21 protein-coding genes and 2 pseudogenes (1 of these 23 cut by a window edge) are annotated in these 57,671 nt (G+C 63.5%); 16 read left to right on the top strand and 7 right to left on the bottom strand.

Annotated elements, in window-relative coordinates; translation table 11 throughout:
• The 6 genes and pseudogenes from AC4ELS_RS26615 to AC4ELS_RS26590 form a co-directional block, all read left to right on the top strand.
• Positions 1 to 13,379, top strand: a pseudogene (locus AC4ELS_RS26615) (non-ribosomal peptide synthetase); its annotated part reaches 2,054 nt to the left of the window's first position; the annotation flags it as partial.
• 119 nt (positions 13,380 to 13,498) lie between these two features.
• Positions 13,499 to 14,839 carry a wax ester/triacylglycerol synthase domain-containing protein gene (locus AC4ELS_RS26610; protein ID WP_448449162.1) on the top strand — a complete coding sequence of 447 codons (1,341 nt, stop codon included), beginning with the start codon at positions 13,499 to 13,501 and terminating at the stop codon, positions 14,837 to 14,839.
• A 28-nt stretch (positions 14,840 to 14,867) separates the two neighbouring features.
• Positions 14,868 to 15,542 (top strand): methyltransferase family protein, encoded by a 675-nt coding sequence (locus AC4ELS_RS26605; RefSeq protein WP_448449161.1) that lies wholly within the window; start codon positions 14,868 to 14,870, stop codon positions 15,540 to 15,542.
• A 1,053-nt stretch (positions 15,543 to 16,595) separates the two neighbouring features.
• On the top strand, positions 16,596 to 16,724 hold the full coding sequence (locus AC4ELS_RS26600; protein ID WP_269085853.1) for a hypothetical protein: 129 nt from the start codon (positions 16,596 to 16,598) through the stop codon (positions 16,722 to 16,724).
• 125 nt (positions 16,725 to 16,849) lie between these two features.
• Positions 16,850 to 28,966: pseudogene (locus tag AC4ELS_RS26595) on the top strand (non-ribosomal peptide synthetase); the annotation flags it as partial.
• A 40-nt stretch (positions 28,967 to 29,006) separates the two neighbouring features.
• A complete protein-coding gene (locus tag AC4ELS_RS26590) occupies positions 29,007 to 29,672 on the top strand; it encodes a methyltransferase family protein (RefSeq protein WP_064884550.1) in 666 nt (221 codons plus the stop codon).
• Between the two features lie 16 nt (positions 29,673 to 29,688).
• On the opposite strand, the gene AC4ELS_RS26585 is transcribed toward AC4ELS_RS26590, so the two are convergent.
• From AC4ELS_RS26585 to pks2, 4 genes are all read right to left on the bottom strand, one after another.
• Complete coding sequence (locus AC4ELS_RS26585) at positions 29,689 to 31,023, bottom strand: WS/DGAT/MGAT family O-acyltransferase (protein ID WP_498888527.1); 1,335 nt, start codon at positions 31,021 to 31,023, stop codon at positions 29,689 to 29,691.
• A gap of 80 nt (positions 31,024 to 31,103) precedes the next feature.
• Positions 31,104 to 33,056 (bottom strand): molecular chaperone HtpG, encoded by a 1,953-nt coding sequence (gene htpG / locus AC4ELS_RS26580; protein ID WP_498888529.1) that lies wholly within the window; start codon positions 33,054 to 33,056, stop codon positions 31,104 to 31,106.
• 67 nt (positions 33,057 to 33,123) lie between these two features.
• Complete coding sequence (locus tag AC4ELS_RS26575) at positions 33,124 to 33,942, bottom strand: GAP family protein (RefSeq protein ID WP_064884556.1); 819 nt, start codon at positions 33,940 to 33,942, stop codon at positions 33,124 to 33,126.
• Between the two features lie 453 nt (positions 33,943 to 34,395).
• Positions 34,396 to 40,668, bottom strand: coding sequence for a sulfolipid-1 biosynthesis phthioceranic/hydroxyphthioceranic acid synthase (gene pks2 / locus AC4ELS_RS26570; protein ID WP_499049993.1), 6,273 nt, complete (start codon positions 40,666 to 40,668; stop codon positions 34,396 to 34,398).
• Between the two features lie 461 nt (positions 40,669 to 41,129).
• On the opposite strand from pks2, the gene AC4ELS_RS26565 reads away from it, so the two are divergent.
• From AC4ELS_RS26565 to AC4ELS_RS26540, 6 genes are all read left to right on the top strand, one after another.
• Positions 41,130 to 42,866: an AMP-binding protein gene (locus tag AC4ELS_RS26565; RefSeq protein WP_498888532.1), complete on the top strand. Its 1,737-nt coding sequence runs from the start codon at positions 41,130 to 41,132 to the stop codon at positions 42,864 to 42,866.
• Between the two features lie 22 nt (positions 42,867 to 42,888).
• Positions 42,889 to 43,686, top strand: a complete 798-nt coding sequence (locus tag AC4ELS_RS26560; protein ID WP_064884560.1) for an alpha/beta fold hydrolase — start codon at positions 42,889 to 42,891, stop codon at positions 43,684 to 43,686.
• Positions 43,687 to 44,049: 363 nt separating this feature from the next.
• A complete protein-coding gene (locus tag AC4ELS_RS26555) occupies positions 44,050 to 44,469 on the top strand; it encodes an MmpS family transport accessory protein (RefSeq protein ID WP_064884913.1) in 420 nt (139 codons plus the stop codon).
• Positions 44,466 to 47,384, top strand: coding sequence for an MMPL/RND family transporter (locus AC4ELS_RS26550; RefSeq protein WP_064884562.1), 2,919 nt, complete (start codon positions 44,466 to 44,468; stop codon positions 47,382 to 47,384). Before AC4ELS_RS26555 ends, AC4ELS_RS26550 begins: the two co-directional genes overlap by 4 nt.
• Before the next feature lie 35 nt (positions 47,385 to 47,419).
• Positions 47,420 to 50,254: an MMPL/RND family transporter gene (locus AC4ELS_RS26545; protein WP_064884564.1), complete on the top strand. Its 2,835-nt coding sequence runs from the start codon at positions 47,420 to 47,422 to the stop codon at positions 50,252 to 50,254.
• 148 nt (positions 50,255 to 50,402) lie between these two features.
• On the top strand, positions 50,403 to 50,729 hold the full coding sequence (locus AC4ELS_RS26540; RefSeq protein ID WP_498888537.1) for a hemophore-related protein: 327 nt from the start codon (positions 50,403 to 50,405) through the stop codon (positions 50,727 to 50,729).
• A 4-nt stretch (positions 50,730 to 50,733) separates the two neighbouring features.
• Here the strand turns inward: AC4ELS_RS26540 and AC4ELS_RS26535 are convergent, their stop codons facing one another.
• Positions 50,734 to 51,639 carry an IclR family transcriptional regulator gene (locus AC4ELS_RS26535; RefSeq protein ID WP_064884569.1) on the bottom strand — a complete coding sequence of 302 codons (906 nt, stop codon included), beginning with the start codon at positions 51,637 to 51,639 and terminating at the stop codon, positions 50,734 to 50,736.
• 100 nt (positions 51,640 to 51,739) lie between these two features.
• Here AC4ELS_RS26535 and AC4ELS_RS26530 point away from each other — a divergent pair, with 100 nt between their 5' ends.
• The 4 genes from AC4ELS_RS26530 to AC4ELS_RS26515 all read left to right on the top strand — a co-directional run bounded on the left by AC4ELS_RS26530 (position 51,740) and on the right by AC4ELS_RS26515 (position 55,981).
• Complete coding sequence (locus AC4ELS_RS26530; RefSeq protein WP_064958824.1) at positions 51,740 to 52,867, top strand: hypothetical protein; 1,128 nt, start codon at positions 51,740 to 51,742, stop codon at positions 52,865 to 52,867.
• 3 nt (positions 52,868 to 52,870) lie between these two features.
• Entirely contained in the window at positions 52,871 to 53,653 is a 783-nt protein-coding gene (locus AC4ELS_RS26525; protein WP_064958825.1) for an SDR family oxidoreductase, read from the top strand.
• A gap of 70 nt (positions 53,654 to 53,723) precedes the next feature.
• The gene (locus tag AC4ELS_RS26520) at positions 53,724 to 54,875 is read left to right on the top strand and encodes a sulfotransferase family protein (protein WP_064884573.1); all 1,152 of its coding nucleotides are present in this window, start codon (positions 53,724 to 53,726) and stop codon (positions 54,873 to 54,875) included.
• A gap of 83 nt (positions 54,876 to 54,958) precedes the next feature.
• Entirely contained in the window at positions 54,959 to 55,981 is a 1,023-nt protein-coding gene (locus AC4ELS_RS26515) for a TIGR03617 family F420-dependent LLM class oxidoreductase (protein WP_498888541.1), read from the top strand.
• On the opposite strand, the gene AC4ELS_RS26510 is transcribed toward AC4ELS_RS26515, so the two are convergent.
• Positions 55,978 to 56,466: a hypothetical protein gene (locus AC4ELS_RS26510; RefSeq protein ID WP_448447623.1), complete on the bottom strand. Its 489-nt coding sequence runs from the start codon at positions 56,464 to 56,466 to the stop codon at positions 55,978 to 55,980. The genes AC4ELS_RS26515 and AC4ELS_RS26510 overlap by 4 nt on opposite strands.
• A complete protein-coding gene (locus AC4ELS_RS26505) occupies positions 56,466 to 57,629 on the bottom strand; it encodes a 3-ketosteroid-9-alpha-monooxygenase, oxygenase component (RefSeq protein WP_064884579.1) in 1,164 nt (387 codons plus the stop codon). The genes AC4ELS_RS26510 and AC4ELS_RS26505 overlap by 1 nt, the downstream gene beginning before the upstream one ends.
• Positions 57,630 to 57,671 lie beyond the last annotated feature (42 nt).

Genomic DNA, 57,671 nt, shown 5'->3' with positions numbered 1-57,671 from the left:
GTACCGGCTGAGGACGCCCGCATGTCCTGGGAGGTGGTGGATGCAGTTGGTTGGGCAGCCGACCGCCTGGCCGATGCAGCCGGCGCGGTAGCGCGTCATTCGTTCGATCTGTCGACGGAATTGCCTTTGAGGGCAAGCTTGTTCCGCGTTGCAGAGAACGAGCATGTGCTGGTGGCCGTGGTACACCACATCGCTGCCGATGGCTGGTCGGTGACCCCGCTCGTGGCCGACCTCGGCGCCGCCTACGCCAGGCGCAGCGAGGGCGAAGCACCTGATTGGTCACCTTTGCCCGTGCAGTACGCGGACTACACACTTTGGCAGCGTTCGTATCTGGGTGATCTCACAGACCGCGACAGCCGCATCTCCGGGCAACTGGCGTATTGGGAAGAGGCGTTGGCCGGACTGCCGGAGCGGTTGGAGTTGCCGACAGATCGGCCGTACCCGCCGGTCGCCGACTACCGGGGCGCGAGCCTGGTGGTGGATTGGCCGGCCGACCTGCAGCAGCGCATCGCCCGGCTGGCTCGGCTGCAGAACGCGACCAGTTTCATGGTGGTACAAGCCGGGTTGGCGCTGCTGCTGTCGAAGCTAGGCGCGACTTCGGATGTCGCGGTAGGTATTTCGATCGCCGGTCGCAATGACCCCGCGTTGGACGACCTGGTGGGATTCTTCGTCAACACCCTGGTGCTGCGGGTCGACTTCTCCGGAGATCCGACCATTGGTGAGCTGCTTGAGCAGGTAAGACAACGAGGTCTGGCAGCCTTCGAGCACCAGGATGTGCCGTTCGAGCTTGTGGTGGACCGGCTCAACCCGACTCGCAGCCTGACCCATCACCCGTTGGTGCAGATCATGTTGTCCTGGCAGAACCTGGCCTGGCAGCACAGCGCGGACACCGCAGGCGGTCTGACGCTGGGCGACGTCCGGGTGACACCGCTGCCCGCGCAGACCCACACCGCACGTACAGATCTGACCTTTGCGTTGGGAGAACGCTGGACTGAGACCGGCGAGCCGGCCGGGATTGGAGGGACTGTGGAATTTCGCACCGACGTTTATGACGAGGCCACCGTTGTGCGGTTGATCGATCGGTTGCGAAAAGTCTTGGTGGCGATGACGGCCGAGGTGGAGGCCTCATCGTGACTGCCGACCTGAGCCGGCGGTTGTCGTCGATGGATTTCCTCGATGAGGACGAGCACGTTCAGCTGTATGCATGGGGCAATCGCGCGGTACTGAACGAACCGGTGGCGGTGTCGGCGTCGATTCCTGGGTTGTTCGCGGTGCAGGTGGCCCGTGCACCGGAGGCGGTGGCGGTGGTCTTCAAAGGCCGATCGATGACCTATGCGGAACTTGACGAGGCATCGAACCGCCTGGCACAGAGGTTGGTCACTCTCGGGGTGGGCCCGGGTGAGCGGGTGGCGTTGTTGTTCCCTCGCTCCATCGAAGCGATCGTTTCCATTGTCGCGGTGTTGAAGTCGGGGGCTGCCTATCTGCCGATCGACCCGATGCATCCCGATGCGCGCATTCAGTTCATGCTCGCCGACGCCGAACCTGCCGTGGCGATCACGAACACGGGCTTGATGGACCGATTTGCAGAGTGCGATCTGGAGGTCCTTGATTTCGACGATGTACATCAGCACAACGGGGAGAGGCAGGAACTGCCCGCACCGACGGCTGACGGCGTCGCGTATTTGATCTACACGTCGGGGACGACGGGCCGCCCGAAGGGTGTGGCGATCACTCACTCCAATGTGGTGCGGTTGCTGGAGACGCTGGACGCGGAGGTCGGCCTGGCGGGTCAGGTGTGGACGCAGTGTCATTCGTTGGCTTTTGACTACTCGGTCTGGGAGATCTGGGGGGCGTTGCTGTATGGCGGCCGGTTGATCGTGGTGCCGGAGTCCGTGACGCAGGCACCAGAAGATCTATATGCGCTGCTGGTTGCCGAGCAGGTCACCATGTTCAGCCAGACGCCGTCGGCGTTCTACGCGTTGCAGGCTGCGGATGCGTTGCAACCGGAGCCGGGTGGTCAGTTGAAGCTGGAGACGGTGGTCTTCGGTGGGGAAGCTCTTGAGCCACAGCGGCTTCGGGGGTGGTTGGATCGTCATCCGAGTTCGCCGCGGTTGATCAACATGTATGGCATCACCGAGACGACGGTGCACGCGTCGTTCCGGGAGATCGTCTCCGGTGATGCTGAGGGCAGTGTCAGCCCGATCGGTGTGCCGTTGGCTCATCTAGGGTTCTTTGTGCTGGATTCGTCGCTGCAACCGGTGCCGGTGGGTGTGGTGGGTGAGTTGTATGTGGTCGGCGCGGGTTTGGGATGCGGTTATTGGCGCCGTGGTGGACTGAGTGCGACAAGGTTTGTGGCGTGCCCGTTTGGTGGGGCGGGTGCGCGGATGTATCGGACCGGCGATCTGGCGTCGTGGGGTCCCGATGGCCAGTTGCGGTATGGCGGGCGTGCTGATGAGCAGGTCAAGATTCGTGGCTATCGAATCGAGTTGGGGGAGATCCAAACCGCGTTGGCGGAGGTCGACGGGGTAGGCCAGGCGGCGGTGATCGCCCGGGAAGACCGCCCCGGCGATAAACGTCTGGTCGGCTACATCACCGGCAGCGCAGACCCGGTCGAGGTTCGTGCGGCCCTGTCGGAGCGGTTGCCCGGCTACATGGTGCCCACCGCGGTGGTGGTACTGGACACCTTGCCGCTGACGGTCAACGGCAAGCTCGACCGCCGCGCGCTACCGGCACCTGAGTACGTCGATGTCGATCGGTACCGGGCTCCGAGTACACCCACCGAGGAAATCCTGGTCGGGATCTACGCGCAGGTATTGGGTCTGGAGCAGGTCGGGGTTGATGACTCGTTTTTCGACCTGGGTGGGGATTCGCTGTCGGCGGCGCGGTTGATCAATGCCATCAACGCCAGTTTGGATGCTGAGCTGGCGGTGCGGGCGGTGTTCGAGACCCCGACCGTGGCCGGGCTTGCGGCGCGTGTAGGTGAGAGTTCGGGTGGGCGTGAACCGTTGGTGGCCCAGCTACGCCCCGCAGTCATTCCGCTGTCGTATGCCCAGCAGCGGCTGTGGTTCCTCGACCAACTAGAGGGTCCATCACCGATCTACAACATGGCGGTGGCACTACAGATCACCGGACAGCTGAACACTGACGCACTCGGTGCGGCGCTGGCCGATGTGGTGGAGCGCCACGAGTCTCTGCGCACGGTGTTCCGGTCGACCAAGGGCATCCCGGAGCAGGTGGTGATACCGGCAGAGGAAGCCGATTGCGGTTGGCGAGTGGTCGACGCCGGCGGGTGGTCGGTGACCGAATTGCGTGAAGCCATCGGCGAGATGGCAGGCCACGCCTTCGATCTGGGCAGCGAGGCACCTTTGCGGGCCGCGCTTCTAAGGGTGAACGAGGACGAGCACGTCCTGGTCGCCGTGGTGCACCACATCGCTGCCGACGGCTGGTCCGTGGCCCCGCTTATCGCCGACCTGCAAATGGCGTATGCCTGCCGGTCCGCGGGACAAGCGCCGGGCTGGACGCCGTTGCCGGTGCAATATGTCGACTACTCCCTATGGCAACGCGCGTATCTGGGCGACCTGAGCGACACCGACAGCCGCATCTCGGGGCAGGTGGCGTATTGGGAAAACGCGTTGGCCGGGCTTCCCGAACGCCTGGAACTTCCCACCGACCGCCCCTACCCGCCGGTGGCCGATCACCGCGGCGCCAGCATGCCGGTGTCATTGCCGGCTGAATTGCACAAGCGGATACGTCAAGTTGCGCGGGAACACAATGCCACGACGTACATGGTGGTCCAGGCCGCGCTGACGACGTTGTTGTCGAAGCTCAGTGCGACTTCTGATGTGGCCGTGGGAGTTCCGATCGCAGGTCGTGGCGATGCGGCGCTCGATCAGTTGGTGGGATTCTTCGTCAACACGCTGGTGCTGCGAGTGGACCTGTCCGATGACCCGACTGCTGCCGAGTTGCTGGCCCAGGTGCGCCAACGCAGCCTGGCCACGCTTGAGCATCAAGACGTGCCGTTCGAAGTACTCGTTGATCGGCTCAAGCCGACCCGGTCGCTGGCCCATCACCCGCTGGTCCAGGTGGCGCTGGCCTGGCAGAACTTCACCACCGACACCGCGACCGAAGCCACTCTGGGGGAGGCGCAGGTCAGTCCGCTGCCGGTGGACACCCACGTGGCCCGGATGGACCTCACGTTCTCCTTGGCTGAACGGTGGGACGACGCCGGCAACCCCGCAGGGATCGGCGGCACGGTGGAGTTCCGGACCGACGTGTTCGACGCGGCCGGTATCGAGACCATGATCGAGCGGCTGGCGCGCGTCGCAGAGGCGCTGATCGATGATCCGACGCGGCGGCTGTCGTCGGTCGATGTGCTGGATGTCGTCGAACATGCTCGCCTCGACGAGGTCGGTAACCGCGCCGTATTGGCCGAGTCCCCGGTCCCTGTGCTGTCGATTCCGGGGCTGTTCGCCGCTCAGGTCGCCCGCGCACCTGAGGCGGTGGCCGTGAGTTTCGATGGTCGTTCGATGACCTATCGCGAGCTCGACGAAGCGTCGAACCGGCTGGCGCACTGGCTGGTTGACTTTGGCGCCGGTCCGGGTGAATGTGTGGCGGTATTGGTGCCACGGTCGGTTGAGGCGATCGTCGCGATTCTGGGAGCGTTGAAGTCGGGGGCGGCATACGTGCCGGTCGATCCGATGCATCCCGATACGCGAATCCAGTTCATGCTTGGCGATGCGGCTCCGATTGTCGCGGTGACCACCGCCGGATTGCGGGCGCGGCTGGAAGGAATCGACCTGACCGTCGTAGACGTTGCCGACCCAGCGATCGATGCGCAATCCAGTACCGCACTGCGGGGACCGGTTTCAGATGATGTCGCGTATTTGATCTACACCTCGGGGACGACCGGTGTTCCCAAGGGCGTGGCGATCAGCCATCGGAATGTGGCTCGGTTGTTGGGGACCTTGGACGCCGAGTTGGGGCTGGCGGGTCAGGTATGGACGCAGTGCCATTCGTTGGCATTCGACTATTCGGTGTGGGAGATCTGGGGAGCGCTGCTGTTCGGCGGCCGGCTGGTCGTGGTGTCAGAGTCGGTGACACGATCTCCGGAGGACTTGCTCAGCTTGCTTGTTGCCGAACAGGTGACGGTATTGAGTCAGACACCGTCGGCGTTCTATGCCTTGCAGTCGGTAGACACGTTGCAGCCTGAACTGGGCCGTCAGTTGAAGTTGGAGACGGTGATCTTCGGTGGGGAAGCGCTTGAACCACAGCGCCTTCGACCGTGGTTCGAGGGACATTCAGGTTCCACTCGGCTGATCAACATGTATGGCATCACCGAGACGACCGTGCACGCCTCGTTCCGGGAGATCGTGGCCAGTGACGTCGAGGGCAGCGCGAGCCCGATCGGTGTGCCGTTGGACCACCTCGGGTTCTTCGTGCTGGATTCGTCGCTGCAACCGGTGCCGGTGGGTGTGGTGGGTGAGTTGTACGTCGTCGGCGCCGGGCTGGGATTCGGTTACTGGCGCCGCGGCGGACTGAGCGCGACGAGATTCATGGCGTGCCCGTTCGGCGGGACAGGAACCCGGATGTATCGGACCGGCGATCTCGCCTCGTGGGGCCCTGACGGCCAGTTGCGCTATCTGGGGCGTGCTGATGAGCAGGTCAAGATTCGCGGTTACCGCATCGAACTGGGCGAAATCCAATCTGCCCTGGAAGATCTGGACGGGGTGAGACAAGCCGAGGTCATAGCCCGAGAAGACCGCCCCGGCGACAAGCGCCTCGTCGGCTACATCACCGGGAGCGCGGACCCGGTCGCGGTTCGTGCGGCATTGTCGGAGCGGTTGCCCGGCTACATGGTGCCCGCGGCGGTGGTGGTACTCGAGGCGTTGCCCTTGACGGTAAACGGCAAACTCGACAAACGCGCTCTGCCGGCCCCCGACTACGCCAACGGTCAGGAGTACCGCGCTCCGGCAACTCCCGTCGAGGAACTGCTCGCCGGAATCTATGCGCAGGTGCTCGGTCTGGAACGGGTCGGGGCGGATGACTCCTTCTTCGACCTGGGCGGTGACTCGCTGTCGGCGATGCGGTTGATCAATGCGGTCAATGCCGGTCTGGAAACAGATCTCGCAGTTCGGGCAGTGTTCGAGGCGCCCACGGTGGCACAGCTTGCGTCGCGTGCAGGCCAAAGTTCGGGGCGGCGTGAACCGCTGGTGGCCCGACAACGCCCCGAAGCCCTCCCGCTGTCATTTGCCCAGCAGCGACTGTGGTTCCTCGACCAGCTCGAGGGACCGTCACCGATCTACAACATGCCGACCGCGTACCGGATCACCGGCGGACTCGACGTTGATGCGCTCGCTGCGGCACTGACCGATGTGGTCGAGCGCCACGAGGCTCTGCGCACGGTGTTCCCGGCGGTCGACGGTGTGCCTCGACAGGTCGTGGTGCCGGCGGGACAGGCCGATCCGGGATGGCAGTTCGTCGATGCGGAGGACTGGTCCGCGGATCAGCTCCACGACGCGATTCGTGCGACCGTCGGATACAACTTCGACCTGTCCGCTGAGATCCCGTTGAGAGCAACCCTTTTCCGCACGGGCGAGGGCGAACATGTGCTGGTTGCGGTGGTCCATCACATTGCCGGGGATGGCTGGTCGATCGGGCCGCTCGTGCGTGACATCGGGATGGCCTACGCGAGCCGGTGTGCGGGACTGGCTCCCGACTGGGCGCCGTTACCGGTGCAATATGCGGATTACACGCTGTGGCAGCGGTCGTATCTGGGTGATCTGACTGATCCGGACAGCCGGATTTCTGGTCAGTTGGCCTATTGGGAGCAGGCATTGGCCGGGCTGCCCGAGCGTCTGGAGCTGCCCACCGACCGGCCGTATCCGCCGGTGGCCAACTACCACGGGGCCAGTCTCGCGATGGAGTGGCCGGTCGAGTTACAGCAGCAGATAGCGCGGGTGGCGGCCGAGCACAATGCCACCAGCTTCATGGTGGTACAGGCTGCCCTGGCTGTGCTGTTGTCAACTCTCAGCGGGAATTCGGATGTTGCAGTGGGATTCCCCATTGCAGGGCGTACCGATCCAGCATTGGATGAGTTGGTCGGCGTCTTTGTCAACACACTGGTGTTACGTGTCGAACTCGACGGTGATCCGTCCGTCGGTGACTTGTTGGCCGAGGTACGGAAACGTAGCCTGGCTGCCTACGAGCACCAGGATGTGCCCTTCGAGATGGTTGTCGACCGGCTCAACCCGTCTCGCAGTTTGACCCACCACCCACTGGTCCAGGTGATGATGGCCTGGCAGAACCTGACCGAGCAGGACGGCGACCGCGCAGCGTCGACGAGCTTGGGCGGCATGCAGGCCACCCCGCTGGAAGCGGACACTCAGACGGCCCGCATGGATCTGATGATCTCGTTGGCAGAACGCTGGAGCGCCGGTGAGCCCGCCGGCATCACCGGGGCCGTGGAGTTCCGCACCGATGTGTTCGATACCGCCACCATTCAGCGCTTCGCCGAGCGACTGACCCGTGCGGTCCAAGCCCTGACGGCCGATCCATCAGCGACGTTGTCGTCAGTGAACTTGCTCGAGGCAGGTGACCACGCCCACCTCGACGAATGGGGCAACCGGGCGGTGCTGTCCGAGTCGGTGGTCGCCAGGTCGATTCCGGCAATGTTCGCCGAACAGGTGGCACGGGACCCCGCCGCAGTCGCGGTGGTGTGCGGCGAGAGTTCGTGGACGTATCGCGAGCTCGACCAGGCGTCGAATCGCCTGGCACACCTGCTTGTTGGCCATGGTGCCGGCTCGGGCGAATGTGTGGCGCTGCTGCTCAACCATTCGGCCGAGGCGATCGTCGCGATCCTGGCAGTGCTCAAGTCGGGGGCAGCGTACCTGCCCATCGACCCGATGGTGCCGGACGCGCGGGTCGAATTCATGCTGACCGACGCCGGCCCGGTCGCGGCGGTCACCACATCCGAGTTGCGGACACGGTTGGATGGGTGTGACCTGAGTGTCATCGACATCGCGGACGCGCGGATCGAGACGCAACCAGACACAGCGTTGCGAGGACCGAAGGCAGATGACCTCGCCTACCTGATCTATACCTCGGGAACCACCGGCGTTCCGAAGGGCGTGGCGATCACTCACCAGAATGTGACGCAGTTCCTCGGCGCCGTGGACCCGGCCCTGGTCGGTCCTGGAACCGTTTGGTCGCAATGGCATTCGCTGGTGTTCGACGTCTCCGTGTGGGACATCTTCTGCGCCCTGCTGCACGGCGGCCGGTTGGTGGTGGTGCCGGAGGAGGTGGCCCGTTCGCCGCAGGACTTGCACGACTTGTTGGTGAGCCAGAAGGTCAGCGTGTTGAGTCAGACACCGTCGGCGGCGGGGATGCTCTCACCGGACGGCTTGGAGGCCACCACGTTGGTGGTCGCCGGGGAAGCCTGCCCGACCGAGTTGGTGCAACGTTGGGCACCGGGACGGGTGCTGATCAACGCGTATGGGCCAACCGAGGCCACGGTGTACGCCGCGATCAGTGCGCCCTTGAAAGCCGAAGGGGCGGTGCCGAACATCGTTCCGATCGGTTCGCCGGCACCCGGCGCCGCGTTGTTCGTCCTTGATCGCTGGCTGCGGGAGGTGCCCCCAGGCGTTGTGGGGGAGTTGTATGTGGCCGGCCGTGGCGTCGGGGTGGGTTACGTCGGTCGGGCCGGGTTGACCGCATCGCGTTTCGTCGCTTGCCCGTTCGGCGGCGCGGGGACGCGGATGTACCGGACCGGCGATCTGGTGCGCTGGGGCAGTGACGGGCAGATGCAGTATCTCGGTCGCGCCGATGAGCAGGTAAAGATCCGCGGCTACCGGATCGAACTAGGCGAAATCCAGGTCGCACTGGCTGATCTGGTTGGCGTGGAACAGGCTGTCGTCGTCGCCCGCGAGGATCACCCCGGCGAGAAGCGACTCGTCGGCTACGTGACAGAGACGGCGCCGGGACTGGTCGACCCGGCTCAGGCCCGAGCCGAGCTGGCTGAGCACCTTCCGACTTACATGGTGCCTGCCGCCGTGGTGGTGGTCGACGCAATACCGTTGACCGTCAACGGCAAATTGGACAGGCGCGCGCTGCCGGCACCGGAATACATCGATGCCGACAGCTATCGTGCCCCGACCACCCCGGCCGAGGAGATCCTGGCCGGTATATTCGCTCAAGTATTGGGTTTGGATCGGGTCGGAGTCGACGACTCGTTCTTCGATCTCGGCGGTGACTCCTTGTCAGCCATCCGGCTGATCAATGCCGTCAACACCGCATTCGACACTGATCTGGCAGTCCGCGCGGTATTCGACGCGCCGGCCGTCGCGCAGCTCGAACCGCGAATCGCCATGGGTGTGGGAGGACGGACGCCGTTGGCCCCCGTGCCTCGGCCTGCTGTGGTGCCGTTGTCGTATGCCCAGCAGCGGTTGTGGTTCTTGGACCAATTGCACGGTCCTTCCCCGATTTACAACATGCCGATGATGTACCGGGTCACCGGATTGGACGTCGATGCGCTCCACCTTGCCCTGGCCGATGTGGCGGCCCGGCATGAGAGTCTGCGTACGGTCTTCCCCGAGGTCGACGGTGTCCCCCGGCAGGTGGTCATTCCAGCCGACCAGGCCGATTTCGGGTGGCAGGAGGTTGACGCCGCGGATTGGCCCGCGAAGGAGCTCGCAACCGCCATCGATGCGGCGATACGGCACCCCTTCGATCTGAACAACGAGATCCCGATCTGGGCAAGGCTTTTCCGCGTCTCTCACGATGAGCATGTGCTGGTTGCGGTGGTGCACCACATTGCCGGGGACGCTTGGTCGTTCGCACCGCTGGCCCGTGATGTCGCCGTCGCCTACGCCTCGCGCTGCAGCGGCCAGGCGCCGGAGTGGTCTCCTCTGCCGGTGCAGTACGTGGATTACACACTGTGGCAGCGGGAGCAGCTCGGTGACCTGTCCGACCCCGAGAGCCGCATCAGGGGGCAACTGGCCTACTGGCAGGACGCGCTGGCCGGCCTGCCTGACCGCCTCGAGTTGCCTACGGACCGCCCGTACCCGGCGGTCGCCGATCACAGCGGAGCTGTCGTCGAAGTGGAGTGGCCGGCGGAACTGCAGCAGCGGGTGGCTGCGGTTGCGAGGGAGCACAACGCGACCAGCTTCATGGTGGTGCAGGCTGCGTTGGCGGTGCTGTTGTCGAGTTTGAGTGCCAGTTCCGATGTGGCGGTCGGTTTCCCGATTGCGGGGCGTAATGATCCCGCCTTGAATGATCTGGTCGGGTTCTTCGTGAACACTTTGGTGCTGCGGGTCGACCTGGCCGACGACCCCACCGTAGGCGAACTGCTGGGGCAGGTACGTCAGCGCAGCCTGGCAGCGTATGAGCATCAGGACGTGCCGTTCGAGGTGTTGGTAGACCGGCTCAACCCGAGCCGCAGCCTGAGCCATCACCCACTGATCCAGGTGATGTTGGCCTGGCAGAACCCGGCGAATGCGTCCGGTTCCGAGCCGGCGGTGGGTGATGTGCAGGCTGCGGCACAGATGGCCGAAACCCATACCGCACGTATGGATCTGGTTTTTGCTCTCGGAGAAAGGTACGACGCGGAGGACGCCTGGGCCGGGATCGGTGGTTCGGTCGAGTTCCGCACTGATGTGTTCGACGCCGGCACGATCGAGGTGATCGTGGGGCGGTTGGAGCGGATTCTGGCGGCGATGACGGCCGATCCGGACCAGCGCTTGTCGTCCATCGATGTGTTGGACACCGACGAGCATGCCCGTCTCGATGAGCTCGGAAACCTGGCCGCGCTGACCGCACCGGCGAGGATCGCGGGCTCGATTCCGGAGGTGTTCGCCCATCAGGTGGCTCGGGTGCCGGATGCCGCAGCCGTCACCTTCGAGGGCAGGTCCATGTCGTATCGAGAACTCGACGAAGCCTCGAATCGGCTGGCGCACCTCCTTACCGGTCATGGTGCCGGCCCCGGTGAGTGTGTGGCGTTGGTGCTGAATCGTTCGGTTGACGCGATTGTGGCGATCTTGGCGGTGTTGAAGACAGGTGCGGCGTACTTGCCGTTGGATCCGGCGTACCCAGACGCACGGATCGCCGTGGTGGTCGGTGATGCCCGGCCGGTGGCCGCGGTCACTGCAGGTGCGTTGGCGGCGCGGCTGGACCAGCTGGGTGTGGCCGTTGTCGATGTGGCGGACCGGCGGATCGTCATGCAACCGAGCAGCGCGCTGTCAATGCCGGCTGCCGATGATGTGGCGTACGTGATCTACACGTCGGGCACGACGGGTGTGCCGAAGGGAGTGGCCGTCCCGCACAGCAACGTCACCGGGTTGCTGACGTCGTTGGATGTGGGGTTGCCGACCGCGGGGGTGTGGTCACAGTGGCACTCGTATGCCTTTGACGTGTCGGTGTGGGAGATCTTCGGTGCGCTGCTGAGCGGTGGCCGATTGGTGGTGGTGCCTGATGCGCTGGTGGGTTCACCGGATGAGTTGCACGACTTGCTGGTTGCAGAGCAAGTGACGGTGCTGAACCAGACGCCGTCGGCTGCCGCGGCGCTGTCGTCGGAGAGTTTGGAGTCTGCGGCGTTGGTGGTGGCCGGTGAGGCGTGCCCGGCCGAGTTGGTGGATCGGTGGGCACTGGGCCGGTTGATGATCAACGGTTACGGCCCGACGGAGACGTGGTACACGTCGTTCAGTGCCCCGTTGGCGGCAGGGTCGGGTGTGGTGCCGATCGGAAGGCCGGTGCCGGGTGCGGCGTTCTTCGTGTTGGACCGGTGGTTGCGTCCGGTGCCCGCCGGTGTCGTCGGGGAGTTGTATGTGGCCGGGTCCGGCCTGGCCGCCGGGTACCAGCGTCGGGGTGGGTTGACGGGGTCGCGATTCGTCGCGTGTCCGTTCGCCGCGGGGGAGCGGATGTATCGCACCGGAGATCTGGTGCGTTGGGGTGTCGACGGTCAGTTGCAGTATCTGGGCCGGGCTGATGAGCAGGTCAAGATTCGCGGGTATCGCATCGAGTTGGGTGACGTGCGCGCGGTGCTGGCCGGTCTGGAGGGGGTGGAGCAGGCGGCCGTCATCGCTCGAGAAGATCGCCCCGGCGACAAGCGGCTGTTCGGGTACATCACCGGTAAGGCAGACCCGGCCGAAATCCGGGCTGCCATGGCGACACGGTTACCGGCCTATATGGTGCCTGCGGCGGTAATGGCGGTCGACAGTTTGCCGTTGACGGTCAACGGGAAGTTGGATCGTCGCGCCCTCCCGGTGCCGGAGTATGTCGATGCTCGGCAGTACCGTGCCCCGGAAACGCTCACCGAGGAGATCCTGGCCGGCATCTACGCCGAAGTCCTGGGCCTGGAGCGAGTCGGGGTCGACGATTCGTTTTTCAACCTCGGAGGGGACTCGCTGTCGGCGATGCGGGTGATCGCGGCCGCCAACACCAGCCTCGACGCCGAGTTGGCGGTGCGGGTCATGTTCGATGCGCCGACGGTGCGTGGTTTGGCCCAGCAAGTGGGTCGCGCCGAGAGTTCGCGGGAAGTGGTCCCGGTCGAGGTGCTCAAGCCGGGCAATGGCGTGCCGTTGTGTTGCGTGCATGACGGATTCGGGTTGAGTTGGTCGTACCGGGCGTTGGGCCAGTACGTGGAGGGCCCGATCGTCGGAATCAACCGGGCGCCGGCCGATGGCGAATCCGAGGCACAGTCGATCCACGCCATGGCGGAGAGCTACGCCGATCGGCTTCAGAAGCTGTATCCGGTTGGGCCATACCGGATTCTGGGCTGGTCGTTTGGTGGAGTGGTGGCTCATGCGTTGGCCGTCGAGCTTCAGCGGCGGGGGTGTGAGGTTCAGCGTCTGGTGCTGCTCGATGGCTTGTTGAACCCGAACAGGTTCTGGAAACGCATCACCAGGAGGATCGCGAAGAATCAGGCAGTGGCTGAAGGATGGGTGCTGGATTACATCCTGCGGACCAACAAGGTCCGGGTGCCTGTGCATTTCGGGCTGCTGTCCTATTCGCGGGTGGCCGACATCATTGCCCGGCACGGGGCCAGTCCTCCGTCCCGGCAGTTGGTGAAGTTCATGGCCCGCAGCGTGAGTGCGGGGCAGTTGTTCCTTCTCGATCATCAGCCCGAACTTTTTGACGGTGACGTCGTGATGTTCTCGGCTGCCCGACCTCGATGCGAGGAGGCCGACGGGAACGGAATCATGCCGAGGTTGGCGCGTCTGCGTAACCGCAGGGCAGCCGGAGCGCTGCTGCACAGTTGGCGCCCTTATGTTTCCGGGAGGATCACGGTGCGACCGGTTGGCTGCACCCACTTCGAAATGTTCACCCCCGAAGCACTGGGTGAATATGTCGAACAGCTGAGGTCTGTCCTGGAAAGTGATTCGGACTAGATACGTGACGATGCTCTTGCGCACCAGCGTTGAGCGGCTGACGTGGGGACGGTGATCACCAAATGGGTACCACTTACAAGCACGAGGCGCGCGAATCCGACACGGATACGGTTCCGAAAATGAGCAACGTCCTCGACGTGCTCGATCAGCGTACGTTCGATCTCGGGTTGGCGATCGGGGTCAACAGTCTCCTGCAGAGCGCCTGGATATATGACCGCCCGGTCGATATCGAAGGTCTTCGCCAGTTCCACGACCATCTTCGGCGGGGACGGTTGTCCCGCGTCATCGAGCGTTCACCACTGCCCTTCGGCCGACACCGCTGGGTGGCGTCGGACAATTCGTCCGAGCTCGAGATCGTCGAGACACCCAGACCGCGTGAAGAATTCGATGACTGGCTCAGCGAGCAGATCAACACTCCTCTCGATTGCGAGGGTGGACCCGGCTGGCACCTCGCAGTGCTCCCGTTCACCGATGGCGGCTCAGGCGTGAGCTTGGTCGTCTCACATTGCCTCATCGACGGAGTCGGTCTCTGTGAGGCGCTGGCTGATGCCGCACTCGGCCGTGACGATCCGATCAGCTGGCCTGCTGCCGAATCGCGCGGTCGTTGGCGAGCTGTGAGTCAGGACGCCTGGCAAACCGTGCGCGACATTCCCGCCATGGCGCGGGGTGTTGTCGCCGCGATTCGGCTGGCCCGGCGCAGTCAGGAAGGGGCAGCAGCTGCAACCCCGGCCACTTCGCCGACCACCGACTCACCTGCGCCGGCCGCTCTCTCCGGCGAATCGGTACCGGTCCCGATGGCAACGGTCCTCGTCGATGCCGACGAATGGGATTCTCGCGCAGAGGCGCTCGGCGGGACCAGTAACACCCTTCTTGTGGGATTGGCGGCTCGGCTGGCCCATCGCGCAGGACGCGTCGGCGCAGACGGGTCGGTGGTCGTCATGATGCCGGTGAACCAGCGCGCCGACGGAGATACCCGTGCCAACGCGCGAAGTAGCGTCGCCGTCACGGTTGATCCCGCACTGGCGACCACGGATCTGCGGGAGATCCGGGCTGCGGTCAAAGAAGCGCTGACCCGTCACGGGCAGGTGCCTGATGAGGAACACGCAGTGAATGCCATCATCCCCCTGCTGCCGAAGCGGTTCCTCGGAGCCACATCTCGTGTCGGTTCACCCAACCAGGTCGGTTCGTCCAACCTCGGTGTGGTCAACCCGGCCGCCAGCCGGGTGGATGGTACGGACGCCGACCACTTCGCCGTAAAAGTTCTCCCGTACCTGGGGCTGACAGAGGCGATGCTCCATCGGTTCGGCGGGACCCAGTCATTTTTGTCCGGGAGGGCGAACGGACAGGTGTTCGTATCGGCGCATTCCTACCTCCCTGGCGGTACCAACTCGAATGAGTGCTTGCAGCAGAACCTTTCGAGTGCGTTGAGCGACTTCTCCCTTATCGGAACACTTTTCTGAACACTGGATCAACTTTCAGGAGGATGGCATGAGCACCGATCTTCGGGTGGCGATTCAATCTGTACTCGGTCTGGCCGTGTTGGGCGCGCTGCTGTTCATACCGGCGGGGACCCTCGACTACTGGCAGGCGTGGGTTTTCCTGTCGGTGTATGCGGTACTGGCAATCGCCTCCACCGTCTTCCTGCTGAGGAAAGACAAGGCGATCGTCGAGCGGCGCATGCGGGTCGGACAGAAGGCCGAATCACGACCGGTGCAAAAGGTCGTGGTGCTCGTCATCGTGAACCTGTCCATCGCGCTGCCGGTGTTCTGCGCCCTGGACCACCGCTTCGGCTGGTCTCCGGTGCCCACCGGGGTATCGCTGATCGGTAACGCGATGTTCGCCGTCGGCCTCGGCATCACGATGTTCACCATGCTCCAAAACAGCTATGCGTCAGCCAACATCACCGTGGAGTCGGAGCAGAAACTGGTCTCCACCGGGCTCTACGGGCTTGTGCGACACCCCATGTACATGGGGGCGCTGATCATGGTGGCGGGGATGCCACTGGCCCTCGGATCATGGTGGGGCCTGGCCTTTCTCATTCCCGTACTGGCCCTTTACGCCTTCCGCATCCACGACGAGGAGGAGCTGCTGGGACAGCAACTCGCGGGATACGGCGAGTACATGCAAAAGGTGCACTATCGGTTGGTGCCGCTCGTTTGGTGACGATCCCAGCTGATCGTCACCGCGGCTGACTCTTCCTAGACCGCCAACTGTTGAGAACTACCGCACCGAACTGGGTCCAGCCGGTGCGGTAGTTCTCTGTTTCTGGCCGGTCTGCACGCGGACCCGTTCACAGAATCCGCTTTCCGGCCAGCGACAGGATCCGGTGACCGCCGTTGCAATCGCACCGGCGGTCGTTGTCGTTCGGATGCGTTTTTCGCAAGATCTTGAAAATTCGCTACTCATTGCAATCGCAAACTAATAGGCCTTGACCGGAGACTGATTACCCTCTAGTTCGGTGGGTATGACCAGGAGTCATTCCTCGTCACCTCACACGCGGGCGTGCCGTGCGGAGCGGTTTCGCAAGATCATTTGCTGAAATTGCAAATACCTTGCGTTGTCGGTCCTTGCCATCTCATGCCAACGGAGTGCGGTCCTGTGATTCTCGGTATCGGCGCGGTTTACTTCGCTGGAGTGAACTACATCAGCGTCATGCGTCAGTGGGCGTCCACCGCCGGATCGATACTGCTTCTAAGCGCAGACTTGCTGATCAGAGCACTGTGACGGTTCTCGTGACGGCGGCAAGGGTGTGGGTTCCGCCAGGCGGGAGTCGCCGGGGTCGGCCAGGGGAGTCCGCCGGTCGTCATGCTGTCCGAGTTTGCCAATGACATTTGCTGAAACTGGTGATTACGGCCACCGTGGTGCGACGTCGCCGGACCGCGGTCGGTTCTAATTCCTGGATTCACAATTTATGCGTCCACTCGACGCCAAGTGGATATGCTGACTTTCTGCAATTACTCAATCCATAGCTGGAGTAGGCCACAGGAAACAGATCGCATGGGGCAGGTCGCGGGGGGATGGGCCCTGCTCCGGATTCCTGAACGTTTTTCACTGGGTCGACTCGACGATGGGGGGCCGGGTGAACGTTGACGGACAACGCAGCCTGTCGGTGACCGCCGCCGGGATCCCGCAGGGCGGGCAACCGGCCAACCTGTCGAGATCCTGTCAGCCGGGCGGACACAGGGTCAGCAGTACGCCACGCGGTGGGAGATTCCAATGAAGATCGATGAACAGTCACTGCCGGTCGAACGCGTGCAGCTCGACAAGTACCACTCGGCCAAGAGCCGCCACCGCATCGGTTTGTCGGTCGGCGTGCCGACGGCGCTGGGGGAGGCGTCGTCGTGACTGCACACCTGACTCGACGCTTGTCGTCGATCGACTTCCTGGATGAGGATGAGCACGCTGAGCTGTTCGACTGGGGCAATCGGCCTGTTCTGACCCGCCCGGCGCGCGCGTCGGCTCCTGTTACGGATTTGTTCGCCGGCCAAGTGGTCCGTTCGCCGGAGGCGGTGGCCGTGGTATTCGAAGGTCGGCAGATGTCGTATGCCGAACTCGATGAAATGTCGAATCGTTTGGCGCACCACCTGGTTGGCCTTGGTGCTGGGCCGGGGCAGTGTGTCGCGGTGTTGTTGCCGCGATCGGCTGACTCCATCGTGGCTGTCCTGGGTGTGTTGAAGTCGGGGGCGGCCTATCTGCCGATCGACCCGTTGCATCCCGATGCGCGGGTTCAGTTCATGCTTGCTGATGCTGAACCGGCTGTGGCAGTGACGACTACGGAATTGGCGGATCGATTGGCCGGTTGCGACATCCACGTCGTTGGTCTCGGGGAGGTGAGTCAGCACAGCGGGCAGACTGCCGCTCTGCCTGTGCCGTCTGCTGATGATGTGGCGTATTTGATTTATACCTCGGGGACGACGGGTCGTCCGAAGGGTGTGGCGGTGACGCACGCCAATGTGGTTCGGCTGTTGGAGACGTTGGATGCGGAGTTGGGTCTGGCGGGTCAGGTGTGGACGCAGTGTCATTCGTTGGCGTTTGACTATTCGGTGTGGGAGATCTGGGGTGCGTTGCTGTTCGGCGGCCGGTTGGTGGTGGTGCCGGAGGCGGTGACGCGGGCTCCGGAAGACCTGCTGGCCTTGCTGGTTGCCGAGCAGGTGACCATGTTCAGTCAGACCCCATCGGCGTTCTATGCTCTGCAAGCTGTCACAGGGTTGCACCCTGAGCTGGATCGCCGGCTCAGTTTGGATACGGTGGTATTCGGCGGGGAAGCGCTTGAGCCGCAGCGGCTTCAACCGTGGTTGGACAGCCATTCGGATTCCCCGCGGTTGGTCAACATGTACGGGATCACCGAGACGACGGTGCATGCCTCGTTCCGGGAGATCACCGCACGCGACGTACAAGGAAACATCAGCCCGATCGGTGTGCCGCTAGGTCACCTCGGGTTCTTTGTGTTGGATGCGTCGCTGCATCCCGCCCCGGTAGGCGTGGTCGGTGAGTTGTATGTAGTCGGTTTCGGGTTGGCATGTGGGTATTGGCGTCGCGGCGGACTGAGTGCGTCACGTTTTGTCGCGTGTCCGTTCGGCGGTGCGGGTGCGCGCATGTATCGGACCGGCGATCTGGCGTCCTGGGATGCTGATGGGCAACTGCGATATGCAGGCCGCGCCGACGAGCAGGTCAAGATCCGCGGATATCGGATCGAACTGGGGGAAATCCGTTCTGTGCTTGCGGAACTGGACGGAGTGAGACAAGCCGAGGTCATAGCGCGCGAGGACCGTCCGGGGGACAAGCGGCTGGTGGGTTATGTGACGGGTTCGGTGGATGCCGGGGTTGTGCGTGCTGCGTTGTCGGAGCGGTTGCCTGGTTATATGGTGCCGGCTGCGATCGTGGTGCTCGACAGTTTGCCGTTGACGGTGAACGGCAAGCTGGACAAGCGTGCTCTGCCTGCTCCGGATTATGTCGAGGGGCAGCAGTATCGGGCTCCGGTCACTGCTGTGGAGGAGGTGTTGGCCGGGATCTATGCGCAGGTGCTGGGCTTGGATCGGGTGGGGATTGACGATTCGTTCTTCGATCTGGGTGGAGACTCCCTTTCTGCGACCCGGCTGGTCAACACGATCAACAGCGACATGGATTCTGCTCTCGCGGTTCGTACGGTGTTCGAGGCGCCGACGGTGGCGGAACTGGCGACGCGCGTCGGTGATGGTCCGGGCCGGCGGGAACCGTTGGTGGCTCAACGGCGGCCGGATGTCATTCCGTTGTCGTATGCCCAGCAGCGGTTGTGGTTCCTGGAGCAACTCCAGGGCCCGTCGCCCATCTACAACATGGCGGTGGCGTTACGGATCAGTGGGAATCTGGACACCGACGCGCTCGGTCAGGCTCTCACCGATGTCGTGGGCCGCCACGAGAGTCTGCGCACCCTGTTTGCGGCACCCGCTGGTGTGCCGCGGCAGGTGGTGGTGCCGGTGGAGGATGTTGACTTCGGTTGGCAGGTTGTCGATGTGAGTGGTTCGTCGGCAGCTGAGGTCGCCGAGATCATTGAAGGTGTGGCGGGTCACGCGTTTGATCTGAGTTGTGAGATCCCGCTGCGGGCGGTGCTTTTGCGCACTGGTGTTGATGAGTTCGTGTTGGCTGCGGTGGTGCATCATATTGCTGCTGATGGTTGGTCGGTGGCTCCGTTGGTGGCGGATTTGCAGTCGGCGTATGCCGCTCGTGCGGTAGGGCGGGAGCCGGAGTGGTCTCCGTTGCCGGTGCAGTATGTCGATTACACGTTGTGGCAGCGTGAGTGTCTGGGTGATCTGACCGACCCGGACAGTCGCATCTCCGGGCAGGTCGCGTACTGGGAGCAGGCGTTGGCGGGGTTGCCTGAGCGCCTTGAATTGCCTACTGATCGTCCTTATCCTTCGGTGGCTGATCATCGGGGTGCCAGCGTCCCGGTGTCGTTGCCCGCCGACCTTCATCGGCTGATCCGCCGGTTGACTCGTGAACACAACGTCACGACGTACATGGTGGTGCAGGCAGCGCTGGCAATGTTGTTGTCGAAGCTGAGCGCGAGTTCTGATGTGGCGGTGGGTGTTCCGATCGCCGGCCGCGGAGACGTGGCTCTGGACCAACTGGTGGGGTTCTTTGTCAACACGTTGGTGTTGCGCGTCGACCTGACCGGCGACCCCACTGCAACCGAGGTTCTGGCACAAGTACGGCAGCGGAGCTTGGCTGCTCTTGAGCATCAGGATGTGCCGTTCGAGGTGTTGGTGGATCGCCTCAACCCGACCCGGTCGCTGGCTCATCATCCGTTGGTCCAGGTCGCCCTGGCCTGGCAGAACTTCACTGCAGACTCGCTGACCGAGTCGGCGTTGGGTGAGGCGCAAGTCAGCCCGCTGACGGTGGATACCCATGTCGCCCGGATGGATCTGACGTTCTCGCTTTCGGAACGCTGGGACGACGCCGGCGAACCCGCAGGCATCGGCGGCACTGTCGAGTTCCGCACCGATGTATTCGACACAGTCGGCATCGAAATGCTGGTGGAGCGGTTGCACCGCGTGTTGGATGCCGTCACCGCTGATCCGCGGCGGCCGTTGTCGTCGATCGATCTGTTGGATGCCGTCGAGCACGCCCGCCTCGACGAAGTGGGTAACCGGGCTGCCTTGGCCGGGCCGACCACCGTGTCGTCGGTTCCGGCGATGTTCGCACAGCAGGTCGTCCGCACCCCGGACGCGGTGGCACTGGTCTGCGGACAGAGTTCGTTGACCTACCGCGAACTAGACGAGGCGTCGAACCGCTTGGCGCACTGGTTGATTGGCCTTGGCGCCGGGCCCGGCCGGTGCGTGGCTCTGTTCCATTCACGTTGTGCCGAAGCGATTATCTCGATCGTCGCGGTCCTGAAGTCCGGAGCCGCGTATGTGCCGATCGACCCCATGCATCCCGATGCGCGGATCCGGTTCATGCTCGACGATGCTGCACCTGTCGCCGTCTTGACCTCGGCGAGTTGGGCCAACCGGCTATCGCGATGCGATGTGCGTGTCGTCGATGTCGGGGATCCGCGTATCGAGACGCAGCCCAGCACCGCATTGCCGACGCCTGCCGCCGATGACATCGCCTACCTGATCTACACATCGGGAACCACCGGTGTCCCGAAGGGCGTCGCAGTCCCACACCGGAACGTCGCACAACTGCTGGTCCCCTTGGACCGAAACTTGTCGCCAGACGTGTGGTCACAATGGCATTCCTATGCCTTCGATGTTTCGGTGTGGGAGGTGTGGGGCGCTCTTCTGCACGGTGGACGACTGGTGGTGGTGCCGGAGACGGTGGCCAGTTCACCGGACGATTTCCATGACCTTCTCGTGGCTGAGAAGGTCAGTGTGCTGAGCCAAACCCCTTCTGCGGTGGGAGTCCTTTCGCCAGAGGGACTGGAATCGACGGCGCTGGTGGTGGCAGGCGAGGCCTGCTCCGTCGAGGTGATGGACCATTGGGCATCCGGTGGACGGGTGATGATCAATGCCTATGGACCGACCGAAGCCACGGTGTATGCCTCGATCAGTGCTCCGTTGCAGGCCGGTTCGAATGTCGTTCCAATAGGCTCGCCGGTCCGGGGCGCCGCGTTGTTCGTGCTGGACAGGCTGCTTCGGCCGGTGCCTGTCGGTGTGGTCGGGGAACTGTATGTTGCCGGTCAGGGCGTGGCCTACGGATACGCCCGTCGTGCGGGGTTGACTGCCTCGCGATTCGTGCCCTGTCCGTTCGGCATGCCGGGCTCGCGGATGTACCGGACCGGAGACCTGGCGTTGTGGGGTCCGGATGGGCAGTTGCGGTATTTGGGGCGTGCTGATGAGCAGGTCAAGATCCGTGGATATCGGATCGAGCTGGGTGAAATCCAAACGGCGTTGGCTGCCCTGGAAGACGTCCAGCAAGCTGCCGTCATAGTGCGGGAAGACAAGCCGGGCGACAAGCGTCTGGTCGGATATGTCACTGGGGCAGCGGATCCCGCGGCTGTCCGGGGGGCGTTGTCCGAACGCTTGCCCGGCTACATGGTCCCGGTAGCGGTGATGTTGGTCGACGCTCTGCCATTGACCGTCAACGGCAAGCTCGACCGGCGAGCGCTACCGGCACCGGAGTACGCCGACGCCAACACCTACCGTGCCCCGAGCATGCCGAAGGAAGAGATCCTGGCCGGGATATACGCCCAAATCCTGGGATTGGAACAGGTAGGGATCGATGACTCGTTCTTCGATCTGGGTGGCGATTCGCTGTCGGCCATGCGACTGATCAATGCGATTCACGCAAGCTTGGATGCCAGTCTTCCAGTTCGCGCCGTCTTCGATGCGCCTACTGTGGCTGAACTGGCGGTGCGTCTCGGTGAGAATGCGGGCGGACGCGATCCATTGGTGCCCCAGCCTCGCCCAGAGGTCCTCCCGTTGTCCTATGCCCAACAACGGTTGTGGTTCCTCGACCATCTGCAGGGACCCTCACCGGTGTACAACATGCCAGTGGCGCTGCGGCTGCGCGGCCATTTGGATACCGATGCGCTCGGCCACGCCCTGATGGACATGGTGGGCAGGCACGAATCGCTGCGCACTGTATTCGCAGAGTCCGACGGGGCGCTTCGACAAGTGATCATCCCCGTGGCGCAGGCTGACTTCGGTTGGCGGGTAGTTGATGCCACCGGTTGGACCAGCGCCGAATTGGCCGAGGCGATCGAACGTGTGACGAGCCACGCCTTCGACCTGGCCAGCGAGATTCCCTTGCGGGCAGAGCTGTTCCACATCGGAGAGGGCGACAACGTCCTGGTAGCGGTGGTGCATCACATTGCGGGTGATGGCGCTTCCGTCGGTCCGCTGTTGGCTGGTCTCGGTGCGGCCTATGCGTGTCGCTGCCAGGGCCTTGCACCGGATTGGTCGCCTTTGCCGGTGCAGTACGTGGATTACGCGTTGTGGCAACGTTCGTATCTGGGTGACCTGGCCGATCGCGACAGCCGGATATCCGGCCAGGTGGCGTACTGGGCAGATATGTTGGCCGGTCTGCCGGAGCGGTTGGAGTTGCCAACGGATCGGCCGTATCCGCTGATTGCCGGTCACGAAGGCGCCCGGGTGCCAGTCTCGTGGCCGGCCGGCCTGCAGCGCCAGATCCGCCGCGTCGCCCGGGAATATCGCGCGACTCCGTTCATGGTGGTCCAGGCCGCCCTGGCTGTTCTGCTGTCGAAACTCAGTGCGAGTGCTGATGTGGCTGTGGGCTTCCCGGTCGCAGACCGGGTGGACCCCGCCTTGGACGAACTGGTCGGTTTCTTCGTCAACACTCTGGTGTTGCGGGTGGATCTGTCCGGCGATCCGACAGTCGGGGAGGTGCTGGAGCAGGTTCGCCATCGCAGCCTCACCGCACTCGAGCATCAGGACGTGCCGTTCGAAGTCTTGGTAGATCGACTCAACCCGACTCGATCGCTGGCCCATCACCCGCTTGTGCAGGTGGAACTGGCCTGGCAGAACTTCGCCAGAACAGAGGGTGCCGAATCGGCGTTGGGTGATGTCGAGGCAGTTCCACTGGAAGCCGAGACCCGAACCGCGCGTATGGATCTGACATTGTCGATGTCGGAGCGGTGGGATGCGACCGGCGAACTCGCCGGAATATCAGGAATGGCGGAATTCCGCACGGACGTCTTCGATACGGACAGCATCGAAACCCTGATCAGTCGGTTGGAGCGCGTGCTCGCGGCGATCACTGCCGATGTGGACCAGCGGCTGTCGTCGATGGACTTCTTGGGCGAGGATGAGCACACGGAGCTGTTGGGATGGGGTAATCGAGCGGTGCTGGACGACTCGGTCGCCGCGTCGGCTTCGATTACGGACTTGTTCGCCGCACAGGTCACGCGCTCACGCGAAGCGGTCGCACTGTCGTTCGACGGCCGTTCGATGTCTTATGCGCAACTCGATGAGTCATCAGACCGTTTGGCCCGCTTGCTGGTAACCAAAGGTGCCCGACCCGGCACGTGCGTCGCGGTGTTGTTGCCGCGATCGGCTGACTCCATCGTGGCGATTCTGGCGATCTTGAAGTCGGGAGCGGCCTATCTGCCGATCGATCCACTGCATCCTGATGCGCGCGTCGAATTCATGCTTGGTGACGCGTCACCTGTTGTCGCGGTGACCACTGCGGGATTGGCGGCCCGGCTGTCCGGCTGTGATTTGGAGCTTGTTGAACTCGATCATGTGCATTCCGTGGGGGACGACGGGGCGACGTTGCCTGTGCCGTCGGCTGATGATGTGGCGTATTTGATTTATACCTCGGGGACGACGGGTCGTCCGAAGGGTGTGGCGGTGACGCACGCCAATGTGGTTCGGCTGTTGGAGACGTTGGATGCGGAGTTGGGTCTGGCGGGTCAGGTGTGGACGCAGTGTCATTCGTTGGCGTTTGACTATTCGGTGTGGGAGATCTGGGGTGCGTTGCTGTTCGGCGGCCGGTTGGTGGTGGTGCCGGAGGCGGTGACGCGGGCTCCGGAAGACCTGCTGGCCTTGCTGGTTGCCGAGCAGGTCACTGTGTTGAGTCAGACGCCATCGGCATTCTATGCATTGCAGTCCGTTGATTCCTTGCTGCCGGGGGCAGGCCGTCAGCTGAAGGTGGAGACGGTGGTGTTCGGCGGGGAAGCGCTTGAGCCGCAGCGGCTTCAACCGTGGTTGGACAGCCATTCGGATTCCCCGCGGTTGGTCAACATGTACGGGACCACCGAGACGACGGTGCATGCCTCGTTCCGGGAGATCGTGGCCGACGATGCTGAGGGCAGCGTCAGCCCGATCGGTGTGCCATTGGCTCATCTCGGGTTCTTTGTGTTGGATGCGTCGCTGCATCCCGCGCCGGCCGGTGTGGTGGGTGAGCTGTATGTGACCGGAGGTGGCCTGGCATATGGCTATTGGCGTCGTGGTGGATTGACCGCGTCGCGTTTTGTCGCGTGTCCGTTCGGCGGTGCGGGTGCGCGCATGTATCGGACCGGTGACCTGGCGTCCTGGGGTGCCGATGGCCAGCTGCGTTATCTGGGGCGTGCCGATGAGCAGGTCAAGATCCGCGGTTACCGCATCGAATTAGGTGAGATCCAAACAGCATTGGCCGATCTTGATGGGGTGGACCAAGCTGCGGTGGTCGCCCGGGAGGACTGTCCGGGGGACAAGCGGCTGGTGGGTTATGTGACGGGTTCGGTGGATGCCGGGGTTGTGCGTGCTGCGTTGTCGGAGCGGTTGCCTGGTTATATGGTGCCGGCTGCGATCGTGGTGCTCGACAGTTTGCCGTTGACGGTGAACGGCAAGCTGGACAAGCGTGCTCTGCCTGCTCCGGATTATGTCGAGGGGCAGCAGTATCGGGCTCCGGTCACTGCTGTGGAGGAGGTGTTGGCCGGGATCTATGCCCAGGTGCTGGGCTTGGATCGGGTGGGGATTGACGACTCGTTCTTCGATCTGGGTGGAGACTCCCTTTCTGCGACGCGGCTGATCAATGCCGTTAATGCCATTCTGGACAGCAATTTTGCGGTTCGTGCGGTGTTCGAGGCACCTACCGTGGCGGCACTCGCTGAGCGGGCCGCGGAAAGTTCAGGACAACGCCGTCCGTTGGTGGCTCAACGGCGGCCGGATGTCATTCCGTTGTCGTATGCCCAGCAGCGGTTGTGGTTCCTGGACCAGCTGCAGGGTCCGTCGCCGATTTACAACATGCCGGCGGTCTATCGGATCAACGGACACCTGGATGCCGATGCCCTGGGGCGCGCGTTGTCCGATGTCGTGGAGCGCCACGAGTCGTTACGAACGGTGTTCAGATCGGTTGATGGTGTGCCGCGGCAGGTGGTGGTGCCGGTGGAGGATGTTGACTTCGGTTGGCAGGTTGTCGATGTGAGTGGTTCCTCGGCAGCTGAGGTCGCCGAGATCATTGAAGGTGTGGCGGGTCACGCGTTTGATCTGAGTTGTGAGATCCCGCTTCGGGCAGTGCTTTTGCGCACTGGTGTTGATGAGTTCGTGTTGGCTGCGGTGGTGCATCATATTGCTGCTGATGGTTGGTCGGTGGCTCCGTTGGTGGCGGATTTGCAGTCGGCGTATGCCGCTCGTGCGGTAGGGCGGGGGCCGGAGTGGTCACCGTTGCCGGTGCAGTATGTCGATTACACGTTGTGGCAGCGTGAGTGTCTGGGTGATCTGACCGACCCGGACAGTCGCATCTCCGGGCAGGTCGCGTACTGGGAGCAGGCGTTGGCGGGGTTGCCTGAGCGCCTTGAATTGCCTACAGATCGTCCTTATCCTTCGGTGGCTGATCATCGGGGTGTCAGCGTCCCGGTGTCGTTGCCCGCCGAACTGCACAAACGCGTCCGTGAAGTCGCGCGGGAGCACAATGTCACCACGTACATGGTGGTGCAGGCAGCACTGACGACGTTGTTGTCGAAGCTGAGCGCGAGTTCTGATGTGGCGGTGGGTGTTCCGATCGCCGGCCGCGGAGACGTGGCTCTGGACCAACTGGTGGGGTTCTTTGTCAACACGTTGGTATTACGGGTCGACTTGGCCGGTGATCTCACTGTCGGTGAGTTGTTGGACCAGGTTCGCCGGCGGAGCTTGGCTGCTCTTGAGCATCAGGATGTGCCGTTCGAGGTGTTGGTGGATCGCCTCAACCCGGCCCGGTCGCTGGCGCATCATCCGTTGGTCCAGGTCGCCCTGGCCTGGCAGAACTTCATCGACGACTCTGCAGCCCGCTCTACCTCGGGTGGCATTCAGGCTGCGCCGTTGGAAACGACGACGCGAACTGCCCGGATGGATCTGACGTTCTTGCTTTCGGAACGCTGGGACGACGCCGGCGAACCCGCAGGCATCGGCGGCACTGTCGAGTTCCGCACCGATGTATTCGACACGGCCAGTATCGAGGTACTGGTCGAACGGTTCAATCGAATGCTGGCAGCGATGGCGGTGGATCCCAACCGCCGCTTGTCTTCTGTGGACTTCCTGGACGAGGACGAATACAACCGGTTGGATGCCATGGGCAACCGATCGGTGCTCGCGGAGTCGGTGGTGCCGGTGTCTGTTCCGGCGGTGTTCTCGCGGCAAGCAGCATGCACACCCGACATGGTGGCGGTGAGTTTTGAAGGCCGCTCGTTGACGTACGGGCAGCTGGATGAGGCGTCGAACAGGCTGGCGCATCTCCTGGTCTCTCAAGGCGCACAGGCTGGGCGATATGTGGGTTTGTTGATGGGCCGTTCTGCTGATGCGATAGTTGCGATCCTTGGTGTGCTCAAGTCTGGAGCGGCGTACTTGCCGATTGATCCGGCGGTACCCGACGACCGGGTGCAGTTCGTCCTGGCTGATGCCGAGCCTGTGGTGATGCTGTCCTCAGGTGGTTCTGTCGGCCGATTGGCCGAATGCGATGTGCCTGTCATAGACGTCTGCGATCCGCGTATTGCTGATCAGCCCTGTACCCCGTTGCCGGCGCCCGCACCTGATGACGTTGCGCACGTCATCTATACGTCGGGAACGACTGGAGTTCCGAAAGGTGTTGCGGTCACCCATCAGAACGTGACGCGGTTGTTCGACGGGCTGGACGTCGGTGTCGAGATGGGGCCCCAGCAGGTGTGGGCCGCGTGTTCTTCTCTGGCATTCGATTATTCGGTGTGGGAGATCTGGGGGGCTCTCCTGCACGGTGGACGGCTGGTGGTGGTGCCCGATTCGGTCACCCGGTCGCCCGAGGAACTGCAGGCGCTGCTTGTTGAACAACAGGTGTCGGTGCTGAGTCAAACACCCTCTGCGGTAGGCATGTTAGATCCGAGTCTGTTGGGTTCAGTGACGGCGTTGATGGTGGCAGCCGAGGCGTGCCCGCCGGATGTGGTGGATCGCTGGGCGCCGGGCCGGGTGATGATCAACGGGTACGGTCCGACGGAGACGACTGTCTATGCCACGATCAGCGCGCCGTTGAAGGAAGCTGGGCCAGCCGGTCCGGCTGTCGTTCCGATCGGGTTCCCGGTTCCCGGTGCGGCATTGTTCGTCTTGGATCGATGGTTGCATCCGGTGCCTCCAGGCGTGATGGGTGAGCTGTACGTGGCCGGTCGTGGTGTGGGTGTGGGTTACGTGCGCCGGCCAGGTTTGACCGCATCGCGGTTTGTGCCATGCCCGTTCGGGGCCCCGGGTTCGCGGATGTACCGGACCGGAGATCTGGTGTCGTGGGGTCCGGATGGGCAGTTGCGGTATGCTGGGCGAGCCGATGAGCAGGTAAAGATCCGCGGTTATCGCATCGAATTGGGCGAGATCCAAACAGCGCTCATCGATCTTGACGGTGTGCGTCAGGCAGCGGTGGTCGTCCGGGAAGATCGGCCGGGCGACAAACGTCTCGTCGGCTACATCACCGGCACGGCAGATCCGGTAGATGCCAGGGCGATCCTGGCAGAGCGATTGCCCGGCTATATGGTGCCGGCCGCGTTGGTGCTGCTCGACTCCCTGCCGCTGACCGTCAACGGCAAGCTGGACAAGCGTGCCCTGCCTGCGCCTGAATACAGCGACAGTGACGGATACCGCGCCCCGACGAATCCTGTCGAAGAGATGCTGGCCGCAATTTACGGCCAGGTGTTGGGGTTGGAGCGCGTTGGTGTCGACGATTCCTTCTTCGATCTGGGTGGCGATTCTCTGTCCGCCATGCGGTTGATCAATGCGATCAACGCCGGCCTCGATGCAGACCTGGCAGTAAGCGCCATATTTGACGCACCGTCGGTGCGGCAGCTCGGCCAACGAGTGGGTAAGGCGAGCAGTGCCGAGCAGGTGGTACCCGTTGAAGTGCTCAAGGAAGGCAGCGGCGTTCCGTTGTGGTGCATCCATGACGGTTATGGCCTGAGTTGGTCCTATCGGGCGTTGGGTGAGTTCGTGGACCGCCCGATTATCGGCGTCAACCAAATTTCCAGAGTCGGTGAAGCCGCAGACTCAACAATTCGGAGTATGGCGGAAAGTTATGCCGACAGGCTCCAGGCCCTTCATGGACGTGGGCCGTATACGCTTCTTGGTTGGTCTTTCGGTGGCATCGTCGCGCATGCATTGGGAGTAGAACTCCAGCGCAGAGGTTGCGAGGTCCGGCGACTGGTGTTGGTAGATGCGGTACTGAGCACAAGCAAATTCAGAGCCAGCGTAGTTCGGGCAATCGCCAATAATCGAAACGCCATCGAGGGCTGGGTTCTGGATTACCTTCTACAGACCAACAATATCGCCGTGCCGTTGCACTGGGGGCCGCTTACATACCGACGGGCTGAAGAACTTGTTCGGCGCCAGAACGCCTCTGGTTTCACCCTGCCGCCGAAGGCGCTGATCGAGTTCATGGCGCAGAGTGTCAGCACTGACCAGATGTGCCTCTTGAAGCACATGCCCGAGGTGTTCCACGGAGATGTGGTCGCCTTCTCTGCACTGCGGCGGGTGAGCCACGGAAACGCGGGTACTCGCTCGCGCTCGGGATGGAGCAGGTTCCGCAGTCGGGCGGCCATTCGGTCCTGTCTGAAGAGTTGGGGACCGTTTGTCGACGGTGATATCGAGGTGACCACTGTCGACTGCACGCATTTCCAGATGTTCAATGCCGAGTCGCTGAGCGAGTATGGCGGGCACCTTTCGACTTCACTGGACTGCTGACGTAGCCGGTCCAAGTCTCGCGTTTAACCCAGGAGGGGTGATGAGGAACATTTTGCGAATGCTGTTCACGGGCACGCTGGGGCTGGTGTCCTACGCACTGTTCGTGTTTGTGCCGGCCGGCACGCCGAACTACTGGCAGGCCTGGGTTCTTTTGGCCGTGATCGCAACCACCGGATGGGTCTCGAGCATCTATTTCCTGCGGACGAATCCCGAGGTCTTGGAGCGACGAATACCGACCGCGGAGACCCGCCCGTTTCAAAAAGTGGTCGTGAGCGGAGTGTTTCTGCTCGGCGCGGCAATGCTGATCGTCAGCGCCCTCGACCACCGATTTGGCTGGTCCGCAGTGCCGACAGCGATGTCCATAGTCGGAAACATCCTGGTCGCAATTGGAATCACCATTGTCCAAGTGGTGCTCGTCCAGAACAGCCATGCCGCGGTCACGGTGCGGGTGGAAGCCGGCCAGCAACTCGTCTCTACCGGTCTCTACGGGCTGGTGCGGCACCCCATGTACACGTGCAACGCATTTCTGCTGGTAGGTGTGCCTCTGGCGCTCGGATCCTACTGGGGGTTGATCTTCATCATCCCGTCTGTACTCGTCTTCGCGTTCCGCATCCACGATGAAGAAGCGCTGCTTCAAGAAGAGTTGGCCGGCTATCGCGAATATATGCAGAAGGTTCGCTATCGCCTGGTGCCAGGCGTTTGGTAAGTGCTGGCGTCGCCCTTCACAGAAAAGTGCCGGTGAGCGAGAACTCCTTCAAAGCGGTCGAAAGATCAAGGCGCAGTTCATCGTTAGAGTTGGCGCGTCCAGGCAGGTAAGAAATCAGCGAGATGAAAAACTGTCCGTTCACAGTTCCCGAGAGCATGGTCTGAACACCGCCGTACCGGTGCAGCGTCGACGCGGACACCCCGAGGTGGTGCAACCTCAAGGCGAACAATGCGGCGTCCGTCCCATCTGCCCGGCCGGCGGCGGGATCGACCTCTCCGACGTTCGACGCGCCGACGAGATTGAAGGGGTTGCCTCTGGTCGCTCCCCGGGCGGCGTTGAGGACCCTCTCGGACATGAGAGGTACCAGGGCATTCAGGACCTGCTGAGGGTCGGGCTCTTCCGAGTGCCGAATGAGTTCCTGCTTGACTGCTGCTCGGATACTGCGTAGGTCAGTCGTCGCCGATGCGGGATCGACCGTGGCACGTACGCCGCCGATCGCGTTGGCGCGGGTATCGCCCGGGGTGCGTTCGTTGACTGGGAGCGTGACGACCACCGAACCGTCTGTCGCAACACGTCCGGCACGTTGGGCGAGACGAGCCGCCAGCCCCACCAGCAGCGTGTTTCGGGTACCGCCGAGTGCGTGGGCGCAGGCGTCCCATTTGTCGGCATCGATGAAGATGGTTGCCGTTGGGAGAAGATGAGATTCGTCGGATTCCGGCGGCGCAGGCGAAGCAGTGGTGGGCGGCGCGGCAGCTCCGGTGCCTTTGTGCCCTTGCTGCCCCAGTCGTATCGCGCCGACGATCGCACGGCCTATGGCCGGAATGTCCCTCACGGTTTGTCCGGCATCTTGCCGGATGGCCTGCCAGCGTCCGCGTGACCCGGCAGGCGGCCAGTTGATCGGGTCGTCCTGGCCGAGCGCGGCCTCCATCATCGCCTGCCACAACCCGACGCCATCGGCCAGACAGTGCGAGATGACCAAACTCACGCCCGCCCCACCCTCGGTGAACGGCAAGGTCGCGAGATGCCAACCGGGTCCGTGCTCGGAATCCAGTGGGCTGGTGACCTGCTCGTTGAGCCAATCATCGAATGCCGCACGCGGGCGCGCCAACTCGACGATCTCCAGCTCAGATGAGTTTTCGGGCTGCACCCACCGGCTGCGGCCGAACGGCAAGGGTGACCGGGCGATGCAGCGAGAAAGCCGCCCTCGCTGGATATGGCCGTGAAACCGCTGTAGACCGACGATGTCGATCGGACGGTCGTACTCCCAGACGCACTGCAGCAGAGTGCTCGATCGGGTGGCTTGGTTGATGTCGTACATTGTCTGATCGAGCAGGTCGAGTACGTTGCTCATTTTTGTACGGTACGAGGCCGAACGCCGATTTACCTGACAATTGCAACGAAATGTTCCGGAATCTGCTGCGATAGCACCTTTTACACAGTGTTGGCCAAGCGATCGGCGAGAATTCCGGCGAACCTGGCCGGATCGTCGGGCAGCCCGCCTTCGGCAAGAAGAGCTGTGCCGTAGAGCAATTCAGCGGTCTCGGCGAGCCGATGGGAACCGGCATCATCGACGCTCGTCGAATGTGCCTGACGCAAGCCGATGACCAGCGGATGGCTCGGGTTGAGCTCGAGGATCCGCTTGCCGATCGGAACGGTCTGTCCGGACGCCCGGTACATGCGCGCCAATGCCGGCGTGATTCCGAATGTGGGGGTGATCAGACAGGCCGGGGATTCGGTCAAGCGACTGGACAAGCGCACTTCGGAGACCCGTTCGCTCAGCGTCTCCTTCAGCCAGGCCATGAGTTCGGCGAACTCCTGCTTCTGAGCCTCTCGTGCGGCCTCATGCGCGGCTTTGTCTTCCTCGGAGTCGAGATCGACCTCACCCCTGGCGACCGACTGCAGTGGCTTGCCGTCGAATTCAGGTACCGAGCCAACCCAAACCTCGTCGACCGGGTCGGTGAGCAGGAGCACCTCGTAGCCTTTGGCCTTGAACGCCTCCAGATGTGGTGACTTTTGGAGTTGCTCTACAGAGGGCCCCGTCGCGTAGAAGATCTGTTCCTGCCCATCCTTCATACGTGCGACGTACTCCGGCAGCGTCGTCACGCCCCTGTCGTTCTCGGGGTCGGAGAACGTGGTGGCGAAGGACGAAATCCGCAGCAGCGTGTCCTGATTGTCCACGTCCGACATCAGACCCTCTTTGAGGACGGCGCCGAATTGTGTCCAGAAGGTGCGGTAGTCCTCGGGCTTGCCGGCCTGCAGATCCGCGATGGTCGACAGGACCTTCTTGGTCAGCCGGCGGCGAATCGCGGTGACCTGCCGGTCTTGTTGCAGGATCTCGCGAGAGACATTGAGTGACATGCCCTGTGCGTCCACGACGCCCTTGACGAAGCGCAGATAGCCGGGCATGAGCTCTTCGCAATCTCCCATCACGAAGACGCGCTTGATGTAGAGCTGGACGCCGGTCTTGGCGTCCCTGGTGAACAGGTCGAACGGGGCATGCGACGGAATGAACAACAAGGCCTGGTATTCGAAACTGCCCTCGCCCCTCATCGAGATGACGGCGAGCGGATCGTCCCAGGCATGGGCGATGTGCTTGTAGAACTCGTGGTATTCCTCTTCGGAAACCTCGTCTTTGGGCTTGGCCCACAACGCCTTCATCGAGTTGAGCGTCTGGGTTTCCACGGTGACGGTGTCTGGACCGCCTTCCTCGGCAGCCGGCGTGTGTTGCTCGACCTGCATGCGGACGGGCCAGGCGATGAAGTCGGAGTACTTCTTGACAAGCTCTCGGATCTTCCACTCAGCGGTGTAGTCGTGAAGCTGGTCGTCGACGTCCTCGGGTTTGAGGTACAGCGTGACCGACGTGCCCTGCGGAGCGTCATCGACGGACTCGATGGTGTAGGTACCGTCGCCGCTCGACACCCAACGGGTCGCCCCACTCTCCCCGGCCTTTCTGGTGAGCAGTTCGACCTTGTCCGCCACCATGAACGTGGAGTAGAACCCGACGCCGAACTGTCCGATCAATTCCTCGGAGTCGGCCGACTTCTTGGCTTCCTGTAGTTGCCGGCGCAGCTCGCCGGTGCCGGATTTGGCGAGGGTGCCGATCAGGTCGACTACTTCTTCGCGTGTCATCCCGATACCGTTGTCGCGCACGGTCAGCGTTCGCGGATTCCGCCCGACCTCGATATCGATGTGGAGGTCAGAGATGTCAGCGGTCAGGTCCTTGTTCCGCAGCGTTTCGAGGCGGAGCTTGTCCAAGGCGTCGGACGCGTTCGAGATCAGCTCTCGAAGAAACGAGTCCTTGTTGGAGTAGACCGAGTGGACCAGCAGATCCAGGAGTTGGCGTGCCTCCGCCTGAAACTCCAACTGTTCGACAGGTGCAGACATGTGATTCCATCCCCACAGATCAACCTACGTTGGCTAGCAACGAGGAGAATACCGAGCCGCCGCAATCTCAGAGGCCTCCCATGCCCCTGGCCATGAGTGACAACCCCACAACGGCGAGGATGGCCGCGACGAACTTTCGGCGGTGGGTGTGTGCCCATTCGTGCAATCGACGGAGTACCGCTTGAGTTCTCGCCGGTGCGACGACGTTGCTGATGAGGATGAACTCCTCCACGAGCAGTACGCCGAAGACGAAGGCGATCAGCGCGATCAACTGGACTTCGAACGAGGCACCCGAGGCGACGACGATGGCGAGCGCGAACAGAATCCCGTCGAGCGGCGGGACCACGATGACCCCGATGACGAACGGGATCCAGGGGGAGCCGTTCTGCCAGGCTTCGCGAAATCGTCCGATCAACCGCCGTGATTTCGGATCAGCATCGCCGTCGGAATCGGCTGGGGTGGAGTACAACAGCCGGGTGATGGCCGGCGGTGCGCCCGAGTCGTCCACGAGTGTCGAGGTGGCGCCGGCGCCGTCTCCTGCCACCCTCCGATGACTGCCCACGGCGACCGGTTTGCGCATCAATCCGCGGGCCACCATGAACGCGGCGATCGCCAGGAGCAGGACCCCTATGCCGATGGTGATGCGCTGCGTGAGCGGGTCGGCGGTGGGATGAGCGAATTTTCTCGCGAACGCGGACGACGCCGGAGTGGAGTGGAGCACGATCAGCGGAATGACGAGGCTGGCCATTCCGATCAGCACTGCGCCGGCCCAGTAGGCGAGCAGATTCTGCACGGGCCGCGGACGCGAGAGCACCAAGAGGATGATTCCGAGGCGTACCGGATTGATGGTGGTCAAAAGCGCTAGTACTACCAACGAGCCCCACATGACCGGAATCCTACCTTGGTTGTTATTTGCTGTTTGGGTTCTTGAAACTTCATCCTGTCTATTCCGAGCTCGATTGGCCATGCGAATCCATGGGGCTGCGCAAGTTGTGATGTGTGGTTCCTCTCGGCTGCGCGCGCCCCTCGGGATCGGCTCCCGTCGCTCTCGGTGCTATTCTGCTGTTCTTCCCCGCTCTTTCAGCAACGTGTACTCCAAATTGACTGCTACATAGTCTATTTAAGCCACTTTGTGCACGTGTCCACTGAATCGTGAAGTGGTCGATACCGAACGGCTCGGGGGCTCCCGCGGACCGAGTAAGCGAGCGTTGACGGACGTGTCCGACCCACCTCAAGGGGTTCGGCCCCAGGCTTCGTGGGCCGCTGGGCGCAGCGATTCATATGCCGGTTGCAGAATTTGCTGTAGAGAATCTGGCTCAACCGCTTCCCGCCCGGCATGTCAGGCAGCCCCTGCGGGCAGGAGTTTTTCGCACAGCAGGTCTGCCAAGCCGTGTACGGTCGTGATCCCTGTTGCCGAGATGCGTATTCCGGTTTCGTTCTCGATGCGGGTTCGTAATTCGAGTGCTCCCAGTGAATCCATGCCGTACTCAGAGAGCGGGCGGTCCGGGTCCACACTGCGCCGCAGGATCACGCTCACCTGATCGGAGATGACGTGCCGCAACTTGCCTGCCCACTCTTCCGGGGGAAGCTCGTCGAGCTCGGCGTGCAGCTTGCTTGTGCCCGTTGAACTGTGGCCGGTCGACCGGAATGCCTCGGCGAACGGGCTGCGTTCGGCGAACACGCTCAGCCACGGCGCGCCGATGATCGGCGCGTAGCCGGTGTACGCCCGGTCGTGGCGCAGCAGTGCTTCGAACGCATACGCACCTTCGTCGGGCGCGATGGCGATGCCGGCGTTCTCGGCCAGCGCGGTGCCGCGGCCAATCTGCCCCCACGCCCCCCAGGCGATGGCGGTGCCCGGTAACCCCTTGGACCGGCGCCACAAGCTGAACGCGTCCAGCCAGCTGTTGGCCGCGGCGTAGGCTCCCTGCCCGGGGGACCCCACCAGTGCTGCCGCCGACGAGAACGAACAGAACCAGTCCAAAGGCTGGTCGGCGGTCGCGGTGTGGAGATTCCACGCGCCGTAGACCTTTGGTGCCCAGTCCCGCTCGATGAGCTCGTCGGTGATGTTGGTCAGCGCGGCATCCTCGATCACGCCGGCTGCGTGCAACACCCCCCGCACCGGGAGCCCGTCGGCGGTTGCGACTGCCACCAATCGTTCCGCGGTACTCGGTTCGGCGATGTCGCCGCACTCGACCAGTACGTCGACGCCGGTCGCGCGAATGCGATCAATGATCTTCGATGCCGGTTCGCTCGGTTGTGATCGAGAGGACAGCACGATACGTCCGCACCCGTTGGCCGCCATTCTCTCGGCCATGAACAATCCGAGGCCTCCGAGACCACCGGTGACGATGTATGCGCCGTCCGGCCGGTACACCCGCACCTGAGACGGCGGAACCACAAGGCGGGTGGAGCCGGTATGCGGGATGTCGAGCACGAGCTTGCCGGTGTGTTGTGCACCGCTCATCATCCGGATGGCGGTGGCCGCATCGGCGAGCGGATAGCGGGTGAACTCGGGCCTCGGCAGGTCGCCTTCGGCGGTCAGCAGATACACGGTGGACAGCAGTTCCCGTAGTTGATCCGGGTGGCTGACGGACATCAGCGCCAGGTCGACGGCGTAGAACGACAGGTTGCGCCGGAAGGGGAAGAGCCCCAACCGGGTGTCGCCGTAGATGTCCCGCTTGCCGATCTCCACGAATCGCCCACCGAATGCAAGCAATTCGAGCCCGGCGCGCTGTGCGGCACCGGTCACCGAATTGAGCACGATGTCCACCCCGTATCCCTGGGTGTCCAGGCGAATCCGATCGGCGAACTCCAGGGTCCGCGAGTCGTAGACATGCTCAACGCCCATGTCCCGCAGCAACTGCCGGCGCTGCTCACTGCCGGCCGTGGCGAAGATCTCCGCGCCGGCGGCGCGGGCGATGGCCATGGCGGCCTGGCCGACCCCGCCGGTCGCCGAGTGGATCAGCACCTTGTCGCCCGCCTTGATCCGGGCCATGTCATTGAGGCCGTAATAGGCGGTCGCGGTCGCGATGGTCAATGCCGCTGCCTCGGCGTCGGACAACCCGGACGGCAAGGTGGCGGCCAGGCGCGCGTCACAGGTGACGAACGTACCCCAACAGCCCTCGGCACACAGACCGCCGACGTGGTCACCGACCTTGTGGTCGGTGACACCGAGTCCGACTGCGGTCACCACCCCCGCAAAGTCGATGCCGAGCTGGGGAAGCCGGCCGTCAAAGGCGGGATAGCGGCCGAAAGCGACCAGCACATCGGCGAAGTTGATGCTGGAGGCCGTGACTGCGACCTCGATCTGTCCCGGCCCCGGCGGAACATGTTCGCAGGCTACGAGTTCCATCGACTCCAGGTCCCCTGGCGTGCGGATCTGCAGCCGCATCCGGTCGCGTTCGTGATGGGCGATGGTGGTCTGCCGCTCCTCGGGACGCAGCGGGGCAAGGCACAGCCTGGCCGTGTACCAGCGCCCGTTGCGCCATGCTGTCTCGTCCTCATCGGATCCGCTGAGCAGCTGTGCGCCCAACTGCTCCACGTCGACGGTCTGGTCCACATCGATCTGCGTGGCGGCCAGATGCGGGTGTTCGGTGCCGATGACCCGGATCAGGCCGCGAAGTTCGGCTTGATCCAGATTTGCCACATCTCCGGCCACCACCGTCTGCGCGTTACGGGTCACGACGTACAGGCGGGGCAGTTCGCCGCTTATCTCCGGCAATTCGCGGGTCATATGGACCAGATGACGAACGTATTCACGACCCAAAAACGGTGACTGCTCGGCATGTTCACCCTCATTCGGCGCGGTCACGATGACCACCCCGGTGAAGCGGCCGGCCCGTAGATGATTGCCGAGTTGCTCGCAGGTGAGTGAGTCATCGGCCTGGTTGGGCCAACTCATGCTGGTGCACAGTGCGCCACGATCTTTCAGGATGTCGCACAGCTTGTCGGCAACCACGTCCGGGCCCGCGGCGGCGCTGATCACCAGCCATGAACCGGCGTCGGCGTACTGCACCTCCGGCAATTCCCGCTGACGCCATTCGACGGCGAGCAGTCTCTCGCTGAAAACCTGGTCGTCGCGTGTGCCGGCGGACGCGCCGGCGCCCAGGCGCAAACCCTGCACACTCAGCAGCACAGTGCCATCGGTGTCCAGAACGTCGATGTCGGCCTCGATGCCCGTGGCGTCAGCGGCGGTCAACCGCGTATAGCAGTAGCGCGCGTTGCGGGCCGGGCCGTACGTGCGCAACCTTCGGACCCCCAGCGGCAGGCCGAGCACGTCTCCGCCGAGCGCTTGGACATCGGGGTGAGCCTCGACCGATTGGAAACAAGCATCGAGCAGCGCCGGATGTACCCCGTAGGCATCCTGCTGTGAGCGGATCGAACGGGGGAGCGCCACCTCGGCGAGCACCGTGCGCGCCTCTGCCTCGCCGGTGTACACGGTGACGAGACCGGCGAATGCCGGGCCGTACTGAATGCCATGCTGACCCACCCGATTACGCACCTCGGAGCCATCCTCGTCGCAGGGATGGGCCGTCAGGATCGCGGAAATGTCATAGCTGGGCGGAATCTCATCCGCCGCGGCCCGCAGGACAGCCGTTGCATGCCGCGTCTGCTGGCCCTCCTCGTCGGTTTCCACAGTGAAGTCGGCGACGCCGGGAGCCGATACCGTTGCCGATGCGCCGATCACCGTCTGTTCGTCCAGCAGCAATGCCTGCTCGAACCGGATGTCGCGAACTTCGGAGACCTCACCGATCACGGTTTCGGCGGCAGCCAGCGCCATCTCGCAGTACGCGGCACCGGGGAGCACCGCGACCGAGCGAACCTGGTGATCTTCGAGCCACGGTTGGGCTCCGGTGCCGACATCGGACTGCCACACATAGCGTTCCGGTTCCTCGTGCAACCGGACGTTGGCACCCAACAGCGGATGCACCGCGATGGTGCAACCGCCGTGGGTCGGGGCTTCCTGGCCACCGCCGCTGAGCCACAGCCGGCGGTGCGTCCAGGTCGGCAGCGGTGCGTCCACCAGCTGTCCACTCGGGCACAGCACCGAGAAGTCGACCTCGGCGCCGGCACTGTGAAGGTCGACCAGGAGCCCGCGTAGCCCCTTCGGCATCGGTTGCTGACGACGCATCGCGGCCAGAGCGGCCATCGGTGTCTCGCGGCCGGCGGCGGTCTGCTCCAAGGCTCGGGTGAGCAGCGGATGCGGCGAAAGCTCGGCGAAGACCCGGTGGCCGTCCTCCAGTGCAGCTTGTACCGCGGTGGCGAAACGCACCATCTTGCGCATGTTGGTCACCCAGTACTGGGCATCGCACACCGGCTGCTCCCGCGGATCGAACAGGGTCGCCGAATAGAACGGGATCTCCGGCGTCATCGGCTTGAGATCCGCGAGGGCCTCGGTGAGATCGCTGACGATCGGTTCCACCTGGGGCGAATGGAAGGCCACGTCGACAGGAACTTCGCGAGCCATGATGCCACGTTGTTCCCAGTCGGCCACCAGGTCTCGCACTGTCTGCGTGGTGCCGGCGACGACAGTGGACTTCGGCGAAGCGACAACCGCCACCACAACGTCGTTGATGCCGCGGCCCGTCAACTCCGAAAGCACCTGTTTGGCCGGAAGTTCCACGGCCGCAGTCGCGCCCTTGCCGGCGATCCGGGACATCAGCCGGGACCGGCGGCAGATGAGTCGCAGCCCGTCCTCCAGAGAGAGCGCCCCGGCGACGACAGCGGCTGCGCCTTCGCCCAGGGAGTGGCCGATGACGGCCCCGGGGTGCACCCCATGCGCCCTCATGGTGGCTGCCATGGCGACTTGCATGGTGAACAACGTCGGCTGCAACCGGCCCTGGCCGGTCACGATCTCCGCCGACGACATCGCCTCGGTCACAGAGAATCCCGACTCTGCCGCAATGATCGGTTCGGCCTGCGCCACGATGGCGGCGAACACAGGTTCGGTCGCCAGCAGATCGGCGCCCATTCCTGCCCATTGCGAACCCTGACCGGAGAACACCCACACCGGTCCTCGGTCGTCGCGCCCCACTGCGGCTTGATAGGGGGTGTCACCCTCGGCGACCTCGCGCAAGCCGGCAACAAGTTCCGGTCGGCTCCCGGCACTGACGGCGGTGCGTACCGGCCGGTGTACGCGGCGGCAGGCCAAGGTGTAGGCCAGATCCGTCAAGGCGACATCGCTGTGGGCTTCCACCCAGTCGGCCAGCCGGCCTGCTGTGCGACGCAGCTCTTCGGCCGAGGTGGATGACAATGGGAACAGCAAGGACGCAGCAGACGGGCCCGTCGCGGATTCCCGGAGTGGTGCGGGTGCCTGCTCGACGATCGCGTGGACATTGGTACCCGAGAGCCCATAGGAGGACACCGCCGCGCGCCGAGGGTGGTGCCCGTTGGTGCACCACGGTGTTGTCTCCTGCGGCACAAACAGATTGGTCGGAATCGCGGCGAGTTTGTCCGGCAGGCGGGTGAAATGGAGGTTCTGCGGAACCTCGCCGTGCTGCACGGCGAGGACCGCCTTCATCAGCCCCACGGCACCCGAGGCCGCCTGCGCATGTCCGAGGTTGGTCTTGACCGACGCGAGTGCGCAGGGACCGTCGATGCCGTAAACCTTGGCCAGGCTGGCGTATTCGATGGGGTCGCCCACCGGTGTCCCGGTGCCGTGCGCCTCGACCATTCCGACGGTCCCGGGATCCACCCCCGCTGCGGCCAGGGCCGCCCGATAGACCGCGGTCTGGGCGGCATCCGACGGCGTTGCGATATTCACGGTGTGGCCGTCTTGATTGGCGGCTGTGCCACGTACGACCGCCAGGATACGGTCGCCGTCCCGAACGGCGTCGGCCAATCGTTTGAGCAAGACCACGACACAGCCTTCACCACTTACGAACCCGTCGGCTGCGATATCGAAGGCGTGGCAGTGCCCGGTCGCCGACAGCATGCCCTCGGCCGAACCGGAAGCGAACTTGCGCGGATCCAATGCCAATGTGGCGCCGCCCGCAAGGGCGAAATCGCTCTCCCCCTCGTGCAGGCTTCGACACGCCAGGTGTACTGCCGTCAGGCCCGAGGAGCATGCCGTGTCGACCGTGAGTGCAGGGCCGTGCACCCCGAGCGCGTAGGCGATCCGACCGGATGCCAGGCTGAAGTTGTTGCCGCTGAAGCCATATGCGGCTTCGAGGACCTGAGCGTCAGCTGCCAGCATCTGGTAATCGGCGTGTGTCATTCCGACGAACACACCTGTCAGTGAATCGGCAAGCGCATCCCGCGTGAGTCCGGCGTGCTCCATCGCCTCCCAGGCGGTCTCCAGCAACAGCCGCTGCTGCGGATCGAGTGCGGCACTTTCACGTTCGTTGATGCCGAAGAACTCTGCGTCGAAGCCGGCAACGTCGTCGAGGAACGCACCCCACTTCGACACCGACCGGCCGGGCACTCCTGGCTCAGGGTCGTAGTATTCGTCGGCGTCCCAGCGGTCCGGCGGAACCTCGGTCACCAGGTCATCGCCCCGGATCAAGGCCTCCCACAGACGCTCGGGGGAGTCGATGCCGCCCGGGAGCCGGCAGGACATGCCGATGATGGCAACCGGGGTGACGTGTGCGGCGGGCACGTGGGCGGTGCCGATTCCGGACTCCGATCCCGGAAGCCCCCCGTGCACTATTTCGGATGCATTCAATTCGCACTCCTCCCGGCAAGCCTTTCCGCGGATCGTCCGCGATGAGACCAGAAACCTGCATTCGAACGCCGAGCCGCAGAATTTGATCGCCGGTAGCGAGCGTCCATTAGCGGCTCAACGCCCGTCGCGGGCGCTCACAAACGTTAACAGTATGTTCGCTGCGCAAAGTTGTCTCGCGATCTGTTCGATCCGCAGGTGAGATGTAGGCGATTTCAACTACTTCGGGGTCTTTTGCCTGCTCAAGCCCTAACAGTCAAGATCAGGGCCGTTTCGCCGCTTTCGCGGCACTGTTTCGCTCACTTTGGCCGGTTGGCGCGGAATGACGTGGATGTGATTCATAAGGCTACTCAAATTTAGTTTGCTGGCTGATCCGGATATCTCGGCGCGCTTACCGCGATACCCTGACTCCCGTGGGCGAGGCATCCATTTTGACGTTGTTGCAGGAGCGGGCGGGTCTGCAGGGCGACGACACGGCGATGACGTTTGTTGACTATGAACATAATTCCGAGGGGTCGGCAGAGAGCCTGACGTACTCGCAGCTGTACCGGCGTGCGTGCAACGTGGCGCGGGCGCTCGGCGGCTTCGGCTCACCCGGCGACCGCGCCCTCATCCTTGCGCCACAGGGGTTGGACTACATCGTCGCCTTCTACGGCGCGCTACAGGCGGGCCGGATCGCCGTTCCGTTGGCGGTTCCCATGGGAGGTGTCAGCGATGAGCGGGTCAGCTCGGTGCTGCAAGATGCGGAGCCCACGGTGATCCTGACCACCTCCGCGGTCTCCGGTGCAGTCACCGACTACCTCAGGGCCAATTCCCTGGCCGCACCGGCGATCGTCGAGGTCGACACCCTGGATCTCGACGCTGCAGGCGGGCTGGCATCACACAGCGAAAATCCCACGGATACCGCGTATTTGCAGTACACATCCGGGTCGACCCGGCAGCCGGCCGGGGTCATGATGTCGCACCGAAACCTCTTGGCCAACTTCGAACAGCTGATGTCCGGTTACTTCGCCGACTTCGGAAATGTCGTCCCAGAGGGCTCGGCCATCGTGTCGTGGCTGCCCTTCTATCACGACATGGGTTTGTACCTCGGAGTCTGCGGGCCGGTGCTGGCAGGAGTCCCCGCCGTCCTGATGAGCCCGGTGGCATTCCTGCAACGCCCCGCACGGTGGATGCAGATGCTCGCGACCAACGGCCGTACCTACACGGCTGCACCGAACTTCGCGTTCGAACTGGCGGTGCGCAAGACGTCGGACGCGGACATGGCCGGGCTCGATCTCTCTCAGATTCTTGTCATCATCACTGGTAGCGAGCGGGTTCACCCCGCAACGCTCGAGCGCTTCACCCAGCGCTTCGCCAAATTCAACCTGGACCCCGCGGTGATACGGCCTTCCTACGGGATGGCCGAGGCCACGGTGTACATTGCAACCCGCGAAGCGGGCGAACCGCCGGCGATCGTGCGTTTCGAATCCGAAACGCTGACTGCCGGCACCGCGCAGCGCTGTGAGACCGGAACGGGCACCCCGCTGGTCAGTTACGGCAGCCCGGTCTCGCCGACGATCAGGATCGTCGACCCCGAGACCAACGCCGAGTGTCCGCCCGGAACCGTCGGGGAGATCTGGGTATACGGCGACAACGTCGCAAGCGGCTACTGGAACAGGCCGGATGCAACCGAGTCGACCTTCGGTGCGAGGATTGCCGCTCCGGCGGTGGTTACGCCCGAAGGCCCGTGGCTGCGCACCGGGGATTCGGGATTCATTTTCGACGACGAGTTGTACGTCATCGGCCGGATCAAGGATCTGCTGATCGTGTACGGGCGTAATCACTCTCCCGATGACATCGAGGCGACCATCCAGGAGATCAGCCGGGGCCGGTGTGCGGCCATCGCAGTCCCGGACGGCGCTACCGAAAAGTTGGTCGTCATCATCGAATTCAGGAAGCCGTCGGAATCGGTCGATGGACCGGCCGAGCAAATCTCGGCGGTCAAGCGTGATGTCACCTCGGCCATCTTCAACACCCACAGTCTGGGAGTGGCCGACCTTGTTCTGGTGCCTCCAGGTTCTATCCCGATCACCACGAGCGGCAAGGTCCGGCGTGCGGCCTGTGTCGATCAGTACCGGCAGGGCGAATTCGCCAGGCTGGACGCGTGAGTGCCTGTTCGGGGAATGGAACGTGAACCTTGCCTACGCCGATCACGGCGGCGACGGGGAGCCAGTGTTGTTCATCGCCGGTCAGGGCGGGGTAGGGCGGACCTGGGATCTCCATCAAGTACCCGCATTCCGCGCCGCCGGATATCGGGTGATCACGTTCGACAACAGAGGAGTGGGCGCGACGTCGGACGCCGAGGGCTTCAGCTCGGCGACAATGGTTGCTGACACGGCCGAGCTGATCGAGCGACTCGATCTTGGACCCGTCCGGGTGGTGGCGGTCTCGATGGGCTCATATATCGCACAGGAATTGATGCTGTCCCGTCCCGAACTGATACGGCAGGCCGCATTGATGGCAACCCGGGCCCGTCACGACCGCACGCGGGAATTCTTCCGTACCGCCGAAGAGGATTTGGCCGGTGCCGGGGTGCGGTTGCCGGCCACCTATGATGCGAAACTACGCTTGCTTGAGAGCTTTTCACCGAGAACGCTGAATGATGAGGAAGCCGTACGTGACTGGATCGACATGTTCACCAGGTGGCCGGCGAAGGTGACACCAGGTATTCGCGCTCAATATGGCGTCGCGCCGCGAAGCGATCGGCGACCCGCCTACCGTACGATCACCACCGACGTCCTCGTCATCGGATTTGCCGACGATCTCGTGATGCCGCCGTACCTGGGAGCAGAGGTGGCAGATGCGTTGCCCAACGGGCGATATCTCGAAATCGCCGATACCGGACACCTCGGTTTTCTGGAGCGGCCGAACGTCGTAAACGAGGTAATTCTGGACTTCTTCCTGGTTGGCGCCTGCGGACGTGCGTAGAAATCGCGAAATGACCCCGACCCACAGCTGTCCCGCAGCGATTGCTCAGAGATGCGAGACTATTAGCTGCGTTAAATTCCGTTCCCACTTCGACGGTGTGCGATATGGATTACGATCCCGTATCACCTTGGGAATGGGCCGATATGGAGGTGGCCTGAATGATCTACTTGTCAGGTTCGAACTGTCCTGCCCGAGCTACCGTGTGTCTGCCGTGACCACAGCGCCCGGCTGGGTTCGAATGCCAACCGCATCAGTGTTGCCGATGCCTCGCCGAGGATCGCGGTCGATGTACTTCGCCGGCTCCTGTGGCGTGGATGGTCCGGACTAGACCGCGGATTCAGGGGGTACTTGAACGTGGGGGTTCTGAAGCGGGTTTGGATTCCGCTGTTGATATTGGTGGTCCTGGGTGCAGGAGGATTCACCGTCCTTCGGCTGCACAAGGTTTTCGGTTCCGAGACCCGCCCTGCTTATGCCGACACCGAGCTTGAGGAGCGCAAGCCCTACGACCCCAAGCAGCTGGTGTACGAGGTATTCGGCCCACCTGGGACGGTCGCCAACATCAGCTATTTCGACGTCGACGCCGAGCCGCAGTTCGTCGAAGGTGCAAGCCTGCCATGGTCATTGAAGTTCCCGATGAGCGAGGCCACCTCGATGGTCAACGTCATCGCGCAGGGCGACAGCGACAGAATCGGCTGCCGCATCATCATCGATGACAAGGTGAAGTCGGAAAGAGTCGAGAACGGCGAAAGTGCCTTCACCTACTGCCTTCTGAAGGCCGCATGAGCAGCCCGACGGCGAGCCCGAATCCGAACCCGACGGAGAGTCCGACGCCAGGGGCCAAACCGCCGTTCATCGCGAGGATGATCCGCACACTCGCGGTCCCGATCATCCTCGGCTGGGTGGTGATCGCATATGTCCTGAGCGCCGTCGTACCTCCGCTGGAGCAAGTGGAGAAGGAGCACTCCGTATCGCTGATCCCCGGCGACGCGCCGTCGTTCGAGGCGGTCCAACGCATGGGGAGGAACTTCCACGAAGCCACCTCGAACAGCGCGGCGATCATCGTGCTCGAGGGGGAGCAACCACTCGGCGATGAGGCGCACCGCTACTACAACGATCTGATCCGCCAGCTGAAAGCCGATCCGGCCCACATTCAGCATGTGCAGGATTTCTGGGGCGACCCGCTCATGGCCGGCGCGGCCCAGAGTGCCGACAACAAGGCCGTATACGTCCAGATGGGTCTCGCGGGCGATCTCGGCCAGCCGCTGTCGAACGAGTCCCTGGAAGTGGTCCGCGGCATCGTCGACCGCAGTTCACCTCCACCGGGGGTCAAGGCCTACGTCACCGGGCCGGCAGCGATGGTCGCCGACCTGAGCGCGAGTGGCAACAAGACCGTTCTGCTGGTGACGGGTCTGAGCCTTGCAGTGATCCTGACGATGCTGCTGTTCTTCTTCCGCTCGATCTTCACGGCCGTGATCCTGCTGTTCCTGGTGGGTATCCAATTACAGGTGGCCCGAGGTGTGGTGGCCCTTCTCGGCGATCAAGGGCTCATCGGCCTGTCCACCTATGCAGTCAACCTTCTGGTGACTCTCGGCATCGCGGCCGGAACCGACTACGGAATCTTCTTCGTCGGGCGCTACCAAGAGGCACGGCAGGCGGGCGAAGACCGAGAGTTGTCCTTCTACACCACGTATCGCAGCGTCGGCAAGGTGGTGTTGGCCTCCGGTCTGACCATCGCCGGCGCCGTTTTCTGTCTCAGCTTCACCCGGTTGCCCTACTTTCGGACCCTCGGCATCCCGTGTGCCCTCGGCATGATGGTGGCGGTGGCGGTGGCGCTGACGCTGATCCCGGCGGTTCTTGCGCTGGGCAGCCGATTCGGCCTGTTCGAGCCCAAGCGCAAGATCATCGCCCGGCGATGGCGCCGCATCGGCACGGCGATCGTCCGCTGGCCTGCGCCCATCCTCGTCGCCGCCTGCGCGGTGTCACTGATCGGCTTGTTGGCGCTGCCCGCCTACCAGGCCGGCTACAACGACCAGAAGTATCTGCCCAAGGACATACCCGCCAATGCCGGGTATGAGGCCGCCGGCCGGCATTTTCAGCAATCGCTGATGGCCTCGCCCGACGTGTTGCTGGTCGAGGCCGACCACGACATGCGAAACGCATCCGATTTTCTGGTGCTGAACAAGCTGACCAAGGGCGTGCTCGCCGTTCCCGGGGTGGCCCGCGTGCAGGCCGCGACCCGGCCGGAGGGTATTCCCCTCAAGCACACCACGATTCCGTTCATCATCAGCTCCTCGAATGCCGGCCAACTGCAGCTCTTGCCGTTCCAGAAGGCCCGCATGAACGACTTGCTCACCCAGGCCGACGAGATCTCGAAGACCATCGCCACGATGCAGCGCATGTACGGGCTCATGCAGCAACTCGCGCTCACGACCAACAGCCTGGTGGGCAAGACACACGAGCTCGAAGACACCACGCTCGAGTTGCGCGACCACATGGCGGATTTCGACGACTTCTGGCGCCCCGTCCGCAATTACCTGTACTGGGAACCACACTGCTTCAACATCCCGCTGTGCTGGTCCATCAAATCGCTTTTCGAGGCACTCGACGGTGTCGACAAGCTCACCGTCTCCATGCACCAGCTGATCGGCAACCTCGATCAACTCAACCTGCTCATGCCGCAGATGATCGCCCAGTTCCCGGCGATGATCGCCACCATGGAGAGCACCCGGACCATGATGCTGTCGATGCGCAGCACCATGGCCGGAATCCTGGCTCAGATGGACGAGATGTCCGATGGCGCAACGGCTATGGGCCGCGCCTTCGACGACGCCCAGAACGACGATTCCTTCTACATCCCGCCTGATGTGTTCAAGAACGCGGACTTCAAGCGAGTCATGGACGTGTTCCTGTCGCCGGATGGGAAGACGGCGCGTCTGCTCATCTCCCAGCGAGGGGATCCGGCCACCCCCGAAGGCATTTCGCGGGTCGAACCGATCCGAACCGCGGCCGAGGAGGCGCTCAAGGGAACACCGTTGGAGAACGCCCGGCTCTATCTCACCGGCAGCTCGGCGATGGCCAAAGATCAGGTGGACGGGTCGACCTACGACCTGCTGATCGCCGGAATCGCCGCACTGTGCCTGATCTTCATCATCATGCTGATCATGATCCGGAGTCTGGTCGCCGCGATGGTGATCGTGGGAACGGTCGCGCTGTCCCTCGGTGCGGCTTTCGGCCTGTCAGTCCTGATCTGGCAGCACATTCTCGGCATCCAGCTGAACTGGATCGTGCTCGCGATCGCCCTCATCATCCTGTTGGCGGTCGGCTCCGACTACAACCTGTTGTTGGTGTCCCGGATGAAAGAGGAGATCCCGGCGGGCATCAACACGGGCATCATTCGCGCGATGGCCGGCAGCGGCAAGGTCGTGACAATCGCCGGCTTGGTGTTCGCCTCGACCATGCTGGCGATGTTGGCCAGCGACGTGCGCACCATCGGCCAGGTCGGTTCGACCATCGGCATCGGTCTGCTCTTCGACACCTTGGTCGTACGTGCGTTCATGACGCCGTCCATCGCGGCTCTGCTGGGCCGGTGGTTCTGGTGGCCGTTACATGTCCGGCAGCGACCGGCCAGCGCGCTGCTGAGGCCCATCGGGCCCCGACCGCTGGTCCGCTCCCTGCTGCTCAACCCCGATGAACGCTGATCGTGGCGCGCAACGGTCCACCGCGTATTGCGAGGATGATTCACCGCTTGGCGGTGCCGATCATCCTCGGCTGGTTGGTGTTCGTCGCGATCGCGACCTTCGCCATTCCGTCGCTGGAACAGGTCGGCAGGCAGTATTCGGTGTCGCTGGTTCCCAAGGACGCGCCGTCCTTCCATGCGATGCAGCGCATCGGCAAGAATTTCGGCGAATCGGATTCCGACAGCGTGGCGATGATCGTCGTGGAGAGTCAACAACCTCTCGACGACGAGGCGCACCGCTACTACGACGACCTGATGCGGCAGTTGAAGGCCGACACCCGCCACGTGCAGCACGTGCAGGACTACTGGGGCGACCCCCTCACCGCACCGGCGGTCCAGAGCGCAGACGACAAGGCGGTCTATGTCCAGCTGAATCTGGCTGGTAACCAAGGCGAATCCCTTGCGAACGAGTCGGTGGAATCGATCCGCGACATCGTGGCGCGCACACCGTCTCCGGTGGGAGTGAAGGCCTACGTCACCGGACCCGCACCGTTGGTCGCGGACATGAACCACGCCGGGGACAAATCGATCATCAAGATCACCATCGTCACCCTCGTGGTGATCCTTGCCATGTTGCTGTTGGTCTACCGTTCGGTGGTCACCGCCGTCCTTCTTCTCCTCATGGTGGGTATTCAGGTCCAGGCCGCTCGTGGAGTGGTCGCGTTCCTGGGACTGCACCAGGTCATCGGACTGTCGACGTTCGCGGTCAATCTGCTGGTATCGCTGGGCATCGCGGTGGGCACCGATTACGGCATCTTCTTCCTCGGCCGATATCAGGAGGCGCGGCAAGCCGGCGAAGACCGGGAAACCGCCTTTTACACCACATATCGAAGTGTGGCCAAGGTCGTCCTCGGCTCCGGCCTGACCATCGCCGGCGCCATCTTCTGCCTGAGTTTCGCCCGATTGCCGTACTTCCAGACCATGGGTATTCCGACCGCCGTCGCCATGGTGGTCGCGGTCGCGGTCGCACTCACGCTCGTACCCGCCGTACTCGCGGTGGGGGGTCGGTTCGGGCTCTTCGAACCCAAGCGCAAGATCATCGTCCGGCGCTGGCGACGGCTGGCAACGGCGATCGTGCGGTGGCCGGCCCCCATTCTCGTCACCGCGTGCGCCATCGCACTGACCGGGTTGCTGGCGCTACCGGCTTATCAGACCAGCTACAACGACCGCCTTTACGTGCCCTCAGACATTCCGGCAAACATCGGGTATGCGGCTGCCGAGAGGCACTTCCCGCAGTCCCGAATGACCCCGGACATCCTCATGCTCGAGGCCGATCACGACATGCGTAACCCCTCGGATCTGCTGATCTTGAACAAGGTGGCCAAGGGGATCTTTGCCGTCCCGGGCATCTCGCGCGTGCAGGGGATCACCCGGCCCGAGGGCAACCCGATCGACCGGACATCGATACCGTTCCTGCTCAGCTTGCAGAGCGCCAATCAGAAACAGGTCATGCCGTTCCAGAAGGATCGCATGAAAGACCTGTTGAAGCAGGCGGACGACATGACCACGCTGATCAATATCACGCAGCGGCTCTACGGTGTGGGGCAGCAAATGGCCACAACGACACATCGGATGACGGAGAACACGCGCGAGTTGGAAGTTGTCACCGATGAGCTGCGGGACCACGTCGCAGATTTCGACGACTTCTTCCGGCCGATCCGCAACTATTTCTATTGGGAACCGCATTGTTTCGACATCCCGTTTTGCTGGTCGACGAGATCCCTTTTCGACTCGATCGACGGTGTGGATGCGGTCTCCGACAAGTTGCGTGAGCTCAGTCAGGAGACCGACAAGCTCGATGTGCTGATGCCGCAGTTGATGGCGCAGTTCCCGAAGATGATCGCGAGCATGAAGGCGATGAGAGCCGGGCTTCTGACCATGCACAGCACCATGGCCGGCACGCTGGCGATGATGGACGAGATGAGCGCGAACGCCACCGCGATGGGCCAGGCATTCGACGCCGCCCGAAACGACGACTCCTTCTACCTGCCTCCCGAAGTCCTTCAGAACGAGGATTTCCAGCGTGCGATGACCCTGTTCTTCTCGCCCGACGGGAAGTCGGCTCGTTTCATCATTTCGCATCGGGGTGACCCCGCGACACCGGAAGGTATCTCGCGGGTCGACGCGGTGGTCAAGGCGGCCGAAGAGGCGCTGAAGGTCACTCCGCTGGAGAGCGCCAAGATCTACCTGGCCGGCACCGCACCGACTTTCAAGGACATGCGGGACGGCTCGACCTACGACCTGCTGATCGCGGGGGTCGCTGCGCTGTGCCTGATCTTCGTCATCATGCTGCTGGTGACGCGCAGCCTGATCGCTGCGCTCGTCATCGTTGGCACGGTGGCACTTTCGCTGGGTGCGGCCTTCGGTCTCTCGGTACTGATCTGGCAGCACATTCTCGGGATAGACCTGCACTGGCTCGTGCTCGCGATGTCGGTGATCATCCTCTTGGCGGTCGGGTCCGATTACAACCTGCTGCTGGTGTCGCGGATGAGAGAAGAGATCGGCGCGGGAATCAACACCGGCATCATTCGTGCCATGGGCGGTAGCGGCAAGGTGGTGACGGCCGCGGGTCTGGTCTTCGCGTTCACCATGATGTCGATGGTGGTCAGTGACTTGCGGATCATCGGCCAGGTGGGTTCCACGATCGGCATAGGCCTGCTGTTGGACACTTTGGTGGTGCGTGCGCTCATGACGCCGTCCATCGCCGCACTGCTGGGACGTTGGTTCTGGTGGCCGCAGCAGGTGCGCCAGCGCCCGGCGAGCGCGTTGTTGAGAGATACGGCGCCTCGGTCGGTGGCGCGCTCGCTAATGCTTCCGCCCGACGAACGCTGATTTGCCTGCGTTTGTTCTGCGCCGCGGCGACCAATCGCCAACTTGGGCAAATCGCAGAATCTGTGGGTGCTGTAGCAAATTGTTAAAACCCCAAGAGAATTCACTTTGGGCGGGTAGAGTCCGGGCATCGGGGGGAGGAGGTCTACGCATGATTGAACTATCGCCGATCAAAGTGGCAGTCGCCGTCGGTGCTTTGGCAATATCTCTGTCTGCCGGCGCGGGGGTCGCGTCTGCAGATCCCAGGCTTGATTCGGCTGTGAACACCACCTGTAGCTATTCGCAGGTGATGGGCGCGCTCAATGCGCAGAGTCCCATGGCCGGCGCATCACCCGCAGTGCAGCAGGTATTGGGGCAGTTCCTCGAGGCGCCGCGGGATCAGCGTCAGCGAATGGCCGAGGGCATAGCCGCTCAACCGGCCAATCAGCCCTATCTGGGGTTGCTGCAGACGGTCTTTGACACCTGCAACAACTTCTGAGTAGTCAGCGCGTCGGCTTTGTTCCGCCGAGTTGCGTCGTCAACGCATCGGCGGTCGTCATCAGTGCCTGGGCCCGGTCGGCGATCTCCTTGTCTGTCAAGGCCGTTCCGATGTGCAGTGACACCGCCATCACCTGACGCCGGTAGTGGTCGAACACCGGGGCCGAGATGACGCTGATGTCATGGCGGGCGTTGCCACCCGGGCCTTCGTCGCGCAGGTACACCCGCTCGCCGATATCGGACACCAGTTCGCTCAGCAGCGCACGCAACTCGTCGGGCAGGTTGGTCGACATCCCCGCCATCAGCGCGTAGAGCCGGCGACCTCCGGGGGTCAGGCGTTCCACGAGATAACCGTCGGTGCGGCAGCTCTCGATCACTCGCTCCAGCCGGGCAGATTCGGTGCGCAAGGGAATCGTCGGCACCTTGGCCAGCCACGCTCGCAGGGCGTCGTCGTCCCACAGCACGAACATCAGGCCGACGGGCGGTGCGAACGGATAGCTCTGCCCGACCCGTACTCCAGGGTCCCGGCCCGGCGGGCCGACCAGCTCCAGCACGGTGATCCGGTCATCGACGACGGCGGTCAGACCCGCTGAGGTGTCGAAAGCGGCTGACAGCGCGTGCAACTCGGCTCGGGCCGCCGGATTGACACGCATCGATTCCTGAGCCGCGTGGCCGAGCGAGATCAGGCTCGGCCCGAGGCGGTATGTCTTGTCTCCGCTGTCGCGGATCAGATAGCCCGAGTCGGCGAGGGTGCTCAGGATGCCCAGGCAGGTCGGCTTGCTCAGACCGACCCGGCGGGTGAGTTCGGACAGCCCGAACCGCTCCTGTGGATGGCGGGACAGGAAATCCAGGATGCCCACCACTCGGGCAGTGGGTGGTGAGGTGCGACCGGCCGCCTCGGCGTCTGACATCGATCCTCCTGGGCGTTGACTCGAATTGGAACGCGTTCTAGTGTCAGGTAGGAAACTCTACCACTGCGGTCCAATAATGGACCGAGAGAGCAGATGCTGGATGTACTCACAACCACTGGCCGATGCCATTGCCGAGGCAGAACACCTGGTGACCACGGCGCCCTTCATCGAAACCGAGGCCGATCTCCTCGAGGGCCTGCAGTACCTGGCCGGATGCATCGCTGCCTGCACGCACGTCGCGTTCGACTACGACCGCGAACATCCGTTCCTGCACAGCGGAACCGGGCCGTTCACCAAGATGGGCCTGGACAACCCCGACACCATGTATTTCGGCACCCGGGTTCAACCCGGCCACGAGTACGTCGTCACCGGACGCCGGGGGACCACCACCGACGTCAGCTTCCAGCTGCTGGGCGGGGAGTACACCGACGAGAACGTGCCGGACAGTGAGACCGCGTTCGACGATCGCAAGCTCGACCTCGCCGCCGACGGCACCTTCGAGTGGCGGTTCACTCCGGCCACGCCATCGCAGCTGGTGATCCGCGAGGTCTACAACGACTGGTCCGCGCAGCGCGGCACCTTCGCGATCTCGCGTACAGACACCGCAGGCACCGCGCCGGCGCCGCTGACCCGCGAGCTCATCGAGAAGCGTTACGCCACCGCGGGTAAGCAGCTCGTGCAGCGCGTCAAGACGTGGCTGCAGTTCCCGAAGTGGTTCTACGACAACCTGCCCGTCAACACGCTGACCGCGCCGCGCCTGACTCCCGGCGGGCTCGCCACCCAGTACTCGTCGGTCGGGCACTACGACATGACACCGGAGCAGGCGATGATCATCACGCTGCCGGTGTCGGATGCACCCTATCTGGGCTTCCAGCTGGGTAGCCTCTGGTACATCTCTCTCGACTACATCAACCACCAGACGTCGCTGAACGGCACCCAGGCGCAAGCCGACCCGGACGGCAAGATCCGGATCGTGGTGTCCGAGAACAATCCCGGCGTCACCAACTGGTGTGAGACGTTGGGCCACGCCAAGGGGTATCTGCAGTTCCGCTGGCAGCGGGTTTCCCGTGAGTTGAGCGCCGAGGACGGGCCGACCGCAGAGTTGGTCGACATCGGTTCCGTGGCCGGCAAGCTGCCGTACTACGAGAGCAACAAGATTTCCGACGACGATTGGCGGGCGCGCATTGCGCTGCGTCAGAAGCTTATTGGCGAAAGGATGGTGGGCTGACCGATGGCCGGACTGCTGGATGGCAAGGTAGTGGTGATCAGTGGGGTCGGACCCGGGCTCGGGACGACGCTGGCCCGCCGATGTGCGGAGAACGGCGCCGACGTCGTGCTGGCCGCCCGCACGGTGGAGCGACTCGAGGACGTGGCCAAAGAGGTGACGGCACTGGGCCGTCGCGCGCTGGCGGTGGGCACGGACATCACTGACGACGAGCAGGTCGCCAACGTGGTGGTCCGCACGACGGAGGAGTTCGGCAAGGCCGACGTGTTGATCAACAACGCGTTCCGGGTGCCGTCCATGAAGCCGTTCGCGAACACCACCTTCGAGCACATGCGGGATGCGATCGAGCTGACCGTGTTCGGTGCGCTGCGCATGACCCAGGGCTTCACTCCGGCCCTGGAAGCCGCCAAAGGCTCTGTGGTGAACGTCAATTCGATGGTTGTGCGGCACTCACAGGCAAAGTACGGCGCTTACAAGATGGCCAAGTCGGCCCTGCTGTCCATGTCGCAGACCCTGGCCACCGAGCTGGGGGAGAAGGGCATTCGGGTCAACTCGGTGCTGCCCGGCTACATCTGGGGTGAGACCCTGGAGGGGTACTTCAACCATCAGGCGCAGAAGTACGGCACCACCGTGGAACAGATCTACAACGCGTCGGCGGCCGGGTCCGATCTCAAGCGGCTGCCGACCGAGGACGAGGTGGCCTCCGCGATCCTGTTCATGGCCAGCGATCTGTCCAGCGGCATCACCGGTCAGGCTCTTGACGTGAATTGCGGAGAATACAAGGCATGATGCGAAGGCGACGGCGAGTGAGGATCACAGCGAGGAGCGAGCGACGCCCGGAGCGAGAAGGAGTCGAGCCATGAGCGGCGCCCCGCGCACCAACGTGGGCACCATCGAGGATCTGCACGCCTCGGCGGTAAAGGCCTGCGGGCTGGAGGATTTCGGCACCGACGACGACAACTACATCGAAGCGCTCGGGGTGCTGCTGGAGTCTTACCAGCGTGACGCCGATCTGACCGAGCTCGGCAGCAAGATGCAGCGCTTCTTCACGCGCAATGCTCTGGTGGCCCGGCTGGTGTCCAACGCGGCGTTCACGCAGTACCCGCAGCATGCCGAGGTGCCGATCGAGCGGCCCATCTTCGTCACCGGCCTGCCGCGCACGGGGACCACGGTGATCCACCGGCTACTCACTGCCGATCCCGCGCATCAGGGGCTGGAGATGTGGCTGGCGGAGTTCCCGCAGCCGCGGCCACCGCGGGAAACCTGGCCGGACAACCCGGTTTTCAGTGCACTCGATGCCCGGTTCAAACAGGCGCACGAGGAGAACCCCGACTACACGGGTCTGCATTTCATGACCGCCGACGAGGTCGAGGAATGTTGGCAGTTGCTGCGGCAGTCGTTGCACTCGGTGTCCTACGAGACGCTCGCGCATGTGCCGACCTACTCACAGTGGCTGGCGCACCAGGACTGGACCAAGTCGTATCAGCGGCACCGCAAGAACCTGCAGCTGATCGGCCTCAACGAGCCCGAAAAGCGTTGGGTGCTCAAGAACCCCAGCCATCTGTTCGCCCTCGACGCGCTGTTCGCGACGTATCCGGACGCGCTGGTCGTACAGTGCCACCGCCCGGCGGAGACCATCATGGCCTCGATGTGTTCGCTGTCGCAGCACACCACCGCCGGCTGGTCCAACACCTTCACCGGCAACGTGATCGGCGAAGATGCCATGGAGACCTGGTCGCGTGGCCTGGAGCTGTTCAACAGCGAACGGGCCAAGCACGATCCGGCCCAGTTCTGCGATGTGGACTACTTCGAGTTCATCAAGGATCCGGTGGGCGCTGTGGAAGGCATCTACCGCACGTTCGGGCTGGATTTCACCGATGCCGCGCGACAGGCGATGATCGACAGCCACACCGCGAGCCAGCAAGGGCCGCGCGCACCGAAGCACAGCTACTCACTGGCTGACTACGGGTTGACCGACGAGGCAGTCAAGGAGCGGTTCAAGGGGCTCTAGTTCCTTCGCGAGCAGACGCAGAGTCGCATTACCCGAAGGGATATCGTGCGATTCTGCGTCTGCTCGCGGGAGGGAACTGATCCATGAAGGTCTATCTGGCGCTCGACCCGCGTACGCCGCTGACCGCAATCGCGGACTATGCGCGGCGCGTCGAACGCCTGGGCTGTGACGGCCTGCATGTTGCCGAGACCGTGCACGACTCCCTGGCGGTCGCCCTGCTGGCGCTGGAACACACATCGGGCATTACGGTCCGCACCGCCGTCACACTGGCATTCGTGCGCAGCCCTACACTGACGGCGTACACGGCGTGGGATCTCTCGATACTGTCCGGCGGCCGATTCGAGCTGGGCCTCGGCACTCAGATCAAGCAGAACATCGTCGACCGGTACGGCATGCCGTGGACCGATCCGATCACCCGGCTCCGGGACTACGTGGGCGCGCTCGATGCCCTGTTCGATGCGTTCCGTACCGGCGGCACGGTCCGATTCGAGAGCGAGAACTACCGGCTGTCCAGGATGCAGCCGTATTTCAACCCTGGGCCGAGTGACGCGGTCCGCCCACCGATCTGGCTGGGCGCGGTCAATGCCGGGATGTGTGAACTCGCCGGGGAGCTCGCTCGCGGAATCGTCACCCATTCGACCAACTCCGATCCGGACTACCTGCGGGACGTGGTGCGCCCGGCGATGGCCCGTGGTGCCGACGCGGCGAATAGGGCAGACGAACTGCTTGTCATCGCGTCGACGGCGATCGCCACCGGCGACACCGACGAGGCGGTCGCGCGGGAGCGGGAACGGCAGCGCCGGATGTTGGCCTTCCTGTATTCGACGCCTGCGTATGCCACCGGCCTGGCCCGGCGCGGCCTCGCTGACCTCCCGGAACGGCTGCGGTCACTGGTGCGTACCGAACTGTGGGACGAATTGCCTTCGGTGCTAACCGATCCCATTTTGGATGAGCTGTTGGTGTGTGGGCGCCATGATGAGCTGCCTGCGATGTTGAGGGCGAGATTCGGCGGGATCGCCGACGGTATCGTGCTGCCACCACTGGGTGACGGAGCTGACGAAGAATCGCTGGGGGCCTGCGTGGCCGAACTGCAGACGGTGAACTAACCGTCGCCGGGGGAGGGCGCCGTGGACACCTCTTCGAGGCACCCTTCGGCGACAGCATGCTTGATGCTGTCGGTCAGCCGCGGGCACGAGCGGGCGCGGGCCGGATCCCCTCCGGCGGAGCGGATCTCCTCGAATGTCGCACAACGCCGTACCGCCTCGGAATTCCATTGCACCGAGGTGTGTTCTGCGCTGAGCTTCTTCACCTGCACCGCCACGTGACAGAACCGGCAGTCCACCGAGACCAGGCCTGAGGTCAGGTAGCGCTCGCGGTCGCGCGCGCTGGATTCGCGGACCGCGGCGGCGCGTTCCGGATCGGAGGCGAAATCCGGTGCCTTCGCCCACGTCCCAGCCCATGATTCGCTTTCGTTGCCGCCGCTGCCGGCGTGATGATCGTCGTCATCGTCATGGCCACCGTGCAACAACAGCATCGAGCGGGCCAGGTCGTCGACATCCGGCGCCTGGCTCCGCTCGTTGCGTGCGGTCATCAGCTGGACTGCGCTGTTTCTTTCTCGGCCGCTTTCTGCTCGGCCTGGACCTTCAGGTTCTCCTCGACCTCCACATGCCACTTCTCGTTGGCGGCGGTGGTGTCGATCTCCATCTCGAAACGGTCGGTCATGTCGGGCGTGATATCCGCGACATCGACGTAGAACTGCTGGTACCAGCGGCGCATCTGGTAGACAGCGCCGTCCTCCTCGACCAGCAACGGGTTGTCGATGCGGGTCTTGTGCTTCCAGATTTCGACGTCCTGCAGGAAGCCCTGGCTGACGCCGTCCGTCATCGCGTTGGCCAGCTTCTGGGTGGTCTTCTCGTCCATGCCCTTGGGCTTCTCGACGATGACGCCCCACTGCAGCATGAAGGCATCCTGGCTCACCGGGTAGTGGCAGTTGATCAGGATCGACTCGGCCTTGTAGCCGCTGTAGTTGTTGTGCAACCAGTTGATCATGAACGACGGGCCGAAGTAGGACGCCTCGGAATCCAGGTGGGACTCCCCGTACTGGGTGCCCATGCCGCCGATGTCCTGACGGCCCACGTTGTGCAGGTACTGCGAGGCGATGTGCCCCTCGAAGACGTTCTTGAAGTACGTCGGCAGTCCGTAATGGATGTAGAAGAAGTGCGCCATGTCGGTGACGTTGTCGATGATCTCGCGGCAGTTACTGCCTTCGATCAACATCGAGTTCCACTGCCACTCGGTCCACTCGTCACTGGCGGCTTCGGGGATCTCGGGGATCTGCACCTCGGGCTGCGGGTCGTTGCCCTCGTGGTCGTGCCAGACGAACAGCAGGCCGCCGCGCACGTCGGTGTGCCAGGCCCGGGTGCGGGCCAGACGAGGGGTGCGCTTGGCGTAGGGGACGAGCTTGCACTTGCCGTCGCCGCCCCAGCGCCAGTCGTGGAACGGGCAGGCCACGGTGTCGCCCTTGATGCTTCCCTGCGACAGGTCGCCGCCCATGTGCCGGCAGTAGCCGTCGAGGATCTTCAGGTCGCCTTGGGAATCGGCGAACACGACCAGCTTGGTGCCGAAAATCTCGACGGAGTGCGGCTGACCGTCAAGGAAGTTCTTGACCGGTCCCAGGCAGTGCCAACCCCGCGCGTAGCGGTCTGGCAGGGCGCCGGTGTCGATCTCTCTGATGCCGGCATGTTCGGTAGTCACGGTGGGCCTCCCGTATCGGTGCTCTTAACTAGAACACGTTAC

The sequence above is a fragment of the Mycobacterium shunyiense genome (assembly GCF_058270035.1).
This window is presented reverse-complemented; position numbering and strand designations above follow the sequence as displayed.

Bases quoted from the DNA above. Each gene is read 5' to 3' on its own strand.
- AC4ELS_RS26540 (WP_498888537.1), top strand. From the start codon at position 50,403: ATGATTGAACTATCGCCGATCAAAGTGGCAGTCGCCGTCGGTGCTTTG.
- AC4ELS_RS26590 (WP_064884550.1), top strand. From the start codon at position 29,007: ATGAGGAACATTTTGCGAATGCTGTTCACGGGCACGCTGGGGCTGGTG.
- AC4ELS_RS26520 (WP_064884573.1), top strand. From the start codon at position 53,724: ATGAGCGGCGCCCCGCGCACCAACGTGGGCACCATCGAGGATCTGCAC.
- htpG (WP_498888529.1), bottom strand. From the start codon at position 33,056: ATGTCTGCACCTGTCGAACAGTTGGAGTTTCAGGCGGAGGCACGCCAA.
- AC4ELS_RS26550 (WP_064884562.1), top strand. From the start codon at position 44,466: ATGAGCAGCCCGACGGCGAGCCCGAATCCGAACCCGACGGAGAGTCCG.
- AC4ELS_RS26510 (WP_448447623.1), bottom strand. From the start codon at position 56,466: ATGACCGCACGCAACGAGCGGAGCCAGGCGCCGGATGTCGACGACCTG.
- AC4ELS_RS26605 (WP_448449161.1), top strand. From the start codon at position 14,868: ATGAGCACCGATCTTCGGGTGGCGATTCAATCTGTACTCGGTCTGGCC.
- AC4ELS_RS26610 (WP_448449162.1), top strand. From the start codon at position 13,499: ATGAGCAACGTCCTCGACGTGCTCGATCAGCGTACGTTCGATCTCGGG.
- AC4ELS_RS26600 (WP_269085853.1), top strand. From the start codon at position 16,596: ATGAAGATCGATGAACAGTCACTGCCGGTCGAACGCGTGCAGCTCGAC.
- AC4ELS_RS26530 (WP_064958824.1), top strand. From the start codon at position 51,740: ATGTACTCACAACCACTGGCCGATGCCATTGCCGAGGCAGAACACCTG.
- AC4ELS_RS26515 (WP_498888541.1), top strand. From the start codon at position 54,959: ATGAAGGTCTATCTGGCGCTCGACCCGCGTACGCCGCTGACCGCAATC.
- AC4ELS_RS26545 (WP_064884564.1), top strand. From the start codon at position 47,420: ATGATTCACCGCTTGGCGGTGCCGATCATCCTCGGCTGGTTGGTGTTC.
- AC4ELS_RS26535 (WP_064884569.1), bottom strand. From the start codon at position 51,639: ATGTCAGACGCCGAGGCGGCCGGTCGCACCTCACCACCCACTGCCCGA.
- AC4ELS_RS26525 (WP_064958825.1), top strand. From the start codon at position 52,871: ATGGCCGGACTGCTGGATGGCAAGGTAGTGGTGATCAGTGGGGTCGGA.
- AC4ELS_RS26585 (WP_498888527.1), bottom strand. From the start codon at position 31,023: ATGAGCAACGTACTCGACCTGCTCGATCAGACAATGTACGACATCAAC.
- AC4ELS_RS26575 (WP_064884556.1), bottom strand. From the start codon at position 33,942: ATGTGGGGCTCGTTGGTAGTACTAGCGCTTTTGACCACCATCAATCCG.